This window comes from Streptomyces sp. NPDC021100, assembly GCF_044333095.1.
Classification (GTDB): domain Bacteria; phylum Actinomycetota; class Actinomycetes; order Streptomycetales; family Streptomycetaceae; genus Streptomyces.
The window spans coordinates 1-55010 of the sequence record NZ_JBIRQH010000018.1 but is presented as its reverse complement, the minus strand read 5'-3'; the positions used below and the strand labels follow the sequence as shown (position 1 = coordinate 55010).

Below are 55010 nucleotides of genomic sequence, written 5' to 3'. Positions count from 1 at the left end.
TTCCGCGCGGTGCTCACGGCGTCCGGCGACTCGGCGAACAGGACGAACGACCTGAAGCGCTCTGCCGCCGGCTGTTGCTCCGGCAGTCGTGACGTGGCCATGGCGCAGACGCCGGACGGACGGATGTTCCTGCGGTCATTCACTTTCCCCTCCAGCCTGCCGACTGTGACTTGCGGCCGGCATCGCGTGCCGCACAGTCAACGACCAGCGGAGGAGCATCGGGAGCGTTCACCAGGGGGTTCACGCGGACACCCGCTACGGCCAAGGGGGTTCATCAATGAACCCCCATCGACCTCACTCGCTGTGTCAGGATGGACGCCAGCCGTCATGAGGGATGGCAGGGGGCGGAATGAGTCGAGTGCCGAACGATCGGTTGATCTCCCTCCTGGACGAGGCCGGTGTCTCGAACAAGGGGCTCGCCAAGCGCATGCGGGACATCGCCGCCCGGCGCGGCGAGGACCTGGGCACGACGCATGTGTCCGTCCAGCGGTGGCGCGACGGCGCCGGCATCAAGCCCGGAACGGCGGCGATCATGGCCGAGGCACTGAGCGCCAAGCTCTGCCGCCCCGTCCGGACCGGCGATCTGGGGTTCTTCCGGGAAGCGGAGCAGCCGGCCCCCGCTGCGATCGACTATCCCGCTTCCTCCGCCGAGGCCCTGGCCAAGCTGGACAGCCTTGGCGCGGAGGGCGGCGACCCCGCCGAGGAGAGCCGCCTCCTGGTGGCCGACGGCGACCTGAACGCCGCCGTGCTGTCCTGGATCACCGCGCGACCGGACGGTATCCAGGCCGACCACCCGGGTTCTCAGCGGGTGGGGATGCGCGATGTACGGGCGATCCGTACCGCAGGCAAGATGTTCATGGAGCTGGATTTCCAGTTCGGCGGCGGCCACGGCCACAAGGCGCTCCGGCAGTACTTCCGCCACGAGGTCTTACCTCTGCTTGGCGCGAGCTACAGCGAGAAGGTGGGGACCGCCCTGCACGGCGCGGCCCTGGAGATCGCCCAGTTGCTCGGGTGGACCGCGTACGACTCGGGTAACCACCGGCTCGCCTATCAGTACCTGACGGCAACCTTGCGCCTCACGCAGATCACCGGCGATCGGATGTTCGGCGGTCGGATCCTTGCCAATCTCAGCCACCAGGCGAACTATCTCGGCGAGTACACCCGATCCGCCCGGTTGGCCCGCGCCGCCCTCGAAGGCGCACGCGGCCGGGCGACCCCGCGCGCCATGTCCATGTTCGCCTCCATGGAAGCCCGCGCCCTCTCGAACGCCGGAGACGCGGCAGGAGCCGCCCGGGCGATGAACGAGGCCGAACGCCACCTTGAGCGGGCGGATACGACGACCGATCCGGAGTGGCTGTCCTACTTCACCCCGGCCGAACTCATGGGGGAGTTCTGCCACTGCTTCCGCGACCTCAAGCACCGCAAGGAGGCCGTACGCCACGCTCAGCGCGCCGTGGACGTGACCGACCCGAAGTACGCCCGAACCTTGGGATTCTGTCGGATGGTTCTCGCCCAGAGCCAACTCCTCAACGGTGAGCTGGAAGGAGCCATCGCCACCGCCACGCTCGCCGTGGACGCGGGCGACACCCTCCAGTCCGCCCGCTTCCAGCGGTACGTGAACGACTTTCGCGCCGAGACCGGCGCTTTCTCCGGCAGCCGGGCCGTCGCGGAGTTCGACCAGCACGTCACCCAGGCGCTCGCCCGGCTCGAAGAGGAGTGATCACTACAACGGCCGCCATTCGCGAGGAGCGTTCGTGTCCCGCAAGGAGGCGATCCGGCGAACGTACTCGTCCGCTGGACGCCCGCCGGCGGACGCGTTCTGCATGAGCCAGGTCGTCATGGTGAACTCCTGGACGCGGCGCAGGGTCGGGTAACCGGACCACTCGCGCAGGTCCCGGCCGTAGGCGGCGACGAAGGCAGCGAACTGTTCCCGCGTCTGCCACCCCAGGCTCTGGTGCTCCACGGTGGTCACCTTCAGGTCCCACTCCGGATGGTCGAAGCTGAACCCCTCAAAGTCGATGAAGACCACGCGCCCACGGTCGTCCACCATGAGGTTCTGCACATGCGCGTCCCCGTGCACCGGCCCCTTCTCCGAGTCGAAGTGGAGCTCCGCCACAGCGCGGCGCAGCTCACCGTGGAGAGTCCGCAGGAAACGTCGGTCCGCTTCCGGGATCCCGGGCGCCCGCTCGATGCGCAGGGCCGAACGCCCGAAGGCGTCGTAGGGCGGAAGGTCGAGCCCGGTCGGCGGCGTCAGCCGGTGCAGCTCCCGCAGCAGCCCGCCCAGCTCTCCGTACGTGGGTTTCCGGTCGCCCTCACGGATCAGATGCCAGAAGGTGACCGGGTGCCCGTCCACAACGGCGGGTTGTTCCAGGTCCTCCACGATCCGGCCGGCGGGGAACCCCTCCCGATGCAGCCAGCGGGCGACGGCCACCTCCTTGCGCACCGACGGAAGGTAGTCCGACGAACGGGCCACCCGAAGGATCACCGGCACGGACGCCAGCCGGAACAGCGCGTTCTCCCCCAGCCGAATCAGCTCCGCACCCTCACCGTCCAGCCCCGCCGATCTGCACGCGGCGGCCATGACCCGCCCGGCCTCCTCCGCCGTGAACCCTTCCCCCGGTATCCGAGCAGCATGAGACCCCATGCCGAACCAGCTCCCCTAGTCGCGCGCGATCCGCCGACGCGCACGCACAACGGTGACCAGCCCCGCGCGCGCCGGGCACACCAGGACCGTACCCACCGCGAAGGGCAGCAGGCCAAGGGGAGGTGGCCACGTCCCCCCGGGCGGGCAAGAACTCCGTCGCGACGACGCCCTCCTGTGCGTACGCTCGTTCCCGTGAACCTTGAGAAAAAGACGGTGAACGCTGCTTGACGTGGATCAAGCCGTCCTTCCTCTGGATGATGTACCGCTGCGGCTGGGGCACCAAGGAGGGGCAGCGGACGGTGCTGGCCGTGGAGATCGACCGGGAGGGGTTCGAGTGGGCGCTGCGGAACGCGTGCCTGTCGCACTACGACCCGGGTGTGCACGAGGACCGGGACGCCTGGCGCCGGGAGTTGCGCCGGGCGCCGGCGCGGGTGCAGTGGGATCCGGAACGGGATCCGCGGCTGCGGCCGCTGCCTTACCGGTCGCTGCAGCTCGGGCTGTCCGGCGAGGCGGCCCGCCGGTACGCGGACGAGTGGACGGTGGGCATCACGGACGTCACGGCGCTGGCCCACGCCGTGCACGCGCGCGTGCGCGAGGGTGATCTGCGGGGCGCCGAGCGGCTGCTGCCGGAGGAGCGCCCGTACCCCGTGGCGGACGGGTTCCTCGCGCGTCTGTGCCCGTAACCCCTCCCCCGCACCCCGGAACGCGACGGAGTTCCGGCGCCGGCGGTAAACCCCCACGTCCCGCGGGGAGTCAGTGCGGGTGGGGGCATACGGCGGGTGAGGGCGGGTGAGTGCGATCCCGCCCGGCCACGACCGGGGCCGTACTGGTGCAGGCTGGTGGTACTGGTGGGTGGCGTGGGGTTCGCGGTCACCTCGGGAGACTTCAGGAGAAGGGGAGAGTGCGATGAGTGACGAGTGCGACCACGAGTGGGTCCTGTGGAGCGGTGCCAGCCGCTGCCGCAAATGCGGTACGACGCAGTGGTCCGGATGGCCCGGCACATGACCGGTCGCCAGGGGTGTGGGGGCGGCGTGCCCTGAGGTGCGGGGGCGCGCGCCCTCCCGGTGCGCGCCCGGCACGTCGGCCCGTCAGCGCGCCCCGTACGTCAACGCGTCAGCACGCCTGGCGCGTCAACGCGTCAGCGCGCCCGGCATTTCGACGCGTCAGCGCGCCCGCCGCGCCGACCCCGCCCGCGCCTCAGCGCACCTGCACCCCGGAGACCGCCCGGGCGATCACCAGGCGCTGGATCTCGCTGGTGCCCTCGAAGATCGTGTAGATGGCGGCGTCCCGGTGCATCCGCTCCACGGGGTACTCGCGGGTGTAGCCGTTGCCGCCGAGGATCTGCATCGCCTGGGCGGTGACCGCCTTGGCGGTCTCGCCGGCGAAGAGCTTGCTCATGGAGCCCTCGGCCGAGGTGAACGGCTTGCCGGTGGCGGCCATCGCCGAGGCGCGCCAGACGAGGAGGCGGGCGGCGTCGATGCGGGTGCGCATGTCGGCGAGCTGGAAGGCGATGCCCTGGTTGTCGATGATGGGGCGGCCGAACTGGACGCGGGTGGTGGCGTAGTCGAGGGCGATCTCGTAGGCGGCGCGGGCGATGCCGACGGCCTGGGCGGCGACGGCGGGGCGGGACGCCTCGAAGGTGGCCATCGCCGCGTTGCCGCCGCGTCCGCCGCCCTCCTTCTTGCCCTCCCGGGCGCGCGCCAGGCGCTCGTCGAGCTTCTCCTTGCCGCCGAGCAGGCAGTGACCGGGCACCCGGACGCCGTCGAGGACGACCTCGGCGGTGTGCGACGCGCGGATGCCGTGCTTCTTGAACTTCTGCCCCTGGGACAGCCCTTCGGTGCCCGGCGGGATGATGAAGGAGGCGTGTCCGCGGGCGCCCAGGCCGGGTTCGACGACGGCGACGACGACGTGGACGTTGGCGATGCCGCCGTTGGTCGCCCAGGTCTTGGTGCCGTTGAGCACCCATTCGTCCTTGGCCTCGTCGTAGACGGCGCGGGTGCGCATCGCGGAGACGTCGGAGCCGGCGTCGGGTTCGGAGGAGCAGAAGGCGGCGACCTTCACGTCGTCCGGGTCGCCGTACATCTGCGGGACCCAGGTGCCGATCTGCTCGTCGGTGCCGTTGGTGAGGACGCCGACGGCCGCCAGGCCGGTGCCGGTGATGGCCAGGCCCAGGCCGGCGTCGCCCCAGAACAGCTCCTCGATGGCCACGGGGATGCCCAGGCCGGTGGGGTCGAAGAACTGCTTCGCGTAGAAGTCGAGCGAATACAGGCCGATTTTCGCCGCTTCCTGGACGACGGGCCAGGGGAACTCCTCGCGCTCGTCCCACTCCGCGGCGGCGGGCCGCATCACGTCGACGGCGAAGCCGTGGACCCAGTCGCGTACGGCCTTCTGTTCGTCGTCGAGTTCCAGTCCGAAACCCGCCATGGCCCCTCCCGAGCGTTGCTTACCTGCGGTAACAGGAGTCTGTTACCGGTCAGTAGGGCCTGTCAACTCCCCTCTCCCCCCGGATCCGCTGGGTGCCGCGGGTGTTACGTTGCGCAGGCATGCGAGAAGACACGGGGGCGGGAGGCACAGCCATGACGACCAGTCAGCGGGAAGACCAGCAGCGCGCGACGGAACGGCGGCGCAGGGAACTGCTGGAGGCCGCGGACCGGGTGGTGCTCAGGGACGGGCCGGGGGCGTCGATGAACGCCATCGCGGCCGAGGCGGGGATCACCAAACCGATCCTCTACCGGCACTTCGGCGACAAGGGCGGCCTCTACCGGGCGCTCGCGGCCCGGCACACCGAGGCGCTGCTGGAGGGGCTGCGGGCCGCGCTCGACGCGCCGGCCGAGCGGCGGCGGCGCGTGGAGGCGACCCTCGACACCTACCTCGCCGCCATAGAGGCGCGGCCGCAGGTCTACCGGTTCCTGATGCACCCGGCCGAGGACACCGGCCCGTCGGACCGCGGCTTCGACGTGGGCCGGCATTCCGCGCCGCTTCTGCGGCGGATGGGCGAGGAGCTGGCGGTGGTGATAGCCGAGCGCGTGGAACTGGGTCCGGAAGGGACCGGACTCGCCCGCGCCTGGGGACACGGCATCGTCGGCATGATGCACGCGGCCGGCGACTGGTGGCTCCGCGAGCGCCCCTTCCCCCGCGAGCACCTGGTCAGCCACCTCGCCGACCTCCTGTGGGGCCGGCTGGCCACGGCGGGCGACCGGGCGGACGGCCCGGGATTCTGACCGCCACAAGCCGGTCCGGCCGCCGTCGCGGCGGACGGGGCGGAAAACCGGATGCCCGCCTCCCTTCCCCGACGTAATGTGCACTGCCGCTAGGCAGGCATTACTCGGGAGGGGCACCATGGTTCCGGAACTCGTCAGGGCCTGGGCGGCCGGCTGGGCCGTCTCGCGGGGGACTCCCCCGCCCACCGCGCACCCCTGGGGATGCGTCATCGAGGTCGGGCTGCCGGAGCAGTCGGAGCGCCGCGTCGTGTACGCCACGGAGGCGGACGCGGTACGGGCGGCGTGTGCCGGCCCGGTGCCGTACGCGTGGCTCAAGACCGCCGCGGACCCCGACGAGACAGCCCGCCTGCTGCCCCGTGGCTGGGTGGTGGACGAGGAGGACACCGGCCACTTCATGGCCGTGGACCTCGCGCCCGCCGGCCCTCCCGAGGCGCCTCCCGGCTACGCGGTCACCGTCACCGCGGCCGACGGCGTCCTCCGCGTCCGGGTGACCGACGCGGCGGGCGGCCCCGCCGCCCAGGGGCAGCTGGCGGTCGTCGGGGACGTGGCGGTCGTCGACCGCGTCGTGACCGAGGAGGCGCACCGCCGGCGCGGCCTCGGCCGCGTCGTGATGCGCACGCTCACCGAACGCGCCCTGGCCGCGGGCGCGTTCACGGCCGTCCTGGGCGCGACGGACGACGGGCGCGCGCTGTACGAGACGTTGGGCTGGAAGCGGCACACGGCCCTGACGGCGTGCGCCTACCGACCGTGAGGCGGCGCGCGGAACGCCTGCCGGGCTTGGGAGGGCGGACCTGACCCTGCCGGCCATGGGACGGCGGACCTGACGCCCGCCGGCTATGAGGCGGCGCTCGCCGGTCGTCAGACGGCAGCCGCACAGCCCGCGCGGCGGCAAGGCGGCGCGCGCCACCGTCCGGCGCCGTCCATCCGCCGAGCGCGCGCCCGCGCGGGCCATGCCCGGCGCGAGCCCCCGGCACACCGCGCGCCCCGCGCGCTACGGCACCGGCCGTACCCCCGCGCCCGCCCAGGGCGCCCGGCGTGCGGCGCGGACAGCGCGCCGGTGGGCCGAGCCGGTGAGGTGGTCGAGGTAGAGGCCGCCGTCGAGGTGGGCGCACTCGTGCTGGAGGCAGCGGGCGAAGAAGCCGGTGCCCGTCACCCGCACCGGGGTGCCGTCCAGCGTGAAGCCCTCGACCACCGCTTCGTCGGAGCGCGGCGTCGGCGCCTCGAGGCCGGGCAGCGACAGACAGCCCTCGGGGCCGCTCACCTCCACCCCGCCGGTCGACACCAGGCGGGGGTTGACGAGGTGGCCGAGGTGGCGGACGTCCTCGTCGTCGGGGCAGTCATAGACGAAGACGCGCAGCGGGACGCCGATCTGGTTGGCGGCGAGACCGACGCCGTCGAAGGCGTACATCGTGGCGAACATCGACTCCACGAGCCCGGCCAGGTCGGTGCGCTCCCCGTCGGCCTCGACGGGCGCCGTGAAGTCCCCGACCTCGGCGCAGGGGGCGGCCAGCACCGGATCGCCGAGCAGCCGCACGGGCCGCACGCGTCCGGAACTTCCTGGAATGGCACGTCTTCGCATGGGCCCAGCCTACGGGCCCGCGGAAGACGGTTTCGGGCCCACGGGCGGATCTCGATAGGCTGATCCCCGACCGAAGCCTCCTGGCTGACGATTCGGCGCGGAGGGGGCGTTCCACCGGCGGACCAGGGAACAGGCGACGGCGCCGAACAAGGAGGATCTAGGACGATGGCAGGCAACTCGGGGCCGCTGTCCGCACGCGCCAAGCTGGCCGTGACAGCGGGCAAGGCCGCGGCGGCGGTGTCGCGGGCCGCGGGGCGCGGCAGCGGATCGGTGATCGGCGGCAAGGTCGCGCTCAAGCTCGACCCTGACCTGCTCGCCCGGCTGGCGACCCACCTCGATGTGGTCCTCGTCTCGGCCACGAACGGCAAGACGACCACGACGCGGCTGATCGCCGAGGCGCTGCGGGCCAGTGGCCCGGTGGTGTCGAACGCGCTGGGCGCCAACATGCCCGCGGGCATCACCTCCGCCCTGGCCGGCGGCTCGGACGCGCGCTTCGGCGTGATCGAGGTGGACGAGAAGTACCTGGCGATGGTCGCCCGGGACGTCTCGCCGAAGGCCATAGCGCTGCTCAACCTCTCCCGCGACCAGCTCGACCGCGCCGCGGAGACCCGCATGCTGGCCGAGAAGTGGCGGGAGGGCCTGGCCGGCTCCAAGGCGGTGATCATCGCCAACGCCGACGACCCGCTGATCGTGTGGGCCGCCTCGTCCTCGCCGAACGTGGTGTGGGTGGCGGCCGGCCAGGAGTGGAAGGACGACGCCTGGTCCTGCCCGTCCTGCGGCGGTGTGATGCAGCGCCCGGGCGACGACTGGTTCTGCGGCGAGTGCGGCTTCCGCCGGCCGACGCCGAGCTGGGCGCTCAACGGCGACTACGTGCTGGACCCGCACGGGTCGGCGTGGCCGATCCACCTCCAGCTGCCGGGCCGGGCCAACAAGGCGAACGCCACCACCTCCGCCGCCGTGGCCGCCACCTTCGGGGTGCCGCCGCAGGTGGCGCTGGAGCGGATGTACCAGGTGCAGGCGGTGGCCGGCCGGTACGACGTGGTGACGTTCATGAACCGCGAGCTGCGGCTGCTGCTGGCGAAGAACCCGGCCGGCTGGCTGGAGACGTTCTCGCTGATCGACGGCCCGCCGGCGCCGGTGCTGCTGTCGGTGAACGCGCGCGGCGCGGACGGCACGGACACCTCGTGGCTGTGGGACGTGGACTACACGCGGCTCGCGGGCCACCCGATCTTCGTGATCGGCGACCGCAAGCTCGACCTGGCGGTGCGTCTGGAGGTCGCCGGCCTGGACTTCCGGGTCTGCGAGAGCGTGGACGAGGCCGTGCAGTCGGCCCCGCCCGGCCGGATCGAGGTCATCGCCAACTACACCGCGTTCCAGGACCTCCGCCGCCGCGTCGGCAACTGACCCGCAAAGGACCATGAGCATGAGCCAGAACAGTCTGCGTGTGGTGTGGGTCTACCCCGACCTGCTCAGCACCTACGGGGACCAGGGCAACGTCCTGGTCCTGGAGCGGCGCGCCCACCAGCGCCGGCTGGACGTCCAGCGCCTGGACGTCCGTTCCGACCAGCAGATCCCCACCTCGGGCGACATCTACCTGATCGGCGGCGGCGAGGACCGGCCGCAGCGGCTGGCGGCCGAGCGGCTGCGCCGCGACGGCGGCCTCAACCGGGCGGTCGCCAACGGCGCGATCGTCTTCTCGGTCTGCGCCGGGTACCAGATCCTGGGCCACGAGTTCATCAACGACCTGGGCCAGCGCGAGCAGGGCCTGGGCCTGCTGGACGTCTACAGCACGCGCGGCGAGGGCGAGCGGTGCGTCGGCGACGTGCTCGGCGACATCGACCCGCAGCTCGGTCTGCCGCCGCTGACCGGTTTCGAGAACCACCAGGGCGTCACCCACCTCGGCCCGTCGGCGCGCCCGTTCGCCCGGGTCCGCTTCGGCAACGGCAACGGCACGGGCGACGGCACCGAGGGCGCGTTCAACGAGACGGTCTTCGGTACGTACATGCACGGCCCGGTCATGGCGCGGAACCCGCACATCGCGGACCTGCTGCTGAAGCTGGCGCTGGACGTCAACGCGCTGCCGCCGGTGGACGACCGCTGGTACGACGCGCTGCGCAACGAGCGGATCGCGGCGGCGACGCAGCCCGCGTAACCGGTTCCCACACCGGACGCCGGTGTTCCCCGTCACCCGCCCTGGGTAGGGTGACGGGGATTCCACCGGACGACGGGGTCCGGTCGTCGGCCCTGTCACAAAGGTTTCCACCATGCGCATCGGTGTGCTCACCTCCGGCGGCGACTGCCCCGGTCTCAACGCCGTCATACGTTCCGTCGTGCACCGCGCGGTCGCCGACCACGGCGACGAGGTGATCGGCTTCCACGACGGCTGGCGCGGTCTGCTGGAAGGCGACCACCGGCCGCTCGACCTGGACGCGGTGGCGGGCATCCTGGCCGCCGGCGGCACCATCCTCGGCTCCTCCCGGGTCCGCCCCGAGCAGTTGCGGGACGGCGTGGAGCGGGCGAAGGAGCACGTCGCGGCGCTGGGTCTGGACGCCGTGATCCCGATCGGCGGCGAGGGCACGCTCAAGGCGGCCCGGCTGCTGTCGGACGGCGGGATCCCGATCGTCGGGGTGCCCAAGACGATCGACAACGACATCGCGGTCACCGATGTGACCTTCGGTTTCGACACGGCCGTGGGCGTCGCCACGGAGGCCCTGGACCGGCTGAAGACGACCGCCGAGTCGCACCAGCGGGTACTGATCGTCGAGGTGATGGGCCGGCACACCGGTTGGATCGCCCTGCACTCGGGCATGGCCGCCGGCGCCCACGCGATCGTGGTCCCGGAGCGGCCCTTCGACATCGACGAGCTCACCGCCGTGGTCGGCAAGCGCTTCGAGGCCGGCAAGCGGTTCGCGATCGTGGTGGTCGCGGAGGGCGCCAAGCCGCGCGAGGGCTCGATGGCGTTCGAGACCGGCGGGACGGACGTCTACGGGCACGAGCGGTTCGCCGGGGTGGCCCGGCAGCTCGCCGTCGAGCTGGAGCGGCGGCTCGGCAAGGAGGCGCGGCCGGTGATCCTCGGCCACGTCCAGCGCGGCGGCACCCCGACCGCGTACGACCGCGTCCTCGCCACCCGCTTCGGCTGGCACGCGGTGGAGGCCGCGCACCGCGGCGACTTCGGGATGATGACCGCGCTGCGGGGCACGGAGGTCACGCTGGTGCCGCTGGCGGAGGCGGTGGAGTCGCTGAAGACCGTGCCGGAGGACCGCTACGGCGAGGCCGACTCCGTCCTCTGACCGCCGTGCTCCGGCCGGCGCCCCCGGGCGCAGGTCACACGGGGCCCGCCTCTACTCTGGATCCGGCGCATCGGTCCTAATCGGGAGAGAGCGGATGGATCACAGCGGGCACGGCATGGACATGATGGACATGCCACCGTTCACCCTCGGACGGGGTCTGGAGTGGAGCGGTGATCCGTTCTTCACCACCGCCTGCGCCGTCGGGCTGGCCCTCTACGGCTACGCCGTCGTGCGGCTGTGGCGCCGGGGCGACAAGTGGCCGGTGAACCGGACCGTGTGGTTCACCCTCGGCGTCCTCTCCGTGGCGCTGGTGATGTGCACCAAGCTGAACGACTACGGCATGGTCATGTTCAGCGTGCACATGGTCCAGCACATGGTGATCAGCATGCTCTCCCCCATCCTGATCCTGCTGGGTGCGCCGGTGTCCCTCACCCTGCGCGCGCTGCCGCCGGCGGGCCGGGGGCGCAAGGGCCCGCGGGAGTGGCTCGTGATGCTGCTGCACAGCCGCTATATGCGGATCATCACGCACCCGGCGTTCACGATCCCCATGTTCATCGCGAGCCTCTACGGCCTCTACTTCACCCCGCTCTTCGACTTCCTCATGGAGAGCCGGACCGGCCACATCGCCATGATGATCCACTTCCTGGCGGTCGGCCTGGTGTTCTTCTGGCCGATCATGGGCGTGGACCCGGGCCCGCACCGGCCGGGCTATGTGATGCGGATGCTGGAGCTGTTCGCGGGCATGCCGTTCCACGCGTTCTTCGGCATCGCGCTGATGATGTCGTCCGAGCCCATGATCGGGACGTACAGGCACCCGATGGCCTCGCTGGGCATCGACGCCCTGGACGACCAGCACGCGGGCGGCGGCATCGCCTGGGCCTTCAGCGAGATCCCGTCGGTGGTCGTGCTGCTGGCGCTGGCCTTCCAGTGGTACCGCTCCGAGCAGCGGCAGGCCCGGCGCAGCGACCGGCAGGCGGACCGGGACGGCGACCAGGAGCTGGCGGCCTACAACGCGTACCTCGCTTCGCTCCAGGCGCGCGGCAGATGAACCGGCTCGGACGCCGCTGAGCGACGAGCACCTTCAGCGCTGTGGCATTGACGGCCGCGGCCGGAGACGATGGTCTCCGGCCGCGGCTCGCGCATATGTGCGCCTCATATGTGCGCGGGGCCGCCGTGAGGAGGTGCGGGGTGCCCGGATCGACGAAGACGATGGCATGGCTCACCGTGGGCGGTCTGGTGGCCGTGACCGCTTACACGGTGACGTTGGGGGGCAACGGCTGGCTCTGGTTCGCCTGGGTCGTGCTGGGGCTGACCACGATAGGGGCGCTGGTGGCGCGGGGGACGTGAGGGGCCGCCGGTCGGCGGCGGTGGATGGCCGGCGGGTGGTCGGCGCCGCCGGTCGCCGACGGGGAGTGGGGTCGATGCCGGACGGCGGACCCGGGTCCGGCGGATCGAGGTCCTGCCGACTCCGGGTCCGGCGGACCGGCGGACAACCGGCAGCCCGTCGGCGGTAGGTGACCCGAGGGCTCCCGGCCGTCCGGCGGCCGCGAGCCGCCTCGCGGCCTCGGTCCACCCGGTGGCCTCGGTCCACCCGGTGGCCTCGGTCCACCCGGTGGCCTCGGTCCACCCGGTGGCCTCGGTCCACCTGACAACCTCGGGCCGCCTGGCCGCCGGGGGCGGCACGGCGGCCACCCTGTGGCGTAGGACGCCCCGGCCTCCGCCCCGCGCCCCCGCGCCTCCGCCGCTTCAGAAGCGGAACACCGGCCCGGTCGCCGCGTCGAGGGCGCACGGGCCGGAGTAGGTGCCCTTCCAGTGCAGGTCGGCCGTTCCCCAGCGGCCGTCGGCCGTCGCGGTGACGGGATCCCGCTCGGTGCCGCACGGCCGGTCCTCGCGCCTGAGGGCGTCCGGCCGGCCGTGCGCCTCGGCGAGGCGCGCGCACGCCTCGGCCGCGTGCGGGTGCCGGCCGCCGGCGTCCGGGCAGGTCAGCCGGACGCCGCGGATCCAGGTGTGGTCGGCGCCGGAGAGGGTGAGGAGCAACTCGCCCTGCTCCGGCCCGGGTTCCCCGGCGGACGCCGGGGCGGCCGGCAGGACGAGCGCGACGGCCGCCGCGGCGGCGGCGAGGGTGCTGGTGGCGGACATCGCTGTGCCTTCCGAGGAGTGGGGCCCGGATGCTCGCACACCCACCGCCCGGACCGCCACTTTCACCCCCCTTTCGGGGCAAAGCGGAACCGGCTGTCGGTCACTCCGGCAGATCGGCGCTGAGCGTGGTGTCCGGCACGCAGAGGATCCCGTCGAACGCCTCCAGGGCGGGGACCTCCAGGAAAGCGGTGTCCAGCCGGGTGCGGACCGGCTCGGGCAGCCCGCGCCGGCGGGCGTACGCGCGCAGCGCCCGCGCGTCCACCAGCGCGGGCCGGTCGCGTACGTCCGCGAACAGCGCCTCGACGCTGTCCGGTACGGTGTCCGGCACGGCGGCCCGGCCCCAGCGCATCCCGGCCGGGTGGTCGGGGTCGGGCACGTTCTCGACCGTCTCGCCGCCGTTGCCGGTCAGGGCGACGGGTACGTAGTCCGCGCCGAGCGCCCGGGCGAGCAGATTCCCCATGGGAGGCACCCCGAGCGGGCCGGCGGAGCGCTGGATGTGGGCGTTGTGCCCGACGAGGACGACGCGGGTGCCGGGGCCGGACCGGTCCAGGAACTCCAGCAGGGTGTCGGCCAGATACCGTTCCCGGGCGGCGAACCCGGCCGCGTCGGGCGCGCCCGCGAGCGCCTCGGCCATCGCCCGCTGGGCCCGGTCGGTGGTGACGGCCGCGCGGACGTCGGACAGCGCGGTGTCGTACGCCGCGCGGCCGGAGCGGTCGGTGTAGACCTCCCGCAGGTCGGTGAAGCGGCCGAGCAGCCGGGAGAGGGCGGTGGTGAGGCGGTCCTGTTCCGCCGCGGCCAGGCCGAGGCGGGCGTAGGCGGGCACCATCACCGTCCCTCCCGCGACGGGCCCGGCGATCTCCCGGGCGGCGTCCAGGTAGCGCAGGGCACCGGGGTCGACGTCGGTGAGGTACGCGGCGACGGGGTCGAGGACGGGCGCGAGCGAGCCGCCCGCCATGGGGATGTCGCAGCCGAGGAAGCGCATCGGGCGCGCGGCGCCGGCGTTGTGGCGGCGCTGCCACCGCAGGGTTTCCCGGACCTCGGCCGGCAGCCCCAGGCGGTGGACGCCGGACGCCGTGCCGCCGGGGGCCAGGAGGCCGTCGAGGTCACCGGATCCGCCCTGGACCCAGGCGTCCACGGCGCGGCCCTCGGCGGCGCCGTACTCCATCGCGTGGGCGGTGAAGCCGGGTTCCCCGGCGAGGAACCGCAGGACGCGGTGGCGCTGGAGGCCGAACTCCCTTATCTGGTGCGAGCTTTCGCCCAGGGCGACGACGCGGGCGTCGCCGACGAGGTCGCGCAGCGGCTCCAGGTCGTCGAGCGGGCTATCCGGGTCCGCGCCCGGGCCGAGCGGCGCCAGCCGGGCGGCGTTCCCGGCCACCCAGCGCACCAGCCCCGCGGGAGCGGCCGTCAGGGTCGGCTCGGCGTCGGGAAGGAGGTCGCGCAGATCGCCGGAAGTGTGGTCGTGATGGTGATCGGTCATGAGAAGTGCTCCACGGTGTGTCGCGTCGTCATCGTCGGAGCCGGGCAGCGCGAAGCACCGCACCGGCGGGGAACCGGAGTGCGGCGAGGCTGACGGACGCTGGTCGCAGCCTGCCGCTAGGCGGCGCTGCGGGGCCTGACGAACCAGCCCTGGACGGCGGGGAAGCACATGCCGGCGACGGTACCAAGGGGCAGGGTGGGCGTGCATCGGGATTTCCGCCCGGCGGCGGTAGGTTGTGCGGATGCCACAGACACCGACCGTCCTGCTCCTGTCCGGAAGCCTGCGGGGCGACTCCTCGAACGAGGCCGTGCTGCGCACCGCCCACGCCATCGCGCCCGAGGGCATACGCACCGTCCGGTACAGCGGGCTGGCGACGCTGCCGCACTTCAACCCCGACGACGACACCGACCCGCTGCCCGCTCCGGTGGTGGAGCTGCGTGCGGCGATCGACGCCGCTTCGGCGGTGCTGGTCTGCACGCCGGAGTACGCGGGGACGCTGCCGGGTTCGTTCAAGAACCTCCTCGACTGGACGGTGGGCGGGACCGAGATCTGCGACAAGCCCACGGCCTGGGTGAACGCGGCGGCGCCCGGGCGGGGGCAGGGCGCGGAGGCCACCTTGCGGACGGTGCTGGTGTACACCGGGGCGCACATCGTCGAGGCGGCCTGCGTCCGCGTGCCGGTGGGGCGGGACATGCTCGGGGCGGACGGCCTCATCGGCGATCCGGGGGTGCACGACCGGCTGCGGGAGGTGCTGGGAACCCTGACCGCCGCGGTCGGCGTCTGACGTCCGCGTGTGGCCCCGGCGGCGGGCGGAAATCCCGTGGTCGCCGGCGTATGCGTGCGCCTAGGGTCACCGGCGTGACAAGGAGTGACAGATGAGCGCACGGCTGCGCGGGATCGCGCGGGAGACGGAACGGATCGTCGCCGAGGGCCGGTACACGGCGCCCGGCGGGCGGGTGGTGGACATCGCCGACGCGGTCGCGGCGGCCCGCGCGGGAACGCGGCTGTACGGGCCGGGCCCGGTGGCCGTCCCCGAACAAGGCACCACCGGAGCGGCAACGGTGTTCGAGGTGACCGGGGAGGACAGCCTGGCGGCGGCCCGCCGGCTGACGGCCGACGGGGCCGCCGGCGAGGTCGCGGTGCTGAACTTCGCCTCCGCCCGCAACCCGGGCGGCGGTTACCTCAACGGCGCGCAGGCGCAGGAGGAAGCGGTGTGCCGCGGCTCGGCGCTGTACACCTGCCTGCGCGAGGTGCCCGGGTTCTACGCGGAACACCGGGCCGACCCCAGCCCGTTCTACAGCGACCGGGTCATCCACTCCCCCGGCGTGCCGGTCTTCCGCGACGACCGGTCCGCACTGCTCGAATCCCCGTTCCGCGCGGGCTTCCTGACCTCGGCGGCCCCCAACGCGGGCGTGATCGCGCAGCGGACGCCGGAGCGGGCCGGCCGGATCCCCGCCGCGCTGGTCTCGCGATCCGGGCGGGTGCTGGAGGTGGCGGCGGCGCACGGGTACGGGCAACTGGTGCTCGGCGCCTGGGGATGCGGCGTCTTCCGCAACGAACCGGCGCACGTGGCCGCCGCGTTCGCCGCCCACCTCACCGGTACGGGCCGGTTCACCGGGCACTTCGGGCGCGTGGTCTTCGCGGTGCTGGACCGGAGGGCGGACTCGCCGACACGGGCCGCGTTCTCCGCCGTGTTCGGAGGGCGCGGCTAGTGTGCCGATCATGGAGACAGGGATATCCCGCAGAGGACTGCTGACCGCGACGGCCGCCGTACCGCTGGCGGCCGCCCTGGCCGCCCCGGCCGCGCACGCCGCCGGAAACGGAGTGGCGGAACGGCTGCGCGCCTTGGAGGAGGCGTACCGCGGCCGGATCGGCCTGGCGGCGTTCGACACCGGCTCCGGGCGGTCGGTGACGTACCGGGCGCACGAACGCTTCGCGATCTGCTCGACGTTCAAGTTCCTGGCCGCCGCCGCGATCCTGGACAAGGCGCGCCGGGGCGACCCCGGGCTGCTGGACCGTCCCGTGTACTACACCGAGGTCATCGACGGCTCCGACACCACCGAGAAGAACCTGCCCAGGGGCTTCATGACCGTACGCGAGCTGTGCGACGCGACCATCACCTGGAGCGACAACACGGCGGGCAACCTGCTGCTGGAGCAGTTGGGCGGCCCGCGGGCGATCGGCGCGTTCGCCCGGACGCTCGGCGACCGCCGCACCCGGCTGGACCGCACCGAGCCCACGCTCAACACCAACCTCCCCGGCGACCCCCGCGACACCACGACTCCGGCGGCCATGGCCCGTGACGTGTACGCCCTCACCGTGGGCACGGCCCTCGCGGCGCCCGACCGGGAGCAGCTGAACCGCTGGCTGGAGGGCTGCCGGACCGGGGACGAACGCATCCGCAAGGCCATGCCGGCCGGCTGGCGGGTCGGGGACAAGACCGGCACGGGCCGGCGCGGCGCCGCCAACGACATCGCGGTCGTCCGGCCGCCCGGCCGCGCCCCACTGGTCGTCGCGGTCTACACGACGCGCGTCGGCAGCACGGAGACCGGTGACAGCGCGGTCATCGCGCGGACCGCGGCGGTGGCCCGCTGTGCCCTGGTCCCGTCGTCCTGCGCGGGCGCGGGCTGCGCCTGCCGGACCGCGTAGCACGGGATCGGGCCCTCACGCCTCCGGATCGCCCCACTCCCCGACGCTCAACTCGTCGCCGACGGACAGCGTTCCGGGCCGGAGGACGGAGAACTTGGCGCCGAACACGACGCCGCCCGCCGCCGCCCGGCGGTAGCCGGCGAGGGTGCGGAGGGGTTCCGGGCCGGCCTTCGTCCCGCTCTCCTGGGCGACCATGGTGACCGCGCAGCGCACGGCGAGCTTGGTGTAGGCCAGTTCGGCGTCGCCGATGGCGAAGCGGCGCAGCCGGTCCTCGGTGTGCGGCTCGTCCCAGCCGTCGACGACGATGTTGGGGCGGAAGCGGTTCACGGGGAGCGGCTCCGCGCCGCGCTCGGCCAGCTTCGCGTCGAGCAGGGCGAGGCTGGAGCGGGAGAGCAGGTGGACGGCGGAGCTGTCGGCCCAGCCGGAGGTGCCCGGGGTGAGCCCGTCGGTGACGCGGTCGTGTTCCGGTGGCACCCTGACCAGCCGGCTGGGCGCGCCGAGCACGTCGCTCAGCCAGGCGGCGGCCTCCGGCCCCTGGTCGACGGCCCGGTAGGGCAGGCCGAACATCTCGACGCCGCACCGGGGCCCGGTGGTGTCCACCTCGACGACGACCTCGCCGGCGCCGGGCGCCCACAGGGTGAGCAGCGCGCCGTCGGCGCCGACCTCGGGGCGGACGGTCGCGAGGAGCGGGTCCTTGCGCTGGCTGCGGAACACCCCCTCGTCGTCGACGACCATGAACGTCCGGTCGTGCGCGAGCCCCGCGGGTGTCAGGACCGCCTGCCCGAGGACGGTCCCGGCGCAGCCCTTGACCGGGTAGGACGCCAGGGCGACGACGGTGGCTGCCGCCGTCGTGGGGGCTGTCGGGGGAACTGTCGTGGGGGCTGTCATGAGTGCCTGTCCTACGTTTTATGGGCGGGCTCGGAAAAGACCGCACCCCGGGCCGTGGTCCGGCCCGGGGTGCGGAGGTGGTGGGTCCGTCGGCCTGTTACTTGGCGGCGGCGGCCTTCGGCGCCGGGACGGCGTGCGGGGTGCACGTGACGTCCTTGGCGTCGACCTTGCCGGTGAGCAGGTAGGTGTCGACCCGGTTGTTGATGCAGGGGTTGACGAGCCCGGTGACGCCGTGCGAGCCGGCGCCCTTCTCCGTGATCAGACGGGAGCCCTGGAAGCGCTTGTGCAGCTCGACCGCGCCGACGTAGGGGGTGGCGGCGTCGCGGGTGGACTGCACGATGAGGGTCTGCGGCAGGCCCTTGTAGGTCTTGACCTCGAGGGGCGTGCCCTGCGGGCCCTTCCAGGTGGCGCAGGGGAGGTTCATCCAGGCGTTGGCCCAGGTCATGAAGGGGGCCTGGCGGTGGATGCGGGTGTTGTCGCGGTCCCACTTCTTCCAGCTGGTGGGCCACTTGGCGTCGGCGCACTCGACGGCCGTGTAGACGGCGTTGCCGTTCTCGGCGGAGACGGCACCGGCGAGGTCCGGACCGGCGGCCTCGACGAGGGCCTTGGTGTCACCGGCGCGGTACTTGGCCCAGGTGTCGGCGACCGGGATCCACGAGGAGTCGTAGTACGCGGCGCTCTGGAAGAAGTTGATGAGCTCGGCCGGGCCGACGACCCCGCCGATCGGCTTCTTCTTCGCCTCGGCGCGCAGCTTCAGCCACTGGGCGTGCACCTTGGCCTGGCTGTTGCCGATGTGGAAGACGGAGTCGTACTTGGCGACCCACTGCTCCCAGTCCTTGAAGCGGCCCTCGAAGGCGACGTCCTGCTCGAGGTTGGCGTCGTACCAGATGTTGCTGGTGTCCGGGTTGACGACGCTGTCCACGATCATGCGGCGGACGTGGCCCGGGAACAGCGTGCCGTAGACGGCGCCGAGGTAGGTGCCGTAGGAGACGCCCAGGTAGTTGAGCTTCTTCTCGCCCAGGGCGGCGCGCACGACGTCGAGGTCGCGGGCGGTGTTCATCGTCGTCATGTACGGCAGCATCTTGCCGCTGCGCTTGGCGCAGCCGTCCGCGTACTGCTTGGCGAGCTTGCGCTGCGCCAGCTTGTCCGCCTCGCTGCCCGGCACCGGGTCGGCCTTGGGGGCGGCGACGAACTGCTTGGGGTCGACGCAGGAGATCGGGGCGGACTTGCCCACACCGCGCGGGTCGAAGCCGACGAAGTCGTAGGCCTTGGCGACCTTGGTGTAGATGGGGTTCTTCGTCGTGACCTTGCGCGGGAACTTCAGGCCGGAACCGCCCGGGCCGCCCGGGTTGTAGACCAGCGAGCCCTGGCGCTCCTTGGCGGTGCCGGTGGAGTGGACGCGGTCCACGGCGATCTTGATCGTCGGGCCGTTCGGCTTGGCGTAGTCGACCGGAACGGTCACCCAACCGCACTGGATGGGCTTCTCCAGGCCCCAGGTGGCGGGACAGTCCTGCCACTTGATGCCCGTCTTCGCCGCCTTCGCGGCGGCGGCCTGCACGCCCTTGGCCTCGGCGGCGCCGCCGGGCACGCGCTCGGTGGCGCCGGCCGACGGAGCGGCCAGGAAGCCCGCGACGAGGGCGCCGGTCATCACGGTGCCGGTGGCCGCGCCGAGTATCGCTTTAGGTCTCACGTGGGAATCCCCCTGCTGGGAACGCCGTCCTCGGATCGGGACGGCGATGATCACAGAGCTGCACCAGGGATGATTCCGTCTCCCGTACCAAGATGGACAGGTTGTTCGGGTGAATCTTTACTAATCCGTAAGGATGACGTCATGCCGGATGCCTCCTGAGGCGTCCTTCGTCACCCTCGTGCGTCAGCGCCCTTTCCGCCGTGCGCAGGAGCGCGCGCAGCCGGAGGGCGTCCGACGCCACGGCGCTCACCACGACGGCCGGGCCGGCGAGCGGCATGGTCGCGGCCACGGCCCCCTCGGCCGTGTGCGGCGGCGTCACCGGCGGCGGCGCGTCACCGAAGGCCGGGTCGACGGCGAGGAGCTGCCCCACCGCCCGGTGACCGCCGAGGACCGCGCCGCCGTCCCAGCCGGGCGCCCCCGGCCCGTAGGCCAGCTCCTGGTCGTAGAGCGGGCGGCCGGCGCGGTGGACCGTCAGCCGGGTGGTGAGCCGGCCGGCCGGCTCGCCCGCGCGGCCGAGCACCTGCTCCTCGCGGAACAGCAGCCGGGCCGTGGGGGCGAGTTCGACGCGGGTCGTCGTCCGCAGGTGGCTGCCCGCGGCGGAGATCAGCGGCTCGGGGAGCCAGTGCAGCGTCGCACCGTCCCCGACGGTGATCCGGATGTCGTACGCGGCCGGGGCGCCCGTCCGGCCGGGCAGGGCGAGGGTGGCGGCCGTGGTGGTGAAGCGGAGCGCGGCGCCGGGCTCGACGGCCGCGGTCAGCGTCAGCCGGTCGCCGCCGAGCGGCGCGCTCATCGCGCCGACCAGCGCGACGTGCGCCACCGGGCCGCGCCGGCCGGTCCTGCGGAGCGCGAACGGCGCCTCGCCGGCCAGGACGGGGAGCGCCGTGCCACCGCGGCCGTCCGGGGCCGCGACGAAGCGGGCGGCGGCCCGGACGGCGGCCGCCGGCGGCCGCGGCCCGGCGACTTGGGCGGTGGTCATGCCCGGCGCCATGCGGCGAGCCGCTCGCGCACCCAGTCCCGCACCGGCGCGACGCCGCCCTCGGTGGCGAGCGACGTGAACGCCACCGGCAGGTCCCCGCGTTGGGCCTTGGCGTCGCGCGCCATGCCGTCGAGGTCGACGCCGACGTACGGCGCGAGGTCCGTCTTGTTGACGACGAGGAGATCCGCGCCGGTGATGCCCGGGCCGCCCTTGCGGGGGATGTCGTCGCCGCCCGCCACGTCGATCACGAAGATCTGCGCGTCCACGAGGCCCTTGGAGAAGGTGGCGGTGAGGTTGTCGCCGCCCGACTCGACGAGGACGAGGTCGAGGGGACCTTCGACGGTGTCCTCGAGGTCCTCGATGGCCTCGAGGTTGGCCGAGATGTCGTCCCGGATCGCGGTGTGCGGGCAGGCGCCCGTCTCCACGGCCGTGATGCGCTCCGGCGGCAGGACGGCGTTGCGGAGGAGGAACTCGGCGTCCTCGCGGGTGTAGATGTCGTTGGTCACGACCGCGATCGAGAGTTCGTCACGGAGGGCTCGGCAGAGGGCGGCGACGGTTGCCGTCTTGCCGGTGCCTACGGGACCGCCGAGGCCGATGCGAAGCGCTCGGCGCGAGCCGTCCGCGCGGAGGGCGGGTTGGGTTGAGTAGGTGTGGCGGTGGGGGTAGGGGGTGGTGGGGTGGTCGAGGTGCATGTGGGGTCTCCCTTAGGTGGGTGGTTACGGTCTTTTGGGGTGCCCCGGCCCCTCCTCCAGAGGGGGCGCCCCCATTCACCGCTTCTTGCGGGGGCTCCGCCCCGCACCCCCGGGACGGGCTCTTCAGCCCGTCCGGCGTTTGAGGACAACCGCGCGGAGCGCGGTATTCGGGGGTCTGGGGGCTTGGCCCCCAGGAAACGGCGAAAGGGCGGGACCGGGGCACCCCCTACGAAGCGAACAGCCGCACCGGCCACCCCGCATGCACCTCCGCCATCACATCCAGCAGCGGCGCCGAAGCAGCCGGCAACACATCCGCCCCCTCCTCCAAGACCCGCACCCCCACCGCCGCGGCCCCCGCCGCGACAGCGTCAAGCTCCGGCGCCAGCCGCGCCAGGACGGCCGTCGCGTCAAACGGGTCGAGGCCGAGGAGGCGCACAACAGCCGTGGCGGGCCCACCGATCGCCTCGTACCCGGCCGCATACGCGGCGGCCCCCGCCCCCAGCCCCGCCGCACGAGCGGTGACGCCGAGGACGACGGGCTGGTGGGCGCCGCGCGGCCGGGCCGCGGCGAGGGCGTCGAGGGCGGGCGAGGGCCAGGCCGCCCGCGCGGCGCGCATCAGCTGCCGGCCGAGGCGGCGGACGGTGGCGCGCAGGGCCGGGGACGGCGTCCGCGCGTCGGCGGCCTCGTCGAGCGCGAGCGGGTCCGCACCCGCGGCGGCCGCGGCGGCCAGGGCGGCGGCGGTCAGCCCGGCGGTGTGCAGCCGGCCGCGGCAGAACTCCTCCAGGTCGGCCGCGTCCCGGATGCGGCCCGCCGCGACGGCCGCCTCCGCTCCGCCGGAGTGCGCGTGGCCGCCCGCGGGGAACCGCCCGTCGGCGAGGACGAGCAGCGGGCCGAGGGCGGTGGTGTCGAAGCCCGTCATCAGAAGAGGAAGTAGCGCTGGGCCATCGGGAGTTCCGCCACCGGGCTCGGCTCCACCGGATCGCCGTCGACGGTGACGGTGAAGGTGTCCGGGTCGACCTCGACACGCGGCCGGGCGTCGTTCTCGCGCATGTCCGCCTTGGTGACGCCCCGGGTGTCGCGGATGGGCAGGAAGCGCTTGCCGAGGCCGAGGCGTTCGGGGAGGCCGTCGTCGAGGGCCCACTGGGTGACGAAGTTGAGGGAGGTGGCGGCGGGGGCGCGGCCCACCGCCCCGAACATCGGCCGGGGCAGCACCGGTTGCGGCGTGGGGATGGAGGCGTTGGCGTCACCCATCTGCGCCCAGGCGATCTGCCCGCCCTTGAGGACGAGCAGCGGCCGGACGCCGAAGAACGCCGGTTCCCACAGCACCAGGTCGGCGAGTTTGCCCTCCTCGACCGAGCCGATCTCGTGGTCGAGGCCCTGGGCCACGGCCGGGTTGATCGTGTACTTGGCGACGTAGCGGCGGGCCCGCCGGTTGTCGGCCGGGCCGTCGCCGGGCAGCGGGCCGCGCCGGGCCTTCATCACGTGAGCCGTCTGCCAGGTGCGCAGCACGGTCTCCCCGATCCGGCCCATGGCCTGGGAGTCGGAGGAGACGATGGAGATGGCGCCGAGGTCGTGGAGGACGTCCTCGGCGGCGATGGTGCCGGGGCGGATGCGGGACTCGGCGAAGGCCAGGTCCTCGGGGACGGCGGGGTTGAGGTGGTGACAGACCATCAGCATGTCGAGGTGTTCCTCGACGGTGTTGACGGTGTGCGGCCGGGTGGGGTTGGTGGAGCTGGGCAGGACGTTGGGTTCGGAGACGACGGTGATGATGTCGGGCGCGTGTCCGCCGCCCGCACCCTCGGTGTGGTAGGCGTGGATGGAGCGCCCGGCGATGGCGGCGAGGGTATCGCCGACGAACCCGGCCTCGTTGAGGGTGTCGGTGTGGATGGCGAGCTGGGCGCCGCTCTCCTCGCACACGGAGAGGCAGGCGTCGATGACGGCGGGGGTCGCCCCCCAGTCCTCGTGGATCTTGAATCCGACGGCCCCGCCGCGCAGTTGGGCGCGCATGGCGTCGTACGAGACGGTGTTGCCCTTGCCCAGCAGCCCGATGTTGACGGGGTACGCCTCCATCGCCTCGAACATCCGGGCGAGGTGCCAGGCGCCGGGGGTGACGGTGGTGGCCTTGCTGCCCTCCGCCGGGCCGGTGCCGCCGCCGACGAGGGTGGTGACCCCGGTGGCGAGGGCGGTCTCGGCGGCCTGCGGGCAGATGAAGTGGACGTGGGCGTCGACGGCTCCGGCGGTGAGGATGCGCCCGTTGCCCGAGATGATCTCGGTCTCGGGGCCGATCACCAGGTCGGGGTGGACGCCGTCCATGGTGTCGGGGTTGCCCGCCTTGCCGACGCCGGTGATCCGGCCGTCGCGGATCCCCACGTCGGCCTTGACGACGCCCCAGTGGTCGAGGACCACCGCACCCGTGATGACGGTGTCGGGGGCACCCTCGGCCCGGGTCGCCCGGGACTGGCCCATGGACTCGCGGATGACCTTGCCGCCGCCGAACACCGCCTCGTCGCCCGCCCGTCCGGGCCCGCCGCAGCGGTCCTCCTCCACCTCGATCAGGAGGCTGGTGTCGGCGAGGCGGATGCGGTCGCCGGTGGTGGGACCGTAGAGGGCGGCGTACGCGGCCCGGTCGAGCCGGGGCGGTCCGGGGACCGTCGCATCAGCCATCGAGCTGGCCCCCGCAGGCGCCGCGCAGCCCCGGGACGATCCGCTTGCCGGCCAGGGGGACGAGGTCCACCTCCACCGGGATGCCCGGTTCGAAGCGGACGGCGGTGCCGGCCGGGATGTCGAGCCGTTTGCCGTGGGCGGCGGCCCGGTCGAAGTCCAGGCCCGGGTTGGCCTCGGCGAAGTGGTAGTGCGAGCCCACCTGCACGGGCCGGTCGGCGGCGTTGAGCACGGTGATCCGGGTGCGGTGCAGGCCTTCGTTGAGGCGGACGGGCTCGTCCGCGTGGAAGACCTGACCGGGTATCAGGGCGTCGACGGTCATGGGGTTCCCCCTCGTCAGGCTATGGGCTCGTGGACGGTGACGAGCTTGGTCCCGTCCGGGAAGGTGGCCTCGACCTGGACGTCGGGGATCATCTCGGGGATGCCGGGCATGACCTCGTCCCGGGTGAGCACCTTCCGTCCGGACGCCATGAGTTCGGCCACCGTCCGGCCGTCGCGGGCGCCCTCCAGGACGTGCGCGGTGATGAGGGCGACGGCCTCGGGGTGGTTGAGGAGCAGTCCGCGGGCCCGGCGCTTCTCGGCCACGTCGGCGGCCACATGGATCAGCAGCCGCTCCTGCTCGTGCGGGGTCAGTCGCACAGGTCCCACCTCACTGTCGTCCGAACGCAGCGGGACGTTACCCCAGTTCAGCACGGTGCCGACGGGCGCGAACCCGCCCGGGGGCCGGTGATTGCAACTTACTGCGCAAGCTTTTCCACCGTGTTAACCGACGCTTTGCGGCGCCATGACGAAAGGAGTCGGTCAGCACCCGGACTCAGTCGATCACCTTGATCTTCTTCATGGTCGGCTGGGAGATGACCCGGGCGACGCCGGGAATGCCGATGATCTTCTTCGTCTGGAACGCCTCGTAGGCGGCGTAGTCGGCGACCAGCACCCGCAGGTAGTAGTCGGGCGTGCCGAACGCGCGGCGTCCCGCTGTCCGTCCTCGCCGGCACCCTCGTCCATGTGCTGCTCGCCGGCACGTTTTTCGGCTGATCCGAGTACGACCGCCACCGGGGCGCCGGGCTGCCCCTCAGCGCCGGGAGCCACTCCCCGGGTCGCGGTACTCGGCCGCGATCCCGAACCGGCCGGGTTCGCCGGGAGCGGACGGAAGGTTCCGCACCGTCGAGACGGTGCTGATCACCGGCTCGTCCGCGGCCCGCTCGTCCGCCTCCGCCTCCGCTTCCGCCTCGCGCCGCTCCAGCCGCTCCAGGTCGGCGGCGGACACCAGGGCGACCAGGGGCTTCCCGTGGCGCGTCACGACGACCCGCTCGCCGCCGTAGACGACGCGGTTGATCAGCTCCGCCAGCTCGGCTCGGGCTTGCGTCACAGGAATCTCGTAGGCCATGACCCCATTCTATCGGTACGTACGTCCTGTACATTTTTTACAGACGGCGTCGCGATCAGGACCGGCGGGCCGTCCACCGCAGCACGCCCGCGTCGACCACGCCCTGGAGGCCAGCCGTGATCCCGTACACGTCCCGCCACGTCCTGCCGGAGTTCACCGAGCGCACCACCGACGGCCGCCGCACGCTCGATCCCTACGCGAAACTCCTGTCGGAGCGGATCGTCATGCTGGGCACGGAGGTCGACGACACCGCCGCCACGGACGTGATCGCCCAGCTGATGCACCTGGAGCACGCGGCGCCCGACCGGGACGTCTCGCTCTACATCAACTCCCCCGGCGGCTCCTTCGCCGCCCTGTGCGCCGTGCACGACACCCTGCGCTACATCGCCTGCGACATCGAGACCGTCTGCCTGGGCCAGGCCGGTCCGGCCGCCGCCCTGCTGCTCGCCGCCGGCACCCCGGGCAAGCGGGCGGTGCTGCCGCACGCCCGGGTGCTCATCGGCCCGCCCTCCCTGCCGGAGCCGGTCCGCGGCACCCCCTCCGACCTGGTGATCCACGCCGAGGAGCTGCTGCGCCGGCGGTCCACGCAGGCGGAGTTGCTGGCTCGGTACACCGGACGGGACGTCGAGCGGATTCTGGCCGACACCGACCGGGACACGGTCTTCGACGCCCCGGCGGCGGTGGCCTACGGCCTGGCCGACCGGGTCGTCGAGAACCGCGCCGCCTGGCCGACGCAGCCGGCCGGGCGGTGACGGAGGTGAAAGACGGAGCGGACGGGACGAACGAGGCGCGCGGCATCTGGCCCGACTGGCCGCCACTGCCCGCCCTGACCCGCGCCGAGGGCGAGGTGGTGGACCGGTACCTCGAAGTACTGGATCTCCTCGGCAGGATCAATCCCGCGCGGGTACAGGGCACGTACGGAGGGCTACGAGCCGCGCAGGCTCTGGTGGTCGCGAGTACGGGACTGCGGGACGCCCTCACGGTCATGTTCGAACGCGGTGAACGGGAGGTGTACACGGGGACAATGGCACGCGCGTTGCGCGCCCTCGACGGAGAGCGCCGTGCGCGCCGGGTGATGTTGCCGCCGCCATCCGCGAGTTGAGAAGCGGAAACGCTTTTCAACAGGATTCCTCCAGACAGCGGACGCGATCGTAGACGCGCTGCGGTGATCACTCTCAGCGGCGCGCGCACTCCGCGCTCGAGTGATCCGTAACCGGCGCAGGTGGCGGCCTCAGCACGGCCTTCCCATGAGGGTCAAACCGCCCTGCGTCCACCTGAATTGCCCACAGGTGACGAGGCTCACATAACCGGGGTTCCGCTCGGAAAGCCGGCCGCCCCTGCGCCAAGATCCTCGGGACGACAAGCCCCCGCCACACGGCGGGGCGGTCCCGGCGGACGCCGAACCCTGCCGCCGCCGGGGCGGGTCGACGAGGAGTGCATCGGCAGGGATGGAGGACCCGAGCACGGCGGGACGGCTCCCCGGAGCCGCCCCTTGGGGTGAAGCCGCCCAGGCGGCCGGGCATTCTTCGCCTGCCCGAACCCGACAGGCAATCCTTCACAGGCGGCTGACGAAGGGTATGCGCATGGGCGCGCACAAACGTCCCGCAAGGCTGTCCAAAGCCAAGGCCGCATCGGCCCTGACCCTGGCCGCCGTCGGCGTCTCGTTCCTGACGCCGGGCGGCACCTCCAAGGCGGAGGCGGCATCCGTCTCGGTCAGGGCACTGCAGATCGCCGCATCCAAGCAGGGCTCGCCCTACCAGTGGGGCGCCACGGGCCCATACCGCTTCGACTGCTCGGGGCTGACCCTCTACTCCTTCAAGCGGGCCGGCAAGCAGCTGCCCCGCACCGCCGCTGCCCAGTACAACCGCACCCGCCACATCCCCCGGTCCGCCCGTGAAGAGGGCGACCTGGTCTTCTTCCACTCCGGGCGGGGCGTCTACCACGTCGGGATATACGCCGGGGGCGGCAAGATGTGGCACGCCCCCAAGACCGGTTCCGTCGTCCGCCTGGAGCGGATCTGGACGAACAGCGTCTGGTACGGCCGGGTGACCTGAGCCGGGTGATCCGGCCCGGGCGTCCCGAGCCGAGCGACCCGAGACCGCCGGTCGGGCGGGGGACCCCCGCCGTCACCGCACCGGCACGGTCCACGGAAGGCGGATCCACACCGTCTTGCCGCCCTCGGCGGTCGGTGTCACACAGAACCGGCCGCCGCGCTCGGCGGCGAGCCAGCGGACGATCACCAACCCCCGCCCGTTGTCCTGCTGGACCGCGGCGGGCAGCCGGCGGGGGTGACGGGGATGGCTGTCGGTGACCCCGATACGCAGCTCTTCGTCCCGTTCGAGCAGCACATCCACGGTGAAGGTGGGGGACTGGCCGCGGGTGTGCTGCACGGCGTTGGTGGCCAGCTCGGAGACGATCAGCCGCACCGCCTCTGCGATCTCCGTACCGTCCGGCAGACCCCATCCCGCCAGGACGGACGCGACATAGCGGCGGGCCGTGGACACCGAGGCGGGGGCGCTCGGCAGAGTGACGGACGCTTCCTGGAGATCTGCCATGTCACTGACCCTTTCCGCCGGGTTTCATCCGGTTCCACCCGGTCCCACCAGGGCGGGCTCCCGGGGCGGTGCGTGCGGGCACGCGGGGTGAACAGGACCGGTCGGGAGAGGCCCACGGGCGGCTCTTCACGTCAGAGTGCCACTGATAACGCCCGTGATGGGTGCGATCCACCGAGATGTGCATATATCTGTCGCTCAAAGCGGTGAACTCTGCGCCGGCAGACCGTAGGTGAGCGGATCGATGGTCTATTGACTCAGAGGGACGCGCAGCCCCAGGGGTACGCCTGGCCTCAGGAGCACGCGCCGACTCAGGGGTACGCAGGCGAGGACGTACGGCACGCCCGCCCGTACGACGCACGAGGGGAGGGACGGCCGTTGCGGTACGGACCGGCGGTACGCCGCCGCAAACTCGGTGCCGAACTGCGCCGCCAGCGCGAACTGACCGGCATGACCAGCCGGCAGGCCGCCGACGCGGTCGGCTGGCACCAGTCGAAGGTGAGCCGCATCGAGACCGGCAGCAGCGGCGCCAAGCCGGCCGACGTCACCCGGCTGCTGGACGCCTACCGGGTCTCGGACCCCGAACTCCGGGCCCTGCTCGGTGCCTTGTGCGGCGCGGACTCCACGGGCCCGGGCGACGGCGGTTCCGGGTCGCGGCGCGGCTGGTGGTACGCGTACCGCGATCTGCTGCCTTCCGCCTACCTGGACTTCATCAGCCTGGAGTCGGAGGCCTCGCGCTCGCGCACCCTGGAGACCACCGTGGTGCCCGGCCTGCTCCAGACCCCGGCGTACGCCCGGGCGGTGACCCGGGCCGCGCTGGGCGACCCGCCCGAGCGGCAGGTCGATGAGCTCGTCCGGGTGCGCATGGCACGGCAGTCGGTGCTGCGCCGGGCCCGGCCGCTGGAGCTGTGCGCGATCCTGGACGAGGCGGTGCTGCGGCACGAGGTGGGCGGTCCCGAGGTGATGGCGGGGCAGTTGGGGCACTTGCTGGAGACGGGTCTCCTGCCTCATGTGCGGCTGCACGTCCTCCCGTTCACCCGGGGCAACCACATCGGTATCACCGGGCCTTTCGTTATCTTCTCCTTTCCGCGCATCGCCGATCTGGACGTGGTGGTTCTCGACCATTTGACGAGTAGCCTCTATCTGGAGCGGAAAGAAGACCTCAGGGCGTACGGCGCCGCGTTCACCACGCTCCGGGCGCACGCCCTCTCGCACGAAGAGTCCCTGGAGTACATCGCCGAGGTCGCGGCGGGCCGCGACCGCACACGGTGATCCGCCCCGGACCCACGGGGTGCCCGACCACACGAGGACGCGCAGGGAGGCGCCATGTCCGCACCGTCGCGGTACGTACCTTCTCGTCCGGTTCCGCGTGCGGCCGAGTGGCGGCACAGCAGCCACAGCACCGGGATGAACAACTGCGTCGAGGCCGCCGTCCTGGCCGGCGGCGGCCTCGCCGTGCGCGACTCCAAGCGGCCGGCGGGGCCGTGGATGACGGTCGGGGCCGCCGCCTGGAGGCCGTTCGTCACACTGCTGCGCACGCCGGCGGGTGAGGCGCGCTGCGGCCGGTCCCTCCCGTGCCCCTCCCCTTAGAGTCCCTTTAGAGTCCCGTTGAAGCCCCGTTAAAGCCCCCGCTCCGGCCGGAGCCCGCGTGCTGCCGCCGGGGCGGTCCGGACGATCGTCGCGACCGCCCGTTCGACCTCGTGGTCCGAGAGGTCGGCGCGGGCGGTCAGCCGCAGCCGGGAGACGCCGTCCGGCACGGAGGGCGGGCGGAAGCAGCCCACCGCGAGCCCCTCCGCCCGGCAGGCGGCCTGCCAGCGCACGGCCGCCTCCGGTGTGGGGGCGCGGACCGAGACCACGGCCGCGTCAGGGCGTACGGCGGTGAACCCGGCCTCCGTCAGCCGCCGGTGCAGCCCGCCGGCCACCGCGCGGACCCGGGTCACCCGGTCCGGCTCCCGGCGCAGTACGTCCAGGGCCGCCAGGGCCGCCCCGGCGGCGGCGGGCGCGAGCCCGGTGTCGAAGACGAAGGTGCGGGCGGTGTTGACGAGGTGGGTGATGACGCGCGCGGGGCCGAGCACCGCGCCACCCTGGGCGCCCAGCGACTTGGAGAGGGTGACGGTGGCCACCACGTCCGCGGCCCCGGCCAGTCCGGCGGCGTACGGCGCGCCGCGGCCCCCCTCCCCCAGGACGCCGAGCCCGTGCGCGTCGTCCACCAGCAGCCCCGCGCCGCGCTCCCGGCACACCCGTGCCAGGCCGGCGAGCGGCGCGGCGTCGCCGTCGACGGAGAACACGGAGTCGGTGACCACCAGGGCCCGGCCCGGGTGGGCGGTCAGGGCCTTGCGGACGGCGGCCGGGTCGGCGTGCGGGACGACGGCCTTCCGGGCGCGGGCGAGCCGGCAGCCGTCGATCAGCGAGGCGTGGTTGCCCTCGTCGGAGACCAGCAGCGACGGGGTGCCCGCCGGGTCCGGGGGCGCGGCGAGGGCGGTGACGGCGGCCAGGTTGGCGGCGTACCCGGAGGAGAGGACGAGCGCTGCCTCGAAGCCGCAGAACTCGGCGAGGCTCCGTTCGAGTTCGGCGTGCAGCTCGGTGCTGCCGCTGACCAGGCGGGAGCCGGTGGCGCCGGCGCCCCAGCGGTGGGCCGCCGCGGCGGCGGCCCGGGTGACGCGCGGATGGCGGCACAGGCCCAGGTAGTCGTTGCCGGCGAGGTCGGTGGTGGAGGTGTCGCCCGAGGGACGGGCGGGACGGGGGCGCAGGGTGCGGACGAGGCCCGCGTCGCGGCGCGCCCGGTGCTGTTCGTCGATCCACTCGAAAACACTGAAGACGCTGTCGGGGCTGTGGGCGCTGTCGTGGGGCATCGGCCGTCCCGGCTCCTGTGCGGTCCCTGGTTGGGGGTGTCTGCTACGGGTGTGCGCACCGCGCCGGTCCGGGTGCCGCCTAAGGGGATCCACAGGGGGATCCGTAGGGGATCTACAGGGGATTCCGCAGGGGATTCTGTGGGGTTCACATAAATCCTCAGGGAATCCATGACCCGGGCCGAGTACGGCCGATCCTCAAACTAGCCTTTTCCGCGCATGATCAGCATGTCGTGATCCACCCAGCTTGGAGACGCGGTGTTGTGAGATCCCTACCTTGGCCCGGAGTGCTCCGGTGGGACAGGATCACTGGCCATGGACCTGATCGACACCTTGGTGGAGAAGGGGCTGCGGCGCGAGTCGCCGACCCGCGACGAGGCGCTGGCCGTGCTGGCGACCTCCGACGACGAGTTGCTGGACGTGGTGGCCGGGGCGGGCCGGGTGCGCCGGAAGTGGTTCGGGCGGCGGGTGAAGCTCAACTACCTCGTCAACCTGAAGTCCGGACTGTGCCCCGAGGACTGCTCGTACTGCTCCCAGCGGCTGGGCTCGGAGGCCGGGATCCTCAAGTACACCTGGCTGAAGCCCGAGGAGGCGTCGAAGGCGGCGTCGGCGGGCGTCGCGGGCGGCGCCAAGCGCGTCTGCCTGGTGGCCAGCGGGCGCGGTCCGACGGACCGGGACATCGACCGGGTCTCGCGGACCATCGAGGCGATCAAGGAGGAGAACGAGCAGGTCGAGGTGTGCGCCTGCCTCGGGCTGCTCTCCGAGGGCCAGGCGGAGCGGCTCCGCGCGGCGGGCGTCAACGCCTACAACCACAACCTCAACACCTCCGAGGCCACGTACGGCGACATCACCACCACCCACACCTACGCGGACCGCGAGGAGACCGTGCGGCTGGCGCAGGGCGCCGGCCTGTCGGCCTGCTCGGGGCTGATCGCGGGCATGGGCGAGCGCGACGAGGACCTGGTGGACGTCGTGTTCGCGCTGCGCGCGATGGACGTGGACTCGGTGCCGGTCAACTTCCTCATCCCGTTCGAGGGCACCCCGCTGGCCGAGGAGTGGAACCTCACGCCGCAGCGGGCGCTGCGCATCCTGGCGATGGTCCGTTTCGTCCACCCGGACGCGGAGGTGCGGCTGGCCGGCGGCCGCGAGATCCACCTGCGCAGCCTCCAGCCGCTGGCCCTGCACCTGGTCAACTCCATCTTCCTGGGCGACTACCTGACGAGTGAGGGCCAGGAGGGCAAGGCCGACCTCGACATGATCGCGGACGCGGGCTTCGAGGTGGAGGGCATGGGCACGACGACGCTGCCCGCGCACCGGGCGCGGAAGGAGGGGTGCGGCGGCGGAAGTTGCGGGCCGTGCGGGGACTCCGGGACCGCGGAGGCCGCCGAGCCGGCCGAATCCGCGACCGACGAGCCGGGCGCGGCCCGTACGGACCTGGTCGCGGTACGCCGCCGGGGTGCGGGAACGGACCTGCCGCCCAATGCCTGAACCGCTCCTCCGCCCCGGGACGGAACCCCTCACTCCGCGCCGCCTCCTGGAACTGGACCGGCAGCACGTCTGGCATCCGTACGCCCCGATGCCCGGCCGCCGGGACCCTCTGGTCGTCGCGTCGGCGTCGGGCGTCCGGCTGCGGCTGGCGGAGCCGGCGCACGGCGTGTCCGAGCTGGTGGACGGCATGTCGTCCTGGTGGTCGGCGCTGCACGGCTACAACCACCCGGTGCTCAACGAGGCCGCGCGGGCGCAGCTGGACCGGATGAGCCATGTGATGTTCGGCGGGCTCACCCACGAGCCCGCCGTCCGGCTGGCCGCCCGGCTGGTGGAGATCACGCCGGAGGGCCTGGAGCACGTCTTCCTCGCCGACTCGGGTTCGGTGTCGGTCGAGGTGGCCGTCAAGATGTGCCTGCAGTACTGGCGTTCGTCCGGCCGCCCGGAGAAGCGGCGGCTGCTCACCTGGCGCGGCGGCTACCACGGCGACACCTGGACGCCGATGTCCGTCTGCGACCCGGACGGCGGCATGCACAGCCTCTGGTCCGGCGTGCTGCCGGAGCAGGTGTTCGCGGACGCGCCGCCGCCCGGCTTCGACGCCGAACCCGACCCGGCGTACGAGGCGCATCTGCGGGAGCTGGTGGAGCGGCACGCGCACGAGGTGGCCGCGGTGATCGTCGAGCCGGTGGTGCAGAACGCGGGCGGGATGCGCTTCCACTCCCCCGCCTATCTGCGGCTGCTGCGCCGGCTCTGCGACGAGCACGACGTGCTGCTGGTCTTCGACGAGATCGCCACCGGTTTCGGCCGCACGGGCGCGCTGTTCGCGGCGGACCACGCGGGCGTCACCCCCGACGTGCTCTGTCTGGGCAAGGCGCTGACGGGCGGCTATCTGACGATGGCGGCGGCGCTGTGCACCCCGCGGGTGGCCGACGGGATCTCGCGGGGCGAGGTGCCGGTGCTCGCCCACGGCCCCACGTTCATGGGCAACCCGCTGGCGGCGGCCGTCGCCTGCGCGTCGGTCGACCTGCTGCTGGGCCAGGACTGGCAGGCGGAGGTCAAACGCGTCGAGACCGGCCTGCGGAACGGCCTGGCCGAGGCCGCCGAGGTGCCGGGGGTACGGGACGTCCGCGTCCTGGGCGCCATCGGCGTCGTCCAACTGGACGCGCCGCTCGACGCGGCGGGGATGGCGGCGGCGACGGAGGCGGCGGTACGCGCGGGCGTCTGGCTGCGGCCGTTCGGCGACCTCGTCTACACGATGCCGCCGTTCGTCACCGGTGACGAGGACCTGGCCCGGATCTGCCGCGCGGTACACGCGGCGGCGGCGGCGACGGCCACGGCCACGGCGGAAGGGAAGCGGACATGACGATACTGATCGTCTCGGGCACGGGCACCGAGCTCGGCAAGACCATGACGACGGCGGCGATCGCCGCGGTCGCCCTGGCGGAGGGCCGCTCGGTGGCCGTCCTCAAGCCCGCCCAGACGGGCGTCGCGGCGGACGAACCGGGCGACGTGGCCGAGGTCCGCCGCCTCGCCGGCCCGGTCACCGGCCTCGAACTGGCCCGCTACCCCGAGCCGTTGGCCCCCGCGACGGCGGCCCGCCGCGCCGGCCTGCCCCCCGTCCGCCCGGCGGACGTCGCCACGGCGGCGGAGAAGCTCGCCGCCGACCACGACCTGGTCCTCGTCGAGGGCGCGGGCGGCCTCCTCGTCCGCCTGGACGACGAGGCCGGCACCCTCGCCGACGCGGCCCGGCTGCTCCGGGCCCCCGTCCTGGTGGTGGCCGCGCCCGGCCTCGGCACGCTGAACGTCACCGCGCTCACGGCGGAGGCCCTGCGCTCGCGCGGCCTGACCTGCGCGGGCGTCGTCATCGGCAGCTGGCCGGCGGAGCCGGACCTGGCGATGCGCTGCAACGTCACCGACTTCCCGGAGTCGGCGGGCGCGCCCCTGGTCGGCGCCCTGCCCGCCGGGGCGGGGGCCCTCGCGCCGGCCGATTTCCGCGCCCGCGCGGGAGGTTGGCTGGGGCCGGAGCTTTCCGGGACGTGGTCGCCGGGGGCGCTGGGGTGAGTTGGCCCCGGTCCCGCCCTTTCACCGTTTCTTGCGGGGGCGCTGCCCCCGCACCCCCGAAACCGCGCTCCGCGCGGTTGTCCTCAAACGCCGGACGGCTATATAGCCCGTCCGGCGTTTGAGGACGAGCGGCGAAGCTGCGAAAAGCGGGGTCTGGGGTGGCAGCCCCAGGAAACTGGGGGCACCTCCCAGCGGTAGCTGGGGGAGAAAGGGCGGGGCCCGGGCTCACCACCCCCCGTACGGGGAACAATCGCGTTAGCCGACGTGTCCCCGGAAAGGGGTGTGCCATGCCGCCGCTTCACCGTTCCAGGTCACCGCGCGACCCCGGCCCCGTCCACCACCCCCTCTTCGCCCGTTTCTACGCGCGCACCGCCCCCGCGCTGGAGGTGCGGAGCGGAATGGCCGCGCACCGGCGGGAGTTGCTGGCCGGGCTGGCCGGGCGGGTGATCGAGATCGGGGCCGGGCCGGGGCTGAACTTCTCTTACTACCCGGACGCCGTGTCGGAGGTGGTGGCGGTCGAGCCGGAGCAGCGGTTGCGGCGGGCGGCGGTGGAGGCGGCGGTGCGGGCCGGGGTGCCGGTGGACGTCGTCCCGGCGGCGGCGGAGGCGCTGCCGGTGAAGAGCGAGGCGTTCGACGCGGCCGTGGTCTGCCTGGTGCTGTGCTCGGTGCGGGACGTGCCGAGGGCGCTCGGCGAGCTGCGGCGGGTGCTGCGCCCGGGCGCCGAGGTCCGCTTCTTCGAGCACGGGCGCGCGGAGGAACGGACGTTCGCCGCCGTCCAGCGCGTGGCCGACCGCACCCTGTGGCCCCGGCTGTTCGGCGGCTGCCGGACGAGCCGGGATCCGCTGCGCGCCCTCGCCGCGGCCGGGTTCGCCGTCCGCTCCCCGCGGCGGGTGCGGGTGCCGGCGACGGGGCTGCGGCTGCCGTCGTCCTCGTGCGTCACGGGAGTCGCGGTCCGCCCGGACTGAGCGGCCGTCAGCCGCCGTCGGGCCCGCGCAACGCCGCCTCCACCAGGCCCCTGACGTGCGCGCGCGGCACCTCGCCGCCCGCGACCAGCCGGTCGAAGACCAGGCCGTCGACACAGGCGAGCAGGGTGACGGTGCGCTCCTCGGGGTCCGGGACGCCGCGGGCCACCAGGAAGTCCCGTACGGCGTCCCGGGCCGGGTTCTCCCGGGGCGCGAGGACTTCCCGCAGTGCGGGGTCGCGCACGCTTTCGACAGCGCAGGCGTAGCGGGCCAGGGTTCGCCGGCGGCCGGGACCGGTGAGGCGGAGTTCGGTGAACGCGACGAGGCCGGAGGTCAGTTCGTCGGCGTCCCGGGGCACCGGGAAGGCCGCGCCGAGCGTCCGCAGCTCGGTCTGGTCGACGTCGACGAGCCGCCGGACGAGGGCGTCGAGCAGGGACCGGCGGGTGCGGAAGTACGCGGAGGTGGTGCCGGGCGGGAGGTCCGCCGCCCGGTCGACGGCGCGATGGGTGAGCCCGCGCATGCCCTCGTCGGCCAGGACGTCGAGGGCGGCGTCGGCGATGAGGGTGCGTCGTTCGGTGGCCACACCCCCCTTTCTATCGCAGGTGAGGCTCTGGCCTATGATCCCGGCACAGGGATGTTCTACAGGTGTAGAAGACCCGGTGTGAGCGCGACGTGGGAAGGGGCCTGGCATGGGCAGCAGCGCGGTGATCGTCGGCGGGGGCATCGGGGGCCTGGCGGCCGCCCTGGGGCTGCGCCGGATCGGCTGGGAGGTGACAGTCGTCGAACGCGCCCCCGTCCTGGGCGACGCGGGCGCGGGCATCTCCCTGGGCGCCAACGGCGTCCGCGCCCTCGACGAACTCGGCGTCGGCGAGGCGCTCCGCGCCGCGTCCCGCTTCCAGTACACGGGCGGGACGCGCACCCCCGACGGCCGCTGGCTGGCCCGGATGGACGGCGCGGCCCTGGAGCGGGAGCTGGGCACGCCGATCGTCGGCATCCCCCGGTCCACGCTGCACGGGATCCTGCGCGCCGCGCTCCCGCCGGGGGCGCTGGTGACGGGGGCGGAGGTGACGGAGGTAGACCGGTCGGACCCGTCCGGCGCCCGGGTCCGCTGGGGCGACGAGGAGCGTACGGCGGACGTGGTCGTGGCCGCCGACGGCGTCGGCAGCCGGCTGCGCCGCGCGCTGTTCCCCTCCCACCCGGGCCCCGCGTACAGCGGCTCGACGGTACTGCGGGCGATCACCGAGCGCCCGCTGGACCTCCGCACCGACTTCGAACTGACATGGGGGCGGGGCGCGGAGTTCGGGCACATCGCGTTCGCCGACGGCCGCGCCGAGTGGCACGCGGTCCTCAACGCGCCGCTCGGGCTCCGCCCCGCCGATCCGCTGGGCGCGCTCCGCCGCCGCTTCGGCGACTGGCACGCCCCGATCCCGGAGCTGCTGGCCGCCACCCGCCCTGAGGACGTCCTGCACCACGACATCCACGAGCTGGCGACCCCGCTCCCCTCGTTCGTCGCCGGCCGAGTGGCCGTCCTTGGCGACGCCGCCCACGCGATGACCCCGTTCCTGGGCCAGGGCGCCTGCCAGGCACTGGAGGACGCGGTCACCCTGGCCGCCGCCCTGGCCGCCGAGCCGTCGGTCGCGTCCGGGCTGGCCCGTTACGACGCCGAGCGGCGCCCCCGCAGCCAGGCCGTCGCCCGCGCCGCCCGGCAGGCCGGACGCATGGGCCCGCGACTGGACCGGCCGCTCGCGATCACCCTCCGGAACACGGCGTTCCGACTGGCCCCGTCCGGCATGGCGGTCCAGGCGGTCCTGCGCCACGCCAGATGGACGCCGCCCCGGCTGGGCTGAGCCGCCCCACCGCCGCTTTGCCTTTCCTTTACCATGGGTGGTCACGGTTCCCTGGGCATCCGTCTCCCTGTGAGTCCCGGCGAACCGTCCTCCCGTGCGAACGAAAGGTGTGAGCGTCCTCCCATGGGCGAACCTCCCAGCAGTCCAGGCGTCCGACATCGCGCGCCCCTCCGGCCCGTGCCCGATCATGGGACGGAGGTGACCCGATGACCGAAGTGCTCCTGCTGGCGCTCACCCTGGTGCTGACGCTCGCGTGCGCCCTCTTCGTCGCCGCCGAGTTCTCGCTCACCACGGTGGAGCGCGGCGAGCTGGAGCGGGCCGCGGAGTCCGGCGACCGCCGCGCGCAGGGCGCGCTGCGGGCCGTCCGCGGCCTCACCTTCCAGCTCTCCGGCGCCCAGCTCGGCATCACCGTCACCGGCCTGGTCATCGGCATGCTCTCCAAGCCGTCCCTGGCCACCCTGCTGACCGGCCCGGTGCAGGCCCTCGGGCTGTCCCGGGGCGTGGCGTCGTCGGTGGCGCTGGCGCTGGGGACCGTGCTGTCGACCGTGGTGCTCATGGTCGTCGGCGAGCTGATCCCCAAGAACTGGGCGATCTCCCGGCCGCTGCCGGTGGCCCGGACCGTGGCCGGGCCGCAGCGCGCCTTCTCCGCCTTCTTCCGGCCGCTGATCCGGCACCTCAACAACTCCGCCAACCGCGTCCTGCACCGGATGGGCGTGGAGCCCGCCGAGGAGCTGGCCACCGCGCGCGGCCCCCGCGAACTGGCCGCCCTGGCCCGGCACTCGGCCCGCGAGGGCGCGCTGGAGCCGGACACCGCCGAGCTGTTCGTCCGCACCCTCAACCTCGCCGAACTGACGGCGGAGAACGTGATGACCCCCCGCGTGCAGGTCACCGCGCTGGACGAGCGGGCCACCGTCGAGGACGTGGCCAACGCCACCCGCGCGACCGGCCTCTCCCGCTTCCCCGTCTACCGGGGCAGTCTCGACTCCGTCGTCGGCATCGCCCACATCAAGGACGTCCTCGCCGTCCCCGCCGACCAGCGCCGCCTGCGCCCGGTGACCAGCCTGCTCCGCGAACCGCTGCTCGTCCCCGCGTCCCTGACCGTCGACCGGCTGCTGGACCGGCTCTCGGCCAAGCGCAGCATGGCCGTCGTCATCGACGAGTACGGCGGCACGGCCGGCGTGGTCACGCTGGAGGACATCGTCGAGGAGGTCGTGGGCGAGGTCCGCGACGAGCATGACCCCGTCGAACGGCCCGACCTGGCCCCCGCCGGCACCGGCCCCGAGGGCCGGCAGCGGTACGACGCCGACGGCGCGACCCGCACCGACCAGCTCGACGCCATCGGCCTTCGGGTCCCCGAGGGCCCGTACGAGACGCTGGCCGGCCTGATCGCCACCGACCTCGGCCGGATCCCGGCCGCCGGGGACACCCTGGAGGTGGCCGGCTGGCGGATCGAGGTGACGGACGCGTCCGGCCGGCGCGCCGCCCGCGTCCGGCTCACGGCCCCCGACCGCGGCCCCGACGCGTCCGACGACGCGGCGGGCGGCCCGGGGGAGGCCGGCCGATGACCGCCGTGCAACTGCTCATCGGGCTGGCGACGCTGGTCGCCAACGCCTTCTTCGTCGGCGCCGAGTTCGCGCTGATCTCCGTGCGCCGCGGCCAGGTCGAGCCGTACGCCGACCAGGGCGACCGGCGGGCCCGCCGGGTCCTCTGGGGCCTGGAGCACATCTCGGCCCTGATGGCGGCGGCACAGCTCGGCATCACACTCTGCACCCTGGTGCTCGGTGTGGTCGCCGAACCGGCCATCGCCACCCTGCTGGAGCCGGTGCTCCACGCGGCCGGACTGCCGCCCGGGGGCATCCACGCGGTGTCGTTCGCCATCGCCCTGGCCGTCTCGACCTATCTGCACATGCTCTTCGGCGAGATGGTGCCCAAGAACATCGCCCTCGCCGAACCGGTGCGCACCGCCCTGTTCCTCGGCCCGCCGCTGGTAACCCTCTCGCGCGGGCTGCGCCCGGTGGTGTTCGCCATCAACCAGCTCGCCAACGGCGCCCTGAAGCTGTTGCGCGTGGAGCCCAAGGACGAGGTGGCGGCGGCCTTCTCGGACGACCAGCTGGCCCGCATGGTGGCGGACGCCAGCGCCGCCGGGCTGCTGGACGAGCGGTCGACGGCCCGGCTGCGGGACGCCCTGGAGCTGGGCAAACGCCCGGTGGCCGACGTGGTGCTGCCGGTGGAGCGGGTGGTCGCGGCCCGCTTCGGGGTCACCCCGGAGGAGCTGGAGGCGCTGTCCGCCCGGTCCGGCTACTCCCGCTTCCCGGTGATCGACGACCACGGCCGGATCCTGGGCTATCTGCACGTCAAGGACGCCCTGGACGCGACGCCCCGCGACGTCCCGTTCCCGCTGCGCCGGATACGCACCATCGCCCAGGTGCGGGCCGACACTCCGCTGGACGACGTCATCACCGCGATGAGCGGCACCGGCGCCCACCTCGCGGCGGTGCTCGGCACCGACGACCGGCTGGCCGGGATGGTCACGCTGGAGGATGTGCTCCGGCAGCTGGTCGGACGGAAGGTGTGAGAGCGGTGAGACGGCGGGGACGAAGGGTGTGAGCCGAGCGGGGCGGGAGGGGCCGGAGGGGCACAAGAAAGGACGGGAGTAGGATCGCCGCGCCATGCGGATGAATGCCTCCCCCACCGGGAACCCCGAGAACGCCCCGCCGGCCCAGCAGGCTGACGCCCCCGTGTTCACCAGCTTCGTCGCGGTCGGCGACTCCTTCACCGAGGGCATGTCCGACCTGCTGCCGGACGGCTCCTACCGCGGCTGGGCCGACCTGCTCGCCACCCGCCTCGCCGCCCGGACCCCCGGCTTCCGGTACGCGAACCTGGCGGTGCGCGGCAAGCTCATCGGGCAGATCGCCGACGAGCAGGCGGCGCCCGCCGCCGCGCTGGGCGCCGACCTGGTGACGCTGGTCGGCGGGCTCAACGACGTGCTGCGGCCCAAGTGCGACGTCGGCCTGGTCTGCGACCGGCTGGCCGAGGCGGTGGAGCGGCTGGCGCCGGGCTGCCGGCAGCTGGTGCTGATGCGCAGCCCGGGCCGGCGCGGCCCGGTCCTGGAGCGGTTCCGCCCCCGGATGGAGCGGCTGTTCGACTTCATCGACGAGCTCGCCGAGCGGCACGGCGCCCTGGTCGTCGACCTGTTCGGCGCCGAGGTGCTGGGCGACTCCCGGCTGTGGGCCGAGGACCGGCTGCACCTGAACGCCGAGGGGCACCGCCGGGTCGCCGAGGCGGTCTGGCAGGCGCTCGGCCTGCCGGCGGAGTCGGACTGGCGGCGGCCCCTGCCGCCGGCCGTCCGCCCCGGCTGGACCACCCGGCGGAGTTCCGACCTCCGTTTCGCCCGTGAGCACCTGGGCCCCTGGATAGGCCGTCGGCTCACCGGGCGCTCCTCGGGCGACGGCCGGGCGGGCGCGCACTTCAGCACCGCGCTCGGGGAGGCGTACTTCGTGACGCCCGCGGCCGATCCGCCGGGCTGCGTCACCGGCTGGCGACGCTGGGAGAAGGCTCCGGCAGCGGACGGAAGCTCTGATTCCGTCCGGCCCTCGTAGGAACGCACCACCCGGGCCACCGTACGGGTCTGCGCGTTCCGCCAGTAGACTTACGTCACGTGACTGCTCCTGTGTCTTCGAAGCCCCGCATCCCCAACGTGCTCGCCGGCCGCTACGCCTCCGCCGAGCTCGCCGTCCTGTGGTCCCCCGAGTACAAGGTGACCCTGGAGCGCCGGCTGTGGCTCGCCGTGCTCCGCGCCCAGAAGGACCTGGGGATCGAGGTGCCGGACGCCGCGCTCGCCGACTACGAGCGGGTGCTGGAGCAGGTCGACCTCGCGTCGATCGCCGAGCGCGAGAAGGTCACCCGGCACGACGTCAAGGCCCGCATCGAGGAGTTCAACGCCCTCGCCGGCCACGAGCACGTCCACAAGGGCATGACCTCGCGCGACCTCACCGAGAACGTCGAGCAGCTGCAGATCCGGCTCTCGCTGGAGCTGGTCCGCGACCGCACGGTCGCCGTCCTGGCCCGGCTGGCCAAGCTGGCCGCCGACCACGCCGAGCTGGTCATGGCGGGCCGCTCGCACAACGTCGCCGCCCAGGCCACCACCCTCGGCAAGCGCTTCGCGACCGCCGCCGACGAGCTGCTCGTCGCGTACGGCCGGGTCGAGGACCTGCTGGCCCGCTACCCGCTGCGCGGGATCAAGGGCCCGGTCGGCACCGCGCAGGACATGCTGGACCTGCTCGGCGGCGACGCCGCCAAGCTGGCCGAGCTGGAGGAGCGGATCGCCGCGCACCTCGGCTTCGGCACCGCCTTCACCTCCGTCGGCCAGGTCTACCCGCGGTCGCTGGACTACGACGTGGTCACCGCGCTGGTGCAGCTCGCCGCCGCGCCGTCCTCGCTCGCCAAGACGATCCGGCTGATGGCCGGGCACGAGCTGGTCACCGAGGGCTTCAAGCCCGGCCAGGTCGGCTCGTCCGCCATGCCGCACAAGATGAACACCCGCTCCTGCGAGCGCGTCAACGGCCTGATGGTCATCCTGCGCGGCTACGCCTCGATGACCGGCGAGCTGGCGGGCGACCAGTGGAACGAGGGCGACGTCTCCTGCTCGGTGGTGCGCCGCGTCGCTCTGCCGGACGCGTTCTTCGCGCTCGACGGCCTGCTGGAGACCTTCCTCACCGTCCTCGACGAGTTCGGCGCCTTCCCGGCCGTCGTCGCCCGCGAGCTGGACCGCTACCTGCCGTTCCTGGCCACCACCAAGGTGCTGATGGGCGCGGTCCGGGCCGGTGTCGGGCGCGAGGTCGCGCACGAGGCCATCAAGGAGCACGCGGTCGCCTCCGCGCTGGCCATGCGCGAGCAGGGCGCCGAGCGCAACGAGCTGCTGGACAAGCTGGCGGCCGACGAGCGGATCCCGCTGGACCGGGCCGCGCTGGACGCGCTGATGGCGGACAAGCTCTCCTTCTCCGGCGCCGCCGCCGACCAGGTCGCCTCCGTGGCCGCCCGCGTGGAGGAGATCGTCAAGGCCCGCCCGGAGGCCGCGGCGTACGCGCCGGGTGCCATCCTGTGACGCATGGCCCGACCCACTCCTGAGGAACTCGAAGCCGCCCGCGACCTCCTCGTCCCCGACGTGGTCGCGGACGGCCTCAACGTCCTGTTCTGCGGCATCAACCCCGGGCTGATGTCCGCCGCCACCGGCCACCACTTCGCCCGCCCCGGCAACCGGTTCTGGCCCGTGCTGTACGCCTCCGGCTTCACCCCGCGCCGCCTCCACCCGTCCGAGCAGCACCTGCTGCCGCAGTACGGGCTGGGCATCACCAACGTGGTGGCGCGGGCCACGGCCCGGGCGGACGAGCTGGGCGACGAGGAGTTCCGCGAGGGCGGCCGGCTGCTCGTCGAGAAGGTCGAGCGGCTGCGGCCGCGCTGGCTGGCGGTCGCCGGGGTGACGGCCTACCGGACGGCCTTCGGCGACAAGAAGGCCCGGATAGGCCCGCAGGAGCGCACCATAGGCACCACCCGTGTCTGGGCACTGCCCAACCCCAGCGGCCTCAACGCCCACTGGTCGCTCGCGACGATGGCGGAGGAGTTCGGACGGCTGCGGGAGGCGGCCGTAGGCCCCTGACGGGCGGCGTCACACGTGCCCGAGGACCCGCCCGCCGGGCCCGTCGGGATCGGTGCCGGTGTAGAAGTCCCAGACGGCGTTCTCCCACTCGGCGAGCGTCAGCCGCCCGTCGCCGTCCACGTCCAGCACCGTGAACGCCTCCCGCGCCCGGTCCTCGGGGATGCCCAGCGCCTGCTGGGCGGCGGCGAACTCCCCGGCGTCGACGACGCCGTCGCCGTCCTGGTCGGCGACGGCCAGGTGCGCGCGGACCGTCGGCTTCACCATCGACCGCAGCGTCCCGTCCTCTCGCGCGGCCTCCAGCGCGGCGACGAACGCCGGGAGGTCCACCCGGCGGGCGCCGCCGTCGGGCGTGTGCGAGACGACGCCCTTCCAGTAGACGTCGGCCGCGTCCTCGGCGGCCCGGGTCAGCGGATCGTGCGCCGGGACACCGAGCGCGTCGGCCAGCTGCCGGGCCCGGCCCCGGACGTCGTCCTGGCTGACGAACCCGTCGCCGTCCACGTCGAGCTGGCGGAACCGGTGTTCGTACTTCTCTCGCAGCACATCGCTCACGGGCGGGGCCTCCTGTGTCTTGAGGGTGCCTCCACTGTGCGGGCGCGGTCCGGGGCGGGTGGCCGTACGCCCTCGTGAACCGCCGTCAAAGCTGCCCGGGTGGAGCACGGCCGGACGCACCGGCCCTCGCCGCCCCCGGGCGCACCGGCTACGATCCGGTGGCGGCAAAGAGGACGCAAAAGACGCGAGGGCAGGGAGGCGGCGACGTTGGGGCGGCTCACCGGTGGGGACCCGTCCCTGCTGCGGCGGATCAATTCGGCCGTGGTCCTGCACGCGCTCCGGGCCGCCGCGCCGTCCTCGCCCCCCACCCTCACCGACCTGGTCAAGGCCACCGGGCTGTCCCGGCCGACCGTCGAGGGCGTGGTCGAGGGGCTGATCGACTCCGGGCTGGTCGCGGAGGCGTCCGCCGAGGAGGGCGTGGCGCGCCGCCAGGGGCGGCCCGCGCGGCGGTTCCGCTTCCGGGCGGAGGCCGGACACCTGCTCGGCGTCGAGATCGGACCGCACCGGGTGGCGGCCCTGCTGTCCGACCTGAGCGGCCGGGTGGCCGGCTCGGCGGCGGCCGAGGTGACGGAGACCGCGTCGGCGGACGAACGGCTGGAACGCGTCCGGGCGACCGTCGCCGACCTGCTGCGGCGCGCGGACGTACCGCGCGGCGCGCTACGGGCGGTGGGCGTGGCCAGCCCGGGCATCGTGGAGGCCGACGGGACGGTCCGGCTGGGCACGGCACTGCCGGAGTGGACGGGACTCCCGCTCGGGGAGCGGCTGCGGCGGTCGTTCCGCTGCCCGGTCCTCGTCGAGAACGACGCCAACGCCGCTGCCGTCGCCGAGCACTGGAAGGGCGCGGCGCGCGAGGTCGACGACGTCGTCTTCGTCCTGGCCGGCCTGAGCCCCGGCGCCGGCTCGCTGATCGGCGGACGGCTGCACCGCGGATTCGGGGGCGCGGCCGGCGAGATCGGCGCCCTTCACCTGCTGGGCCGCGAGGCGACCCCGGAGGAGGTCCTGTCACCGACGGACGAACCGCTCCACCCGCTGGACGAGGCCCAGGTGGTCCGGGTGTTCGCCCTTGCGCGGGAGGGCGACGAACGGGCGCGGGCCGCCGTCGACCGCTATCTGCGCCGCCTGGTCCACGACGTGGCCGCGCTGGTGCTGGCCCTCGACCCGGAGCTGGTCGTGGTCGGCGGCTGGGCCGCCGGCATCGGCGGCATCCTCGATCCGCTCCGCACCGAGCTGGCGCGCTACTGCCTGCGGCCGCCGCGGGTGGCGTTGTCGCTGCTGGGGGATTCGGCGGTGGCGACGGGGGCGCTGCGGCTGGCGCTGGACCACCTGGAGGGCGAACTCTTCGCGGTGGAACGGCCGGTCGCGGCGCGGTGAGTTCGCCCCTGCCCCCTCTGGGGGAGGGGCCGGGGCACCCCCACCGCGAGCTTCAGCTCGCGAGCAACCCGACCGGCTCACCGTCGCCGAACGTAAGCCGGCACGTATCGGCCCGATACGTGGCCACCGCCACGGCCGCGGTACGCCCCTCCGCGAAGTACCGCGTCGTGACGAGCAGAACAGGCGCACCCGGCAGCCGATCAAGCTGCTTCGCGTCATCCGCGCGAGCGGACCCGAGCTCCACAGCCCGGTCCTGACCTTCCAGCGGCAGCCGATGCAGCGCGCGCAGGACGGCACGCGCACGAGCCGGCCCGGGAGCGGTCTCGGGGATGGCGAGCCCGGACACCCCGGGGGCCGGCACGTAGAGGAGCTCCGTGGCGACGGGCCGCCCGTGGCTGCTGCGGGTGCGGCGGACGGTGTGCACGGTCTCGTCGCGGCCGGTGCCCAGCAGCAGCGCGACGGCGGCAGGTGCGGCGGCCTCGACGCTGTCGACCGGCTGCCAGTCGTCCTCGGTGGTGCCGGGCCAGGCGTGTTCGGCGTCGGCGACGGCGACGCCCACGCGCGGCGGGGCGACCGTGGTGCCGACGCCGCGGCGGCGCTGGAGGCGGCCCTCCAGCTCCAGTTGTTCGAGCGCCTGGCGGAGCGTGGCGCGCGCGACCCCGAAACGGGCGGCGAGTTCACGCTCGTTGGGCAGGATCTCCCCCACCGCGAACTCCGAGTCGAGCGCGTCGCTCAACACCGTTTTCAGATGCCAGTACTTCGGCTCGGGCGCCGTCTCCAGCTGCGTCGTCCCCACCCTCATCCTCCGCAAAGGCTTTTCGCGCGCTTCTTTATTAAAGGTTGTTGCAGTATGCCTGTGACCATAGGACGGTGTGCGCACTTGGTCAAGACCAATGCGCGGCACCCATCGAGGTGGTACGGACTTTTCGGCACCCTCGGTGACCGTCGGCACCCGCCCGTCCCCTCACGCGCAGGGGCACGGTCACCAACCGTCGCCGGCGCCCCGAAAGAAGCGGGGTGAGCGGCGCACGGAGGCGCACGCCGGGAGTCGCGAGCGCCGGGCCGGCCGGTCCCGGAGAGCCGCGTGGACAAAGGGTCACGTCACGGGTCTACCCGGCGGTAACCATTGCTGACATCCTGTCTACAAGACCCCCCGAGGATCAGCAGGAGCCGACTCATGGGTGCCACCTTGCAGACCGCGACGTTCTCCCTCGACACCCCCTCCGGGCCGCACCCGGCCGAGGTGGTCTACCGGCGGGCCGGCGAAGGCGACCCGCTCGTCCTGCTGCACGGCATCGGCCACCATCTCCAGGCGTGGGACCCGGTGTTCGACATACTCGCCGCGGAACACGACGTCGTCGCCGTGGACCTGCCCGGCTTCGGCCGCTCCCCCGCCCTGCCGGCGGCGGTGCCGTACGACCTGCCGAGCACGGCCGCCGTCCTCCGCGCGTTCTTCGAGGAACTCGGCCTGGACCGACCGCACGTGGCGGGCAACTCCCTGGGCGGTCTGATCGCCCTGCAACTGGGCCACGAGAAGCTCGTACGGACCGTCACCGCCCTCTCCCCCGCCGGGTTCTGGACGGAGTCCGAGCGCCGCTACGCCTTCACCGTCCTGCGCGGCCTGCGCAACGGCGCCCGCCGGCTGCCGCCCGAGCGGCTGGCCGGGCTGGCCGCCACCCCCGCCGGCCGGGCCGCGCTGGTCAGCCTGGTCTACGCCCGCCCCGGCCGGCGCCCGGTCGACGCGGTGGTCGCGGAGGCGAGCGCGCTGCGGGACGCGGTGGGCTTCGAGGCCACCCTCGCCGCCGGGCGCTCGGTCCTGTTCGCCCACGAACTGCCGGACCTGCCGGCCACCATCGCCTGGGGCACCCGCGACCGGGTGCTGCTGCGCCGGCAGGGGGTACGCGCCGCGCAGGTGATCCCCGGCGCCCGGCTGGTCCGGCTGCCGGGCTGCGGGCACGTGCCGATGAACGACGATCCGGCCCTCGTGGCCCGGGTAATTCTGGACACCGCGCGCTGAGTCCACTGGGATGGAAGTTACTGGTGTGACGGAAGGTGCATGAGGGAAGCATGATCCGCCGCGTCATAGGATCTCCCGATCAGACAGCACGACCTTGGGGGATTCGCAGTGGCTTCCACCGCGCGCACCGTCCTCGTCCCGGCCGCCGTGGCCGTGGCGCTCCTCGCCGGGCTCACCGCCTGCGTCTCGGACTCCGGTTCCGGTTCGGGGAAGGACGACGGCCCGGCGAAGAAGACGGCGCAGTCGGCACATCTCTCCTGGCAGGGCGCCGCGCTGCCGGGCCTGGCGGCGAAGCCGGCCTGGACCGTGCCGGCGGCGCCCGGCGGCACGGCGGTGTTCGCGGTCGGCGACGCCTTCGCCGTGGTCACCGCGCCCGGCGCGGAGAAGACGGCGAACGACAAGGGGCCCGCGCTGCGGGAGGGCCCCAAGACCGTCGAGTTCCGCGACGCGCGCGACGGCGCCGTCCGCAAGACCCTGAAGTTCGGCGACGCCAAGGTGACGGCCGACACCTGGCACGGCGCCCCGGCGCTGCGCGTGCGCGTGACGAGCACAACCCCGTCCGACGGCATGACCTCCGACAAGAGCACCTCCGTGGAAGAGGTCTACGACGGCCGGGGCGGCAAGCTCGGCAGCGCCGCGCAGGAGAACGCGACCCACTTCTCGGACGGCTGGTTCGCCAAGGACGGCACCGTCGCGCGAGCCGGGGGCGGGGCGGCGAACAAGCTGGAGAAGTCCGGCGACCTCCAGGGGATGCACGTCCCCGTCCGCTCCCAGGACTTGTACCGGTACTCGCCGGAGGAGCGGACGTTCGCGGGGGACCACGCCTTCTCGTACGAGGAGGTGGAGCGCGGCATGTTCAACCACCCCGAGCGCCTGGTGGCCACCGACCTGGCGACCGGCAAGAAGGCGTGGACGACCAGCGAGGCCGGCCGGCCGTCGCAGGCCCTCCCGGAGGACAAGTCCCACGCCGTCAACGTCGTGCCGGTGACGGTGGTCGGCGACCGGATCGTCCTGGCCTGGCAGACCAAGGGGGACGAGCATGCCGAGACCGAGCCCTGGGTGATGTCGGTGAACGACGTCGACACCGGCCGGCTGCTGGCCACCGGCCCGGTCGTCGAGGCGGAGGCGCCCGGCTCCCGGACCGACTTCGGGAACCCGCTCACCAACCCCACCTTCCAGGTCACGTACGACGCGTCGACCGGCGCCCTCGTCACCTCCGGCCGGCCCGGCATGGGGAAGCCCTGGCTGGCCACCGCCTGGGACCTCAAGAGCGGGAAGCGGCTCTGGGCGCAGGGGCCGGACGAGAACGACTTCTCGCCGCTGACCGCCGGCAACGGCGTCGTCTACGGCTACACCAACCCGGGAACGCAGGGGTATTGGGACCCGATCGCCGTCGACGTGAAGACGAAGAAGGTCCTGGCGAAGAAGCTCGACAACGACCAGGTGCCGGTCTTCGGCGCCGACGGGCACGGCGCGGTCTCCGTCGACAAGGGCGTCTTCGTCTTCCCGGCGGCCTGACCGTACCGGCGGACCGGTACGCGCCGGACCGGCGGACCGGTACGCGCCGGACCGGCGGACCGGTACGCGCCGGACCGGCGGTGCGAGACGCGCCCGGGAGGGGACTGAACGCGCCGGGGGCGCGGGCTCGTTGGCCCGTTCCCCCGAGTGCCCCCCGGCCCCGGCGTCGCAGCACCCACCAGCCCGCCGCCGCGGCGCCGCCGTCCTGCCGCTGATCCGGCGGCCGCGCCCGCTGAACGCGGCCGCCCTCGGGCCGGTCAGTTCCAGGGGTTGGCCGGCTGGTCGTTGATCGCCGTCCAGAAGCGGGTGCCGGCGGGCACGTCGCCGTCGGCCCAGAAGCTCCAGCCGCCAGAACTCTCCAGGTTGGTCCCGTATCTGCCGTCGTGGAACTCGGCCATGCGCCAGCCGGCCCCGAAGTTGTTGGCGCAGACGCCGTCGGCGACGGCACGGCTCGACAACCGGTTGCCGCGGATCGGGGCGGTGGCGGCGACCGTGCCGCGCGCCCAGCCGGCGTAGAAGCCGGGGGTGATGCCCGCGGGGACGGGGCGGCCGTCGACCTTGAGGCAGAGCAGCGGCAGCGCCGTGGTCGTGGCGGTGTCGCCCTGGTAGGGGTTGCTCAGGGGGCCGCCGCCGACCTGGACCGTGCCACTGGGCCCGTCGGCGAGCAGGGTCCAGGTCATGGCCTTGCCGTTGGAGTCGGGGGCGGGCGGCGCCGCCGCAGCGGGGGTCGTGAGCGCACCGGCCGCGGCGAGGGCCGCGGCGCCGAGAGCGAGCACCGTCTTCTTCGAGCGTGGGGTCACCGAGCGCATGACTTCTCCTCACAGGCGTGAACCGACGTGACGCGAGACGCATGGCGGTACGGTGGTGAATTCTGCACGTCCTTCACAAAACCCCCAAGGGCAGAACCGGACAGGCATGTGTCATCCCCCGGCGCGCGTCGGCCGTGACCGGCGGCCCCCGGTGCTGGCAGGGTGAACGGGTCCGGGAGGAAACCCACAACGGAGCGGAGTGCGGTGGCATGGCCGAGCAGGTGGACGTCGTCGTCATCGGAATGGGCCCGGGCGGCGAGCACGTCGCGGGGCGGCTGGCGGAGGCCGGGCTGCGGGTGGTGGGGGTGGAGGCGGAGCTCGTCGGCGGCGAGTGCCCGTACTGGGGCTGTGTGCCCAGCAAGATGATGATCCGGGCCGGCAGCCTGCTGGCCGAGGCCCGCCGGATCCCCGGGATGGCCGGCGCGGCGCGGGTGGAGCCGGACTGGTCGCCGGTCGCGTCGCGGATCCGCGACGAGGCCACCGACGACTGGAACGATCAGGTGGCCGCCGACCGGTTCCGCGACAAGGGCGGCCGGCTGGCCCGCGGCCGGGGACGGCTCACCGGCCCCCGCACGGTGACCGTGGACGGTCCGGAGGGCGGCGTCTTCGAGGCCGCGCGCGGGGTGGTGCTCGCCACCGGGACGAAGCCGCAGATCCCGCCGGTGCCGGGGCTGGACGCCGTCCCGTACTGGACGAACCGGCACGCCATCGCCGCGACCGAGCCCCCGGGGTCGCTGCTGGTGCTGGGCGGCGGCTCGATCGGCGTCGAACTCGCCCAGGTCTACGCCCGGTTCGGCACCCGCGTCACCGTGGTGGAGGCGACGGACACCCTCGTCCCGGCGGAGGAACCGGAGGCCGCCGCCCTCCTCGCCGAGGTGCTGGCGGCCGAGGGGCTGACCGTCCGGACGGGCGCCCGGGCGACCGCCGCCCGCCATGACGGCGATGCGTTCACCCTCGTCCTGGACGGCGGCGAGGAGCTGACCGCCGACCGGCTGCTGGTGGCGACCGGCCGCCGGGCGGACCTGCGGGACCTCGGACTGGAGACCGTCGGCCTCGACCCGGAGGCCCGCTCCGTGCGCACGGACGGCCGGATGCGGGCCGCGGACGGGCTGTGGGCGGCGGGGGACGTGACGGGCCACGGGGCGTTCACGCACGTGGCCATGTACGAGGCGGAGATCGTCGCCCGCGAGGTGCTGGGCGAGCCGGGGCCCGGGGCCGACTACCGGGCGCTGCCCCGCGTCACCTTCACCGACCCGGAGATCGGCGCCGTGGGCCTGACGGAGCGTCAGGCCCGCGACCGGGGCCTCCGGGTACGCACCGGCCTGGCGCGGGTGCCGTCCTCGGCCCGCGGCTGGATCCACAAGGCCGGCAACCAGGGCCTGATCAAGCTGGTCGAGGACGCGGACCGCGGGATCCTCGTCGGAGCGACGACGGCCGGCCCGGCGGGCGGCGAGATGCTGTACGGGGTGGCCGTGGCGGTCCAGGCGGAGGTGCCGGTGGAGACGCTGCGGCACATGATCTACGCGTATCCGACCTTCCACCGGGGGGTGGAGGACGCGCTGCGGGATCTGGTCTCGAGAGGGTAGCGGGCCGGGGCGCGCGGGGAGGCGGCCGGCTGGGCCGGGGAGGCGGCCTGCGCCCTACCGCCGTCGCGGCTTTCTCGCTCGTTGCCGCCGCCGGGGCCCGCGCCGACCGCGAAGACAGCGGCTTCGGCGTCGTCCGGGTGCCGGGCGGCGTACGCGGCGGACGCCGGCTCCGGGTCGCGGACGACCGGTTCGGGCCCGGGCGGGGCGTACAAGCCGGGGCGTACAAGCCGACGCGGCGGCCGGGCGGGGTCGCCGCGGAGGGGCCACCGGGAGGTCGGCCCGGGCGAACGGCCCTCCAAGGCGCGTCAGTTCGCGCCGTCGGCCTGCCGCCAGTCCGCGTACGCGACGCGCGGGATGGAGCGGACCCCGCCGACCGTCCCCCACTCGTCCCTCCCGAGGCGGCTGAGCGGGCGCATGCGGGTGATCTCCGGGTGGTCGCCGTCCAGGACGGACTCGCCGACCGCGGCGTGCACCACCCGGCCGAGGACGATCGTGGAGTCGCCGAGGCGGAGCGTGCCGTGCAGCCGGCATTCGAGGGCGACGGGAGAGTCCGCGACCCGGGGCGCCTTCACCATGAGCGAGGGCTCCTTGGCGAGGCCGACGGCGTCGAACTCGTCGACGCCCGGCGGGAAGTCGGCACCGGTCTCGTTGATCTGCCGTTCGAGCCCCTCGGGGGCGAGGCTGACGACGAACTCGCCGGTCGCCTCGACGTTGCGCAGGGTGTCCTTGCGGCCCACCGAGGTGAACTGCACGATCGGCGGTTCCACGCAGGCGATGGTGAAGAACGAGTGGGGGGCGAGGTTGGCCGTCGTCCCGTCCTCGGAGACCGTGGACACCCAGGCGATCGGCCGGGGCACGACCACCGAGGTGAGGAGCCGGTAGACGGCGGCCCGGCCGGCGGTTTCGATGTCGATGTCAACGCGCATGCCCGCCAGTATCCATGCCGCCGGGTCCGGCCGCCGACCGGGGACGGTTCCCGGGCGGGGGCCGTCGCCGCAGGTGGGAGCGGCCGCCGGGGACCGGCGGAGCGACCCCGCCCGTAACGTGCCGCGGATGTCCTTTACCCGGAGGACACGAGGTGTTCGTGATCGGGCAACACCGCTTCGTCAGGGTGGACACCATGACCGACACCGACGCGACCCCCGCGGACGCCCCCGGCCGCGCGCACCACTGGCGGCGTGACCTGGCGGAACTCGCCGCCCTGTTCACCGCCGTGGCCGCCGCCGACTGCGTGGCCGACACCGTGGCGCACGGTCCCGACGGGCCGGCCCTGCTGGCCGGGTCGGCCGCCGCGCTGCTGGCCACGGCCGGGTTCCACACCTGGTGGCACCGGCGGCGCCGGGCGCGGTCCGAGACTCCCGCCCCCGGCCTCCCCGAGGAGGCCGTCGGCAGCACGCTGTGGCGGATGCGGACGACCGTCCGCGACGAGCCGGGCAGCCTGGCGGCCCTCTGCCTGGCCCTGGCCGGCCGGGGCGTCGACATCCTCGCCCTCCAGACGCACCCGCTGGCCGAAGGGACGGTCGACGAGCTGCTGCTGCGCGCGCCGGGCGGGCTCACGGCCGACGCGCTGGCCCGGGCCGCCGAGGCGGGCGGGGGCCGCGCGACCTGGCTGGAGCGGGCGGACGCCCACGACCTGGTGGACGCCCCCACCCGGGTGCTGGACCTCGCCACCCGCACCGCCCTGGACTCCGCCGAACTGCCGCTCGCGCTGCGCCGGCTGCTCGGCCGGTGCGCGATCCGCTCGGCACCGGCGGGAGCGGCGGAGGTCCCGGCCGAGGGCGAGTGGCGGGACACCGTCCTGCGGCTGCGCGATCCCTCCGGCGGCACGATCACCATCGAGCGACCCCATCTCCCGTTCACCCCTGCGGAGTTCGCCCGCGCCCGGGCGCTCGTCGAGCTGGACGCGCGGCTGGGACCGCGGTTCCCGCGCCGCGACGACGTGCTGACGCTGCCCGCCGGGGACGAGGTGACGGTCCGCCGGGCGGACACCGGCGACCTCGCGGCGGCCAAGGCGATGCACGAGCGCTGCTCCCCCGCGACGCTCGCCCTGCGTTACCACGGTCCGGTCCGGGACGTCGCCGCCGCCGACCGCTACCTCGGCCACCTGCTCGGCCCGCGGTTCGGCCGGACGCTCGCCGCGTACGAGCCGTCCGGCCGGCTGGTCGCCCTCGGCCACCTGCTCTGGGACGGCGAGGAGACCGAGGTGGCGCTGCTCGTCGAGGACGCGTGGCAGCGGCGCGGCGTCGGCGCCGAACTGCTGCGCCGGCTGGTGGTGATGGCGGCCGAGGCGGGCTGCGAGAGCGTCTACGCGGTGACCCGGGCGTCCAACACCGGCATGGTGGCGGCGATGCGCGGACTGGGCCTGCCGCTGGACTACCAGGTGGAGGAGGGCACGCTGGTGATCACCGCCCGCGTCGCCCCGGCCGCCGTCCGGCGCCTGGCCGCCGGACGGCCGTGAATCCCGCCGGACGGCCGTGCACCCCCCGCCGTACCTCCGCGCGTCCCGGCCGCCGGCCGCGGATCCCGGCTGACGGCCTCGGATCCGGACCGCCGGCCGCGCGTCCCGGGTACGGCGAATCCCGCGTGACGCGGCGGCCCCCGCCGTACGAGGATGGGCGCATGCCGAACACCACCAGCACTCAGCTGCCCCGCCAGGTCGCCGACGCCTACGTCGACGCGTACCTCGAGCTCGACCCGATCACCGGTACCTACCTCGGCGTGGCGTCCAGCGCCCGCCGGCTGCCCGACTTCTCGCCCGAGGGGCAGGAAGCCGTGGCCGCGTTGGCGCGGGAGACGCTGGACCGGCTGGCGGAGGCCGAGCGGCTGCCCGGCGCGGACGACGACGCCGAGCGGCGCTGCGCCCGGCTGCTGCGCGAGCGGCTGACGGCCGAACTCGCGGTGCACGACGCGGGCGAGCCGCTGCGCGCCGTGAGCAATATCCACTCGCCGCTGCACTCGGTGCGCGAGGTCTTCACGCTGATGCCGGTGGACAGCGCCGAGGACTGGTCGGCGGTCGCGGCCCGGCTGCGGGCCGTGCCGGCCGCGCTGGAGGGCTACCGGGCGTCGCTGGCCGAGGGGTTGAAGCGCGGCCTGCCGGGCGGGCCGCGGCAGGTGGCCACGGTGCTGGAGCAGCTGGCCGAGTGGATCGGCACCGACGGCAAGGGCTGGTTCGGCGACTTCACGGCACCCGGCCCCGAGGAGCTCCGGGCGGAGATGGACGGCGCGGCGGAGGCCGCGACGGGCGCCCTCGCCGACATCCGCGACTGGCTGCGGGACGTCTACGCCCCCGCCGTCGAGGGCGCCCCTGACGTGGTGGGCCGCGAGCGCTACGCCCGGTGGTCGCGCTACTGGAACGGCACCGACCTGGACCTGGACGAGGCGTACGCCTACGGCTGGTCCGAGTTCCACCGCCTGCTGGCGGAGATGCGGACCGAGGCCGAGAAGATCCTGCCGGGGGCGCGGACGCCCTGGGAGGCGCTGGCCCACCTCGACGAGCACGGCACCCACATCGAGGGCGTCGAGGAGGTCAGGGAGTGGCTCCAGGGCGTGATGGACGAGGCCATCGAGGCGCTGGACGGCACCCACTTCGACCTGGCCGAGCGGGTCAAGCGCGTCGAGTCGCGGATCGCGCCGCCCGGCGGCGCGGCGGCCCCGTACTACACGGCCCCGTCGGAGGACTTCTCCCGCCCCGGCCGGACGTGGCTGCCGACCATGGGCCTGACCCGCTTCCCGGTGTACGACCTGGTGTCCACCTGGTACCACGAGGGCGTGCCGGGCCACCACCTCCAGCTCGCCCAGTGGACGCACGTGGCCGACCGCCTCTCCCGTTACCAGGTCACCCTCGGCCAGGTCAGCGCCAACGCCGAGGGCTGGGCGCTGTACGCGGAGCGGCTGATGGACGAACTGGGCTTCCTCACCGACGCCGAGCGGCGGCTGGGCTACTTGGACGCCCAGATGATGCGCGCCGCCCGCGTCATCGTCGACATCGGCATGCACCTGGAGCTGGAGATCCCGGCCGACTCCCCGTACCACCCGGGCGAGCGCTGGACGCCGGAGCTGGCCCAGGAGTTCTTCGGGCTGCACAGCAGCCGCCCGGCGGACTTCGTGGAGAGCGAACTCGTCCGCTATCTGGGCATGCCGGGCCAGGCGATCGGCTACAAGCTCGGCGAGCGCGCCTGGCTGCTGGGCCGCGAGGCGGCGCGGAAGCGGCACGGTGACGCGTTCGACGCGAAGGCGTGGCACATGGCGGCGCTGTCGCAGGGCTCGCTGGGGCTGGACGACCTGGTGGCGGAGTTGTCGGCGCTCTGACGGGCGGTGAGCGGGAGGGGGCGGGCGGGGCGGCGGGGCCCCCCGCCCCCCCCCCCCCCCGGCCGGGGGGCGTTGACCCCGCCGGTGGGGGGGGCCGGGGGGGGGGGGGGCCACCCCCCCCCCGCCCCCAAACACCCACGGCGCGGG

The 55010-nt window shown here is 73.9% G+C and carries 55 protein-coding genes and 1 pseudogene (1 of these 56 running past the window's edge); 33 read left to right on the top strand and 23 right to left on the bottom strand.

Translation table 11 applies throughout. The features are described from left to right. A protein-coding gene (locus ACH4PU_RS27385; protein WP_398277396.1) for an ATP-binding protein crosses the window boundary here: on the bottom strand, positions 1-143 show its 5' end (the start). It extends 406 nt beyond the left edge of the window; 143 of the gene's 549 nt are visible here — the first part of the coding sequence; the start codon lies at positions 141-143; the stop codon falls past the left edge of the window. A gap of 206 nt (positions 144-349) precedes the next feature. On the opposite strand from ACH4PU_RS27385, the gene ACH4PU_RS27380 reads away from it, so the two are divergent. Then, positions 350-1720, top strand: coding sequence for a sporulation protein (locus ACH4PU_RS27380; RefSeq protein ID WP_398277393.1), 1371 nt, complete (start codon positions 350-352; stop codon positions 1718-1720). A 3-nt stretch (positions 1721-1723) separates the two neighbouring features. Here the strand turns inward: ACH4PU_RS27380 and ACH4PU_RS27375 are convergent, their stop codons facing one another. Beyond that, on the bottom strand, positions 1724-2581 hold the full coding sequence (locus ACH4PU_RS27375; protein ID WP_398277390.1) for a phosphotransferase enzyme family protein: 858 nt from the start codon (positions 2579-2581) through the stop codon (positions 1724-1726). A 287-nt stretch (positions 2582-2868) separates the two neighbouring features. On the opposite strand from ACH4PU_RS27375, the pseudogene ACH4PU_RS27370 reads away from it, so the two are divergent. Then, positions 2869-3327 (top strand): annotated as a pseudogene (locus ACH4PU_RS27370) (DUF4291 domain-containing protein); the annotation flags it as partial. A 514-nt stretch (positions 3328-3841) separates the two neighbouring features. Here the strand turns inward: ACH4PU_RS27370 and ACH4PU_RS27365 are convergent. After that, on the bottom strand, positions 3842-5068 hold the full coding sequence (locus ACH4PU_RS27365) for an acyl-CoA dehydrogenase family protein (RefSeq protein WP_398277387.1): 1227 nt from the start codon (positions 5066-5068) through the stop codon (positions 3842-3844). Between the two features lie 152 nt (positions 5069-5220). On the opposite strand from ACH4PU_RS27365, the gene ACH4PU_RS27360 reads away from it, so the two are divergent. After that, on the top strand, positions 5221-5865 hold the full coding sequence (locus tag ACH4PU_RS27360) for a TetR family transcriptional regulator (RefSeq protein WP_398277384.1): 645 nt from the start codon (positions 5221-5223) through the stop codon (positions 5863-5865). Between the two features lie 118 nt (positions 5866-5983). Then, positions 5984-6616 carry a GNAT family N-acetyltransferase gene (locus tag ACH4PU_RS27355; protein WP_398277381.1) on the top strand — a complete coding sequence of 211 codons (633 nt, stop codon included), beginning with the start codon at positions 5984-5986 and terminating at the stop codon, positions 6614-6616. Positions 6617-6856: 240 nt separating this feature from the next. Here ACH4PU_RS27355 and def read toward each other — a convergent pair whose 3' ends face one another. After that, on the bottom strand, positions 6857-7444 hold the full coding sequence (gene def / locus ACH4PU_RS27350; protein ID WP_398277378.1) for a peptide deformylase: 588 nt from the start codon (positions 7442-7444) through the stop codon (positions 6857-6859). Positions 7445-7609: 165 nt separating this feature from the next. Between def and ACH4PU_RS27345 the strand changes: the two genes are divergently transcribed. The 5 genes from ACH4PU_RS27345 (at position 7610) to ACH4PU_RS27325 (ending at position 12081) form a co-directional block, all read left to right on the top strand. Beyond that, the gene (locus ACH4PU_RS27345; protein ID WP_398277375.1) at positions 7610-8848 is read left to right on the top strand and encodes a MurT ligase domain-containing protein; all 1239 of its coding nucleotides are present in this window, start codon (positions 7610-7612) and stop codon (positions 8846-8848) included. A gap of 19 nt (positions 8849-8867) precedes the next feature. Further along, on the top strand, positions 8868-9596 hold the full coding sequence (locus ACH4PU_RS27340; RefSeq protein WP_004948762.1) for a type 1 glutamine amidotransferase: 729 nt from the start codon (positions 8868-8870) through the stop codon (positions 9594-9596). A gap of 112 nt (positions 9597-9708) precedes the next feature. After that, positions 9709-10734: a 6-phosphofructokinase gene (locus tag ACH4PU_RS27335; RefSeq protein ID WP_398277372.1), complete on the top strand. Its 1026-nt coding sequence runs from the start codon at positions 9709-9711 to the stop codon at positions 10732-10734. Positions 10735-10828: 94 nt separating this feature from the next. Beyond that, on the top strand, positions 10829-11782 hold the full coding sequence (locus ACH4PU_RS27330; protein ID WP_398277369.1) for a cytochrome c oxidase assembly protein: 954 nt from the start codon (positions 10829-10831) through the stop codon (positions 11780-11782). A 140-nt stretch (positions 11783-11922) separates the two neighbouring features. Then, positions 11923-12081 carry a hypothetical protein gene (locus ACH4PU_RS27325; protein ID WP_004948753.1) on the top strand — a complete coding sequence of 53 codons (159 nt, stop codon included), beginning with the start codon at positions 11923-11925 and terminating at the stop codon, positions 12079-12081. A gap of 399 nt (positions 12082-12480) precedes the next feature. Here the strand turns inward: ACH4PU_RS27325 and ACH4PU_RS27320 are convergent, their stop codons facing one another. Both ACH4PU_RS27320 and ACH4PU_RS27315 read right to left on the bottom strand, forming a co-directional pair. Further along, complete coding sequence (locus tag ACH4PU_RS27320) at positions 12481-12873, bottom strand: SSI family serine proteinase inhibitor (RefSeq protein ID WP_398277366.1); 393 nt, start codon at positions 12871-12873, stop codon at positions 12481-12483. 100 nt (positions 12874-12973) lie between these two features. After that, positions 12974-14350 (bottom strand): erythromycin esterase family protein, encoded by a 1377-nt coding sequence (locus tag ACH4PU_RS27315; protein ID WP_398277363.1) that lies wholly within the window; start codon positions 14348-14350, stop codon positions 12974-12976. Between the two features lie 241 nt (positions 14351-14591). Between ACH4PU_RS27315 and ACH4PU_RS27310 the strand changes: the two genes are divergently transcribed. From ACH4PU_RS27310 to bla, 3 genes are all read left to right on the top strand, one after another. After that, the gene (locus ACH4PU_RS27310) at positions 14592-15134 is read left to right on the top strand and encodes an NADPH-dependent FMN reductase (protein WP_398277360.1); all 543 of its coding nucleotides are present in this window, start codon (positions 14592-14594) and stop codon (positions 15132-15134) included. 91 nt (positions 15135-15225) lie between these two features. Beyond that, complete coding sequence (locus ACH4PU_RS27305; protein WP_398277357.1) at positions 15226-16062, top strand: TIGR02452 family protein; 837 nt, start codon at positions 15226-15228, stop codon at positions 16060-16062. 10 nt (positions 16063-16072) lie between these two features. Further along, the gene (gene bla, locus ACH4PU_RS27300) at positions 16073-16999 is read left to right on the top strand and encodes a class A beta-lactamase (RefSeq protein WP_398277354.1); all 927 of its coding nucleotides are present in this window, start codon (positions 16073-16075) and stop codon (positions 16997-16999) included. A 15-nt stretch (positions 17000-17014) separates the two neighbouring features. Here the strand turns inward: bla and ACH4PU_RS27295 are convergent, their stop codons facing one another. The 10 genes from ACH4PU_RS27295 to ACH4PU_RS27250 all read right to left on the bottom strand — a co-directional run bounded on the left by ACH4PU_RS27295 (position 17015) and on the right by ACH4PU_RS27250 (position 25293). Continuing rightward, positions 17015-17887: an MOSC domain-containing protein gene (locus tag ACH4PU_RS27295; protein ID WP_398277351.1), complete on the bottom strand. Its 873-nt coding sequence runs from the start codon at positions 17885-17887 to the stop codon at positions 17015-17017. Positions 17888-17984: 97 nt separating this feature from the next. After that, positions 17985-19535: an alpha/beta hydrolase gene (locus tag ACH4PU_RS27290; RefSeq protein WP_398277719.1), complete on the bottom strand. Its 1551-nt coding sequence runs from the start codon at positions 19533-19535 to the stop codon at positions 17985-17987. Positions 19536-19716: 181 nt separating this feature from the next. Beyond that, positions 19717-20553: an urease accessory protein UreD gene (locus tag ACH4PU_RS27285; RefSeq protein WP_398277348.1), complete on the bottom strand. Its 837-nt coding sequence runs from the start codon at positions 20551-20553 to the stop codon at positions 19717-19719. After that, on the bottom strand, positions 20550-21245 hold the full coding sequence (gene ureG, locus ACH4PU_RS27280) for an urease accessory protein UreG (protein WP_398277345.1): 696 nt from the start codon (positions 21243-21245) through the stop codon (positions 20550-20552). The genes ACH4PU_RS27285 and ureG overlap by 4 nt, the downstream gene beginning before the upstream one ends. A 226-nt stretch (positions 21246-21471) precedes the next feature. Continuing rightward, positions 21472-22164 carry an urease accessory protein UreF gene (locus ACH4PU_RS27275; RefSeq protein WP_398277342.1) on the bottom strand — a complete coding sequence of 231 codons (693 nt, stop codon included), beginning with the start codon at positions 22162-22164 and terminating at the stop codon, positions 21472-21474. Continuing rightward, positions 22164-23909, bottom strand: coding sequence for an urease subunit alpha (locus ACH4PU_RS27270; protein ID WP_398277339.1), 1746 nt, complete (start codon positions 23907-23909; stop codon positions 22164-22166). Before ACH4PU_RS27270 ends, ACH4PU_RS27275 begins: the two co-directional genes overlap by 1 nt. Continuing rightward, positions 23902-24213 carry an urease subunit beta gene (locus tag ACH4PU_RS27265; RefSeq protein WP_185942993.1) on the bottom strand — a complete coding sequence of 104 codons (312 nt, stop codon included), beginning with the start codon at positions 24211-24213 and terminating at the stop codon, positions 23902-23904. The genes ACH4PU_RS27270 and ACH4PU_RS27265 overlap by 8 nt, the downstream gene beginning before the upstream one ends. 29 nt (positions 24214-24242) lie before the next feature. Then, on the bottom strand, positions 24243-24545 hold the full coding sequence (locus ACH4PU_RS27260) for an urease subunit gamma (RefSeq protein ID WP_004946319.1): 303 nt from the start codon (positions 24543-24545) through the stop codon (positions 24243-24245). Between the two features lie 175 nt (positions 24546-24720). Then, positions 24721-24942: an Lrp/AsnC ligand binding domain-containing protein gene (locus ACH4PU_RS27255; protein WP_398277715.1), complete on the bottom strand. Its 222-nt coding sequence runs from the start codon at positions 24940-24942 to the stop codon at positions 24721-24723. 36 nt (positions 24943-24978) lie between these two features. Continuing rightward, complete coding sequence (locus ACH4PU_RS27250) at positions 24979-25293, bottom strand: type II toxin-antitoxin system Phd/YefM family antitoxin (RefSeq protein ID WP_398277336.1); 315 nt, start codon at positions 25291-25293, stop codon at positions 24979-24981. A gap of 116 nt (positions 25294-25409) precedes the next feature. Between ACH4PU_RS27250 and ACH4PU_RS27245 the strand changes: the two genes are divergently transcribed. The 3 genes from ACH4PU_RS27245 to ACH4PU_RS27235 all read left to right on the top strand — a co-directional run bounded on the left by ACH4PU_RS27245 (position 25410) and on the right by ACH4PU_RS27235 (position 27347). Continuing rightward, positions 25410-26045, top strand: a complete 636-nt coding sequence (locus ACH4PU_RS27245) for an ATP-dependent Clp protease proteolytic subunit (RefSeq protein WP_398277333.1) — start codon at positions 25410-25412, stop codon at positions 26043-26045. A 5-nt stretch (positions 26046-26050) separates the two neighbouring features. Next, positions 26051-26395: a hypothetical protein gene (locus ACH4PU_RS27240; RefSeq protein WP_398277330.1), complete on the top strand. Its 345-nt coding sequence runs from the start codon at positions 26051-26053 to the stop codon at positions 26393-26395. Positions 26396-26876: 481 nt separating this feature from the next. Continuing rightward, positions 26877-27347: a C40 family peptidase gene (locus ACH4PU_RS27235; RefSeq protein ID WP_185942970.1), complete on the top strand. Its 471-nt coding sequence runs from the start codon at positions 26877-26879 to the stop codon at positions 27345-27347. Between the two features lie 72 nt (positions 27348-27419). Here the strand turns inward: ACH4PU_RS27235 and ACH4PU_RS27230 are convergent, their stop codons facing one another. Next, positions 27420-27848: an ATP-binding protein gene (locus ACH4PU_RS27230; RefSeq protein ID WP_004946364.1), complete on the bottom strand. Its 429-nt coding sequence runs from the start codon at positions 27846-27848 to the stop codon at positions 27420-27422. A 375-nt stretch (positions 27849-28223) separates the two neighbouring features. Here ACH4PU_RS27230 and ACH4PU_RS27225 point away from each other — a divergent pair, with 375 nt between their 5' ends. Next, positions 28224-29117, top strand: a complete 894-nt coding sequence (locus tag ACH4PU_RS27225) for a helix-turn-helix domain-containing protein (RefSeq protein WP_398277325.1) — start codon at positions 28224-28226, stop codon at positions 29115-29117. 54 nt (positions 29118-29171) lie between these two features. Continuing rightward, complete coding sequence (locus ACH4PU_RS27220; protein ID WP_398277322.1) at positions 29172-29435, top strand: DUF397 domain-containing protein; 264 nt, start codon at positions 29172-29174, stop codon at positions 29433-29435. Positions 29436-29464: 29 nt separating this feature from the next. On the opposite strand, the gene ACH4PU_RS27215 is transcribed toward ACH4PU_RS27220, so the two are convergent. Continuing rightward, positions 29465-30697 (bottom strand): 8-amino-7-oxononanoate synthase, encoded by a 1233-nt coding sequence (locus ACH4PU_RS27215; RefSeq protein ID WP_398277319.1) that lies wholly within the window; start codon positions 30695-30697, stop codon positions 29465-29467. A gap of 312 nt (positions 30698-31009) precedes the next feature. Between ACH4PU_RS27215 and bioB the strand changes: the two genes are divergently transcribed. The 4 genes from bioB to ACH4PU_RS27195 all read left to right on the top strand — a co-directional run bounded on the left by bioB (position 31010) and on the right by ACH4PU_RS27195 (position 35205). Then, on the top strand, positions 31010-32182 hold the full coding sequence (bioB, locus tag ACH4PU_RS27210; protein WP_398277316.1) for a biotin synthase BioB: 1173 nt from the start codon (positions 31010-31012) through the stop codon (positions 32180-32182). Next, positions 32175-33542, top strand: coding sequence for an adenosylmethionine--8-amino-7-oxononanoate transaminase (locus ACH4PU_RS27205; protein WP_398277313.1), 1368 nt, complete (start codon positions 32175-32177; stop codon positions 33540-33542). Before bioB ends, ACH4PU_RS27205 begins: the two co-directional genes overlap by 8 nt. After that, positions 33539-34240 carry a dethiobiotin synthase gene (gene bioD / locus ACH4PU_RS27200; RefSeq protein ID WP_398277310.1) on the top strand — a complete coding sequence of 234 codons (702 nt, stop codon included), beginning with the start codon at positions 33539-33541 and terminating at the stop codon, positions 34238-34240. Before ACH4PU_RS27205 ends, bioD begins: the two co-directional genes overlap by 4 nt. 287 nt (positions 34241-34527) lie before the next feature. Then, the gene (locus tag ACH4PU_RS27195) at positions 34528-35205 is read left to right on the top strand and encodes a class I SAM-dependent methyltransferase (protein ID WP_398277307.1); all 678 of its coding nucleotides are present in this window, start codon (positions 34528-34530) and stop codon (positions 35203-35205) included. Positions 35206-35212: 7 nt separating this feature from the next. Here the strand turns inward: ACH4PU_RS27195 and ACH4PU_RS27190 are convergent, their stop codons facing one another. Continuing rightward, on the bottom strand, positions 35213-35785 hold the full coding sequence (locus ACH4PU_RS27190) for a TetR/AcrR family transcriptional regulator (protein WP_398277304.1): 573 nt from the start codon (positions 35783-35785) through the stop codon (positions 35213-35215). Between the two features lie 106 nt (positions 35786-35891). Here ACH4PU_RS27190 and ACH4PU_RS27185 point away from each other — a divergent pair, with 106 nt between their 5' ends. From ACH4PU_RS27185 to mug, 6 genes are all read left to right on the top strand, one after another. Then, the gene (locus tag ACH4PU_RS27185; protein WP_398277301.1) at positions 35892-37049 is read left to right on the top strand and encodes an FAD-dependent monooxygenase; all 1158 of its coding nucleotides are present in this window, start codon (positions 35892-35894) and stop codon (positions 37047-37049) included. 206 nt (positions 37050-37255) lie between these two features. Beyond that, on the top strand, positions 37256-38614 hold the full coding sequence (locus ACH4PU_RS27180) for a hemolysin family protein (RefSeq protein WP_398277298.1): 1359 nt from the start codon (positions 37256-37258) through the stop codon (positions 38612-38614). Continuing rightward, positions 38611-39624 carry a hemolysin family protein gene (locus ACH4PU_RS27175; RefSeq protein ID WP_398277295.1) on the top strand — a complete coding sequence of 338 codons (1014 nt, stop codon included), beginning with the start codon at positions 38611-38613 and terminating at the stop codon, positions 39622-39624. Before ACH4PU_RS27180 ends, ACH4PU_RS27175 begins: the two co-directional genes overlap by 4 nt. 100 nt (positions 39625-39724) lie before the next feature. Continuing rightward, positions 39725-40648, top strand: coding sequence for an SGNH/GDSL hydrolase family protein (locus tag ACH4PU_RS27170; RefSeq protein ID WP_398277712.1), 924 nt, complete (start codon positions 39725-39727; stop codon positions 40646-40648). A gap of 71 nt (positions 40649-40719) precedes the next feature. Then, complete coding sequence (gene purB / locus ACH4PU_RS27165; RefSeq protein ID WP_398277292.1) at positions 40720-42153, top strand: adenylosuccinate lyase; 1434 nt, start codon at positions 40720-40722, stop codon at positions 42151-42153. A gap of 3 nt (positions 42154-42156) precedes the next feature. After that, positions 42157-42705: a G/U mismatch-specific DNA glycosylase gene (gene mug, locus ACH4PU_RS27160; RefSeq protein ID WP_398277289.1), complete on the top strand. Its 549-nt coding sequence runs from the start codon at positions 42157-42159 to the stop codon at positions 42703-42705. A gap of 9 nt (positions 42706-42714) precedes the next feature. Here mug and ACH4PU_RS27155 read toward each other — a convergent pair whose 3' ends face one another. Next, a complete protein-coding gene (locus tag ACH4PU_RS27155; RefSeq protein ID WP_398277286.1) occupies positions 42715-43254 on the bottom strand; it encodes an EF-hand domain-containing protein in 540 nt (179 codons plus the stop codon). A 207-nt stretch (positions 43255-43461) separates the two neighbouring features. On the opposite strand from ACH4PU_RS27155, the gene ACH4PU_RS27150 reads away from it, so the two are divergent. Continuing rightward, positions 43462-44625 (top strand): ROK family protein, encoded by a 1164-nt coding sequence (locus tag ACH4PU_RS27150; protein ID WP_398277283.1) that lies wholly within the window; start codon positions 43462-43464, stop codon positions 44623-44625. Positions 44626-44677: 52 nt separating this feature from the next. Here the strand turns inward: ACH4PU_RS27150 and ACH4PU_RS27145 are convergent, their stop codons facing one another. Next, on the bottom strand, positions 44678-45421 hold the full coding sequence (locus ACH4PU_RS27145) for a GntR family transcriptional regulator (protein WP_398277280.1): 744 nt from the start codon (positions 45419-45421) through the stop codon (positions 44678-44680). 381 nt (positions 45422-45802) lie between these two features. Here ACH4PU_RS27145 and ACH4PU_RS27140 point away from each other — a divergent pair, with 381 nt between their 5' ends. Then, positions 45803-46642 (top strand): alpha/beta fold hydrolase, encoded by an 840-nt coding sequence (locus tag ACH4PU_RS27140; RefSeq protein WP_398277277.1) that lies wholly within the window; start codon positions 45803-45805, stop codon positions 46640-46642. A 108-nt stretch (positions 46643-46750) separates the two neighbouring features. Then, on the top strand, positions 46751-48160 hold the full coding sequence (locus ACH4PU_RS27135; RefSeq protein ID WP_398277274.1) for a hypothetical protein: 1410 nt from the start codon (positions 46751-46753) through the stop codon (positions 48158-48160). 257 nt (positions 48161-48417) lie between these two features. Here the strand turns inward: ACH4PU_RS27135 and ACH4PU_RS27130 are convergent, their stop codons facing one another. Continuing rightward, the gene (locus ACH4PU_RS27130) at positions 48418-48969 is read right to left on the bottom strand and encodes a hypothetical protein (protein WP_398277271.1); all 552 of its coding nucleotides are present in this window, start codon (positions 48967-48969) and stop codon (positions 48418-48420) included. Positions 48970-49178: 209 nt separating this feature from the next. On the opposite strand from ACH4PU_RS27130, the gene ACH4PU_RS27125 reads away from it, so the two are divergent. Beyond that, a complete protein-coding gene (locus ACH4PU_RS27125) occupies positions 49179-50555 on the top strand; it encodes a dihydrolipoyl dehydrogenase family protein (RefSeq protein ID WP_398277268.1) in 1377 nt (458 codons plus the stop codon). A 305-nt stretch (positions 50556-50860) separates the two neighbouring features. On the opposite strand, the gene ACH4PU_RS27120 is transcribed toward ACH4PU_RS27125, so the two are convergent. After that, positions 50861-51481, bottom strand: a complete 621-nt coding sequence (locus ACH4PU_RS27120; protein ID WP_398277265.1) for a flavin reductase family protein — start codon at positions 51479-51481, stop codon at positions 50861-50863. Between the two features lie 194 nt (positions 51482-51675). Between ACH4PU_RS27120 and ACH4PU_RS27115 the strand changes: the two genes are divergently transcribed. Together ACH4PU_RS27115 and ACH4PU_RS27110 are read left to right on the top strand one after the other, a co-directional pair. Then, positions 51676-53013 (top strand): GNAT family N-acetyltransferase, encoded by a 1338-nt coding sequence (locus ACH4PU_RS27115; RefSeq protein WP_398277262.1) that lies wholly within the window; start codon positions 51676-51678, stop codon positions 53011-53013. A gap of 161 nt (positions 53014-53174) precedes the next feature. Beyond that, on the top strand, positions 53175-54863 hold the full coding sequence (locus ACH4PU_RS27110) for a DUF885 domain-containing protein (protein ID WP_398277259.1): 1689 nt from the start codon (positions 53175-53177) through the stop codon (positions 54861-54863). The last annotated feature ends 147 nt before the right edge of the window (positions 54864-55010 follow it).

Coding starts and splice junctions, on each gene's coding strand:
- ACH4PU_RS27140 (WP_398277277.1), top strand. CDS start 45,803: ATGGGTGCCACCTTGCAGACCGCGACGTTCTCCCTCGACACCCCCTCC.
- ACH4PU_RS27235 (WP_185942970.1), top strand. CDS start 26,877: ATGGGCGCGCACAAACGTCCCGCAAGGCTGTCCAAAGCCAAGGCCGCA.
- ACH4PU_RS27130 (WP_398277271.1), bottom strand. CDS start 48,969: ATGCGCTCGGTGACCCCACGCTCGAAGAAGACGGTGCTCGCTCTCGGC.
- ACH4PU_RS27115 (WP_398277262.1), top strand. CDS start 51,676: ATGACCGACACCGACGCGACCCCCGCGGACGCCCCCGGCCGCGCGCAC.
- def (WP_398277378.1), bottom strand. CDS start 7,444: ATGCGAAGACGTGCCATTCCAGGAAGTTCCGGACGCGTGCGGCCCGTG.
- ACH4PU_RS27305 (WP_398277357.1), top strand. CDS start 15,226: ATGAGCGCACGGCTGCGCGGGATCGCGCGGGAGACGGAACGGATCGTC.
- ACH4PU_RS27180 (WP_398277298.1), top strand. CDS start 37,256: ATGACCGAAGTGCTCCTGCTGGCGCTCACCCTGGTGCTGACGCTCGCG.
- ACH4PU_RS27250 (WP_398277336.1), bottom strand. CDS start 25,293: ATGGCCTACGAGATTCCTGTGACGCAAGCCCGAGCCGAGCTGGCGGAG.
- ACH4PU_RS27310 (WP_398277360.1), top strand. CDS start 14,592: ATGCCACAGACACCGACCGTCCTGCTCCTGTCCGGAAGCCTGCGGGGC.
- bioB (WP_398277316.1), top strand. CDS start 31,010: ATGGACCTGATCGACACCTTGGTGGAGAAGGGGCTGCGGCGCGAGTCG.
- ACH4PU_RS27230 (WP_004946364.1), bottom strand. CDS start 27,848: ATGGCAGATCTCCAGGAAGCGTCCGTCACTCTGCCGAGCGCCCCCGCC.
- ACH4PU_RS27205 (WP_398277313.1), top strand. CDS start 32,175: ATGCCTGAACCGCTCCTCCGCCCCGGGACGGAACCCCTCACTCCGCGC.
- ACH4PU_RS27360 (WP_398277384.1), top strand. CDS start 5,221: ATGACGACCAGTCAGCGGGAAGACCAGCAGCGCGCGACGGAACGGCGG.
- ACH4PU_RS27380 (WP_398277393.1), top strand. CDS start 350: ATGAGTCGAGTGCCGAACGATCGGTTGATCTCCCTCCTGGACGAGGCC.
- ACH4PU_RS27195 (WP_398277307.1), top strand. CDS start 34,528: ATGCCGCCGCTTCACCGTTCCAGGTCACCGCGCGACCCCGGCCCCGTC.
- ACH4PU_RS27290 (WP_398277719.1), bottom strand. CDS start 19,535: ATGACCGGCGCCCTCGTCGCGGGCTTCCTGGCCGCTCCGTCGGCCGGC.
- ACH4PU_RS27215 (WP_398277319.1), bottom strand. CDS start 30,697: ATGCCCCACGACAGCGCCCACAGCCCCGACAGCGTCTTCAGTGTTTTC.
- ACH4PU_RS27185 (WP_398277301.1), top strand. CDS start 35,892: ATGGGCAGCAGCGCGGTGATCGTCGGCGGGGGCATCGGGGGCCTGGCG.
- ACH4PU_RS27110 (WP_398277259.1), top strand. CDS start 53,175: ATGCCGAACACCACCAGCACTCAGCTGCCCCGCCAGGTCGCCGACGCC.
- ACH4PU_RS27295 (WP_398277351.1), bottom strand. CDS start 17,887: ATGACAGCCCCCACGACAGTTCCCCCGACAGCCCCCACGACGGCGGCA.
- bioD (WP_398277310.1), top strand. CDS start 33,539: ATGACGATACTGATCGTCTCGGGCACGGGCACCGAGCTCGGCAAGACC.
- ACH4PU_RS27335 (WP_398277372.1), top strand. CDS start 9,709: ATGCGCATCGGTGTGCTCACCTCCGGCGGCGACTGCCCCGGTCTCAAC.
- ACH4PU_RS27340 (WP_004948762.1), top strand. CDS start 8,868: ATGAGCCAGAACAGTCTGCGTGTGGTGTGGGTCTACCCCGACCTGCTC.
- ACH4PU_RS27320 (WP_398277366.1), bottom strand. CDS start 12,873: ATGTCCGCCACCAGCACCCTCGCCGCCGCCGCGGCGGCCGTCGCGCTC.
- ACH4PU_RS27275 (WP_398277342.1), bottom strand. CDS start 22,164: ATGACGGGCTTCGACACCACCGCCCTCGGCCCGCTGCTCGTCCTCGCC.
- ACH4PU_RS27330 (WP_398277369.1), top strand. CDS start 10,829: ATGGATCACAGCGGGCACGGCATGGACATGATGGACATGCCACCGTTC.
- ACH4PU_RS27170 (WP_398277712.1), top strand. CDS start 39,725: ATGAATGCCTCCCCCACCGGGAACCCCGAGAACGCCCCGCCGGCCCAG.
- ACH4PU_RS27120 (WP_398277265.1), bottom strand. CDS start 51,481: ATGCGCGTTGACATCGACATCGAAACCGCCGGCCGGGCCGCCGTCTAC.
- ACH4PU_RS27375 (WP_398277390.1), bottom strand. CDS start 2,581: ATGGCCGCCGCGTGCAGATCGGCGGGGCTGGACGGTGAGGGTGCGGAG.
- ACH4PU_RS27315 (WP_398277363.1), bottom strand. CDS start 14,350: ATGACCGATCACCATCACGACCACACTTCCGGCGATCTGCGCGACCTC.
- ureG (WP_398277345.1), bottom strand. CDS start 21,245: ATGCACCTCGACCACCCCACCACCCCCTACCCCCACCGCCACACCTAC.
- bla (WP_398277354.1), top strand. CDS start 16,073: ATGGAGACAGGGATATCCCGCAGAGGACTGCTGACCGCGACGGCCGCC.
- ACH4PU_RS27220 (WP_398277322.1), top strand. CDS start 29,172: ATGTCCGCACCGTCGCGGTACGTACCTTCTCGTCCGGTTCCGCGTGCG.
- ACH4PU_RS27285 (WP_398277348.1), bottom strand. CDS start 20,553: ATGACCACCGCCCAAGTCGCCGGGCCGCGGCCGCCGGCGGCCGCCGTC.
- ACH4PU_RS27355 (WP_398277381.1), top strand. CDS start 5,984: ATGGTTCCGGAACTCGTCAGGGCCTGGGCGGCCGGCTGGGCCGTCTCG.
- ACH4PU_RS27125 (WP_398277268.1), top strand. CDS start 49,179: ATGGCCGAGCAGGTGGACGTCGTCGTCATCGGAATGGGCCCGGGCGGC.
- ACH4PU_RS27365 (WP_398277387.1), bottom strand. CDS start 5,068: ATGGCGGGTTTCGGACTGGAACTCGACGACGAACAGAAGGCCGTACGC.
- ACH4PU_RS27270 (WP_398277339.1), bottom strand. CDS start 23,909: ATGGCTGATGCGACGGTCCCCGGACCGCCCCGGCTCGACCGGGCCGCG.
- ACH4PU_RS27345 (WP_398277375.1), top strand. CDS start 7,610: ATGGCAGGCAACTCGGGGCCGCTGTCCGCACGCGCCAAGCTGGCCGTG.
- ACH4PU_RS27175 (WP_398277295.1), top strand. CDS start 38,611: ATGACCGCCGTGCAACTGCTCATCGGGCTGGCGACGCTGGTCGCCAAC.
- mug (WP_398277289.1), top strand. CDS start 42,157: ATGGCCCGACCCACTCCTGAGGAACTCGAAGCCGCCCGCGACCTCCTC.